This window comes from Pseudomonas sp. Marseille-Q1929, from assembly GCF_017316265.1.
In the GTDB taxonomy this organism is placed as follows: domain Bacteria; phylum Pseudomonadota; class Gammaproteobacteria; order Pseudomonadales; family Pseudomonadaceae; genus Aquipseudomonas.
Window position 1 is genome coordinate 1 of sequence record NZ_JAFLWU010000030.1, and the last position, 55,827, is coordinate 55,827.

Here is a 55,827-nt window from a genome sequence, read left to right on the forward strand (position 1 = left end):
TTTCTTTCGTTCTTCCTACACATCACTCGCGTCGCACTCTCTTCTTTTTTTTTTTTTTCAATGATACGGCACCCCCCGAACCCTCCCCTCTCCTCTTCGTCGGCGGCGTCAGTGGTGTATAAGGGACAGCCCCCGCCCCTGCTCCGTGGCCTGGGCGTGGTGCATGCGGTGGCGGCCGGTGCGCGGGATCTCAAAGAGATTGCCAAGCGCATCGGCACCACCCGCAGCACCACCCACCGCCTGGCCAGTTGCCTGGTGGAGGAGCGCTACCTGCGCGTGGTGCCGCAAGTCGGTTACCTGCTGGGGCCGAAGCTGATCGAACTGGGTTTCCAGGCGCGCGAAGAACTGCCATTGGTGACCCTGGCGGTGCCGTACCTGGACGAGTTGTCGGCGCTGACCGGTGACACCATCCACCTGGCAATCCGCGAATACGACGACGTGCTCTACCTGCACAAGAACCCTGGCCGCAACGGCCCGGAAATGCGCTCGCGGGTCGGCCATCGCATGCCGCTGGCGCGCACCGGCATCGGCAAGGCGTTGTTGTTGGATGACCCGGTAGAAGAGTGGCAGCGCCTGTACGAAGTGAGCCAGCCGGTTGCCGGCAAAAGCCTGCAGTGGCCGCAGCACCCGGAGCAATCCTGGGCGCAGTTCGAGCAGCGCATGCGCGAATACGTGGTGGGTGGTTTTGCGTTCGATCTGGAAGACAACGAACCGTCGATCCGTTGTGTCGCGGCACCGGTGCGCGATGCCAGCCGGCGAATTGTCGCCGGCATCAGCATCGCCAGTACCGTGCCCTACATGCCGCTGGAAAAAATGGCCGAGCTGATCCCTGTGATCAAACAGGTCGCAGCCCGGCTGTCAGCGGAGTTGGGCGCGAAGGCCTGATGATCGTTCCCACGCTCTGCGTGGGAACGCCGCCCCGGACGCTCCGCGTCCAGCGCCATCAGACTTTCAAGGTCGCCATGTCGATGACAAAGCGGTACTTCACGTCGCCGGCGATCATGCGGCTGTAGGCTTCGTTGATGTTGCGGATGTCGAGCATCTCGATGTCGCAGCTGATGCCGTGCTCGGCGCAGAAATCCAGGACTTCCTGGGTTTCGGCAATGCCACCGATCAGCGAACCGGCGAGCACTTTGCGGCCCATGATCAGCTTGGCTGCGTTCACCGGTGGGTCCACCGGTTCGATCAGGCCGACCAGGATGTGCACGCCGTCAAAGCGCAGTACGTCGAGGTAGGGGTTGAGGTCGTGCTGCACCGGGATGGTGTCTAGCAGGAAGTCGAAGTGCCCGGCGGCAGCTTTCATCTGTTCAGCGTCGGTGGACACGATCACATGGTCGGCGCCCTGGCGACGGCCTTCCTCGGCCTTGCTCGCGGAGCGGGTGAACAGGGTCACCTCGGCGCCAATCGCCTTGGCCAGCTTGATGCCCATGTGGCCGAGGCCGCCCATGCCCAACACGCCGACTTTGTCGCCGGCCTTGATGCCGTAGTGCTTGATCGGCGAGTACATGGTCACGCCTGCGCAGAGAATCGGCGCGGCGCTGGCCAGGTCGAGCTTGGCCGGGATCTTCACCACGAAGTGCTCGCTGACGACGATGCTGTCGGAGTAGCCGCCCATGGTGTTGCTGCCGTCGACGCGGTCCGGGGTGGCGTAGGTCATGGTCGGGCCTTCGAGGCAGTATTGCTCCAGGTCCGACTTGCACGCGTCGCAGTGACGGCACGAATCGACCATGCAGCCCACACCGACCAGGTCGCCGACTTTATGCGCAGTGACATTGGCGCCGACCGCGGTGACCTTGCCGACGATCTCGTGGCCCGGCATCAGCGGGTACACGGCGATGCCCCACTCGTTGCGCGCCTGGTGGATATCGGAGTGGCACACGCCGCAGTAGAGGATCTCGATTGCCACATCATCCACGCGCGGGCTGCGGCGCTGGAACGACATGGGGGCGAGGGGAGTGGTGGCCGACTGGGCGGCATAACCGATGGCGGTGTACATGGGGGAACCTCGCAAAAGCAATCACAGGAGAGGCGGCGCATTCTCCGCGCCGGGCCATGCAGCGGCCATGGCGATTGCTCCGAGTCTCATGCCTATTCGTCCGGAGGTGCCCTGTGTTTGGATTTATGTGCCGCCAGACCTGCGATGATGCTCTCATCCCTTTTTCGCGAAGTTTTTTGCCATGTTGTTGACCCGCCATCTCGACGCCAACGCCACGCTGGTCTCCTTGATCGAGGGGCTTACGCCCTGCGACGGTTTCTCCCCGACGAACCTGCCGGGCGTGAAGGTGTTGCGCGCCAGTTGCGATGTGGCACGCGGGCCGCAGATCTATGAGCCAAGCCTGATGTTTGTGGCCCAGGGCAGCAAACTCGCCTATTTGGGCCCGCGCACGCTGGAGTATGGCGCCGGGCATTACCTGATCCAGGCCATGCCGGTGCCGTTCGAATGCGAGACGTTTGCCATGGCGCCGGATGCACCGCTGTACGGGGTGACGGTGGGGATCGATCGCGTGGTACTGGGCGAGTTGGTGATGGCCATGGGCATTCAGGCCGGGCCGCCGCCGACGGCGCAGACGCTGGAGTCGATGAGCTCAGTGGTGCTCGATGACGCCATGCGCGGCTGCGTCGAGCGGCTGTTGCAGTGCCTGCACGATCCGCTGGAAAGCCGGATCATGGGCCCGGCGCGGGTGCGGGAATTGTTGTTCACCGCGCTGCGCGGGCCGCAGGCCGATGTGTTGCGCGCGCTGGTGGAACAGCAAGGGCAGTTTTCACGGATTGCCACGTCGTTGAACCACCTGCATGCGCATTTTGACGAGCCGCTGAATATCGAGACGTTGGCCGGGTATGCGCATATGAGTGCGTCGACCTTTCATGAGCATTTCAAGCGCTGCACGTTGTTGTCGCCGGTGCAGTACCTGAAGCGTTTGCGCTTGTTGAAGGCGCAGCAGTTGCTGCTGGTGGAGGGCATGGGCGTGGCGCAGGCGGCGCACAGTGTGGGGTATCAGAGTACGTCGCAGTTCAGTCGGGAGTACAAGCGCTACTTCGAGCGCAACCCCGGCGAAGAGCGGGCGGCGTAGGTCTTGCTGGCTCAACACGGTCAATGTGGGAGCTGGCTTGCCTGCGATAGCAGTGTTGGATTCACCACCGCTATCGCAGGCAAGCCAGCTCCCACAATTGACCGCACTGTGTCAGTTATAAAAAAGGCTCCCATCTGGGAGCCTTTTTTTGGTCTTACATATTCGGGTAAGTCGGCCCACCCGCGCCTTCCGGCGTAACCCACGTGATGTTCTGCGAAGGGTCCTTGATGTCACAGGTCTTGCAGTGCACGCAGTTCTGGGCGTTGATCTGGAAGCGCTTCTCGCCATCTTCCTTGGTGATCACTTCATACACGCCGGCCGGGCAGTAGCGCTGCGCCGGTTCATCGTAGAGCGGCAGGTTGGTGCCGATCGGGATGCTCGGGTCTTTCAACTTCAAGTGGCACGGCTGCTCTTCTTCATGGTTGGTGCTGGAGAGGAACACCGAGCTCAGCTTGTCGAAGCTCAGCTTGCCGTCGGGTTTCGGGTAGTCGATCTTCTGGCTGTCTTTCGCCAGCTTGAGGCAGGCGTAGTCCGGCTTGGTGTCGTGCAGGGTGAACGGCATCTTGCCGCCGAGGATGTTCTGGTCGAACCAGTTGAAGCCGGCGCCGATGATCGGGCCGAACTTGTGCATCGCCGGGCCGAAGTTGCGGCTGGCGAACAGTTCTTCGTACAACCAGCTGGATTTGAAGCTGTCGACGTAAGCGGTCAGCTCGTCACCGCCTTCGGAGTCGGCGAACAGGCGGTCGGCCACGGCGTCGGCAGCGAGCATGCCGGACTTCATCGCGGTGTGGCTGCCCTTGATCTTGGCGAAGTTCAGGGTGCCTAGGTCGCAACCGATCAGCGCGCCACCGTTGAACACCATCTTCGGCAGCGAGTTCAGGCCGCCTTTGCAGATGGCGCGGGCGCCGTAGCTGATGCGCTTGCCGCCTTCCAGGTACTGGGCCAGCACCGGGTGATGCTTGAGGCGCTGGAACTCATCGAACGGCGACAGGAAGGTGTTGCTGTAGGACAGGTCGACGATCAGGCCCACTACAACCTGGTTGTTTTCCAGGTGATAGAGGAACGAGCCACCGGTGTTTTCGTTCTTCATGATGTCCAGCGGCCAACCAGCGGTGTGCACCACCAGGCCTGGCTGATGCTTGGCCGGGTCGATTTCCCAGATTTCTTTCAGGCCGATGCCGTAGTGCTGGGCGTCGGCGTCGCTGTCCAGGTTGAAGCGCTGGATCAGTTGCTTGCCGATGTGGCCACGGCAGCCTTCGGCGAACAGCGTGTACTTGCCACGCAGCTCCATGCCTGGGGTGTAGACGCCTTCTTTCGGATGGCCTTCACGGTCGACGCCGAGGTCACCGGTGATGATCCCGCGTACCACGCCGTTTTCGTCGAACAGCGCTTCCTGGGCGGCGAAGCCTGGGTAGACTTCCACACCGAGGTTTTCGGCCTGCTGGGCCAGCCAGCGGCACAGGTTGCCCAGCGAGATGATGTAGTTGCCTTCGTTGTGCATGGTCTTGGGCACAAAGAAGTCAGGAACCTTGGTGGACGCTTCGGGGCTGCGCAGTACATAGATGTCATCGCGCACCACCGGGGTGTTGAGCGGGGCGCCGAGTTCTTTCCAGTCCGGGAACAATTCGTTCAGGGCGCGGGGTTCAAACACCGCACCGGAGAGGATGTGGGCGCCGACTTCGGAGCCTTTCTCGACCACGCAGACGCTGATTTCCTTACCGGCTTCGGCGGCCTTCTGCTTCAGTCGGCAGGCGGCAGACAGGCCCGCCGGGCCAGCGCCGACGATGACCACGTCGAATTCCATGTATTCGCGTTCCACAGGTTATCTCCTACTCAAGGCTCAACAGGCTTTTTTTCTAATGGGGTGGAGGTTTGGTGTCGTCTGGCGCGAAGGCCCGACCCACCTTTCTCTCTAGGTGGCGCATTATATATAGACCACTGCTAGCGTCCAATACAAACGTTTGTTTGAATTGGCCGCAGGCTAGGTAAATCAAAGCAACGCGGCTTATGGCTGGCTATTTTGCCGTATTGACCAGAATAGGCGTTCCGGTCAATATACGGTCGGTTTTGCGCTTACCGTAGGCAGACAGCAGGTTTCAAGAGCACGTCCAAAAGCAAGACAGGTGACGCGCGCCGAAACTCGGGCGCGCAGTTTACACGCTGCGATAAAGAATGACCTCTCAGTCACCACTGACGAACGGTCATCATTTCCCGTGAGCAAGGTCATCCGCCGACGTTTTTGGAGGTGCCCTTGTGTGCCGATGAGCATCAACCGCCAGGTTCGCCTAGGCGACTTTCTTTTCACCGGAGAGTAACGAGGAATCCATGAAGGTTCTTGTAGCTGTCAAACGCGTTGTCGATTACAACGTGAAAGTTCGCGTCAAGGCGGACAATTCCGGCGTCGATCTTGCTAACGTCAAGATGTCGATGAACCCTTTCTGTGAAATCGCCGTGGAAGAAGCCGTACGCCTGAAAGAAAAAGGCGTGGCAACTGAAATCGTCGTGGTTTCCATCGGTCCTACCACTGCTCAAGAGCAGCTGCGTACCGCCCTGGCACTGGGTGCCGACCGTGCCATCCTGGTCGAGTCTGCTGAAGACCTGACCTCCCTGGCCGTGGCCAAGCTGCTCAAGGCCGTTGTCGACAAGGAACAGCCTCAGCTGGTGATCCTGGGCAAACAAGCCATCGACAGCGACAACAACCAGACTGGCCAGATGCTGGCTGCACTGACCGGTTACGGCCAGGGCACCTTCGCGTCCAAGGTTGAAGTGAGCGGCGACAGCGTAGCTGTGACCCGTGAAATCGACGGCGGCGCCCAGACCGTTTCCCTGAAACTGCCGGCCATCGTCACCACCGACCTGCGTTTGAACGAGCCGCGCTACGCGTCCCTGCCAAACATCATGAAAGCCAAGAAGAAGCCGCTTGAGTCGGTCACTCCTGAAGCTTTGGGCGTTTCCACCGCCTCTACCAACAAGACTGTAAAAGTTGAAGCGCCGGCTGCACGCAGCGCGGGCATCAAGGTCAAGTCGGTGGCTGAACTGGTCGAGAAACTGAAAAACGAAGCGAAGGTAATCTAATCATGACTATCTTGGTAATCGCTGAACACGACAACAAGGTCGTGGCCCCGGCCACCCTGAACACCGTGGCTGCCGCCGCTAAAATCGGTGGCGACATTCACGTGCTGGTTGCCGGCCAAGGCGCTGGCGCCGTGGCTGAAGCCGCCGCGAAAATCGCTGGCGTGAGCAAGGTACTGCTGGCCGACAACGCCGCGTACGCTCACCAGCTGCCGGAAAACGTTGCCCCGCTGATCGCAGAGCTGGGCGCTGGCTACAGCCACATCCTGGCTGCCGCGACCTCCAATGGCAAAAACATCCTGCCACGCGTTGCCGCGCAGCTGGACGTTGACCAGATCTCCGAGATCATCTCGGTTGAAAGCGCTGATACCTTCAAGCGCCCGATCTACGCCGGTAACGCCATTGCTACCGTGCAATCGACCGCTTCGGTCAAAGTCATCACCGTGCGCGCCACCGGTTTCGATCCGGTTGCCGCCGAAGGTGGTTCGGCTGCCGTTGAGGCCGTCGCTGCTGCCCATAACGCTGGCACCTCCAGCTTTGTCGGCGAAGAGCTGGCCAAGTCGGATCGTCCTGAGCTGACCGCTGCCAAGATCGTCGTTTCCGGCGGCCGTGGCATGCAGAACGGTGACAACTTCAAGCACCTGTACGCCCTGGCCGACAAGCTGGGCGCTGCGGTCGGCGCTTCCCGCGCGGCCGTCGACGCAGGTTTCGTACCCAACGACATGCAGGTCGGCCAGACCGGCAAGATCGTTGCGCCACAGCTGTACATCGCCGTCGGTATCTCCGGCGCGATCCAGCACTTGGCCGGTATGAAAGACTCCAAAGTGATCGTTGCGATCAACAAGGACGAAGAAGCACCGATCTTCCAGGTGGCTGACTACGGCCTGGTCGCGGACTTGTTCGACGCCGTACCTGAGTTGGAGAAGCTGGTCTAATCCAGCCGCTTCACTTATAAAGAGCCCGGTCCTTGTGACCGGGCTTTTTTTTGACTGGCTGGAGAGCTTCCCCATGGAATTGCGTCGCTGGACTGTACTGCTGGGCCTCACGCTGCTGCCAGGCCTGACGCTGGCTGCCGGCAAATGCGAACGCCTGGTGATCACCGGCAGCCCGGACGCACCGCCTTTGCTCTGGCGCGACCCCCAAGACCCCACGCGTCTGATCGGTGCCACCGCCGATGTGTTGCAACAAGTGGCCAAGGACCTCGGCCTGAAGATTGACCTGCTCTACGGCGGCAAACGCTCCCTGGCCCTGGACGAAGTGCGCAGCGGGCGCATGGACATCCTCGCCGATGCGCCGCTGAACCTGGGCGAGTTGGACACCCTCGACTACATCCACCCGGCGCTGGTGCAGACCGATTATCTGGTGTGGACACGCAAGGATTCGGTGCTGGCCTACACCACCGCCGCCGACCTGCACGGCCACAAGGGCGCGGTCTCAGAGCGTGCACGCTTGAGCGCCGGTTTCGAAACCTTCGCCGGCCAGCAACTTACCCTGCAACGCTTGCCCAGCTTGACGCCGGCCTTCCAGAAACTGCTGCTTGGCGAAGTGGACTACGTTCTCGCCGGACGTTACTCCGGCATGGCCATGGCCCAGACCCTGGGGATGAGCAATGACCTGGTAGCGCGTGAAGTGCCGGTCGATCAGCCCGGCCTGTACCTGGCGGTTTCCCACAACTCGGCCTGCAATGATCCGTGGCTGCGCGGACAGTTGGCCAAAAAGATGACAGAATTGTCGGCCTCCGGTGTGGCGCAAGCTGCGTTGCAGAGCAATCTGGAACGTTGGAAAGCGCAATTGCAGCAACCTGTCGGCACCCCAGCAAAGTAAGGATTTTCAGTGACTCTTCGACCTCTTTTCGCGGCCCTCGCCGTTGTAGCTCTGGCGGGATGTGCGAGCGATCCTGCGCCGATTGAACAAATGCGCCTCACCCAGCAAGCCCTGGAACAAGCCAGTGCCGTGGGTGCCAACGCGGATGAATCGCCTGAATTGAAACTGGCCGAAACCAAATTCGCCCGGGCCCAGGGCAGCATGGCTGATGAGTCCTACAAAAACGCGCGCATGCGTGCCGAACAAGCCGAGCTGGATGCGCGCCTGGCCGAAGCCCAAGTGCTGACCCGCAAGAGCCAGGAGCAGTTGAACGTGCTTAACACCCGCATCACGCGCCTGCGCAAGCAGCTGCAGTTGGGAGAAGCCCAATGAGCCCGATGATTCGTGGTCTGAGCTGCGCGTTGCTGGTGAGCAGCGCGGTGCTGGGCGGTTGTGCCAGCCATCCCAACAGTGAGCAGGCGTTGCAGCAGGCGGGCAGCGACTTCCAGAAGGTCAAGGAAGACGCCAACGTGCTGCGGTTCGCGCCCAAGGATGTGATCCGCGCCGGCGAATCCCTGGCCCGCGCCGACCGCCTGTCCAGCTACTGGGGCAGCGGCAACGACGTCGCGCATTACGCTTACCTGAGCCAGCGCTACAGCGCCATCGCCCGCGAGCATACCGAGCAGGCGCTCAACGCCGAACGGGGCGCCAAGCTCGAACTGGAGCGCCAACGCCTGCAACTGGCCCTGCGTGAAAACAAGCTGACCAGCGTGCAGCAGCAGGGCAAATGGCTCGAAGAACAGATCGCCAGCCTGACCACCACCCAGACCGATCGCGGTTTGGTGATGACCCTGGGCGACGTGCTGTTTGATACCGGCGAAGCGGAGCTGAAAAACTCGGCGAACCGCACAGTGTTGAAAATCGTCCAGTTCCTGCAACTGAACCCCAAGCGCGTGGTGCGTATCGAGGGCTACACCGACAGTACCGGTGGCGAGCAGGAAAACGTAAAACTGTCCCGTGACCGCGCGCAATCGGTGGCCGACGTGCTGGTGGACCTGGGTATCGATGAAAAACGCATCCAGGTCGAAGGGTATGGCGACCAGTATCCGGTGGAGGCCAACGCGTCCGAGCGGGGCAGGGCGCAGAACCGTCGGGTGGAGATTGTGTTCTCCGACGAGAAAGGCCAACTGGGCGCTGCTCGCTAAAAGCCAGACACCCATCCAAATGTGAAAGCGAGCCTGTGTGGGAGCGGGCTTGCCCGCGATTGCGGTCGGTCAGTCAAAGATGTTTTTGCTGATACACCGCTATCGCGGGCAAGCCCGCTCCCACATTTTGTTTGGTGTACACCCAAAAAACGCTTCACCACCCCTACAGTTTTTACTGTCACTCCCGCCCGCGCTCGACTATTGTGGCAACTGTCCCCGTACACTTCTAAACTGTGCCGGTATGTTTCACACAAAAATAAAATACCCGTGAAATCGAGTGCTGCGTCATGACCAATCTGTTGCTCTACCAACGTATCGCCCAGCAATTGGCTGAGGATATCCGGCGCGGTGTCTATCAACCGGGCGAGCGCGTGCCTTCGGTGCGCAAGATGAGCTCCCAGCTCAACGTCAGCCACGCCACGGTGTTGCAGGCCTACGCCAACCTGGAAGACCAGGGGCTGATCCGCGCGCGGCCGCAGTCCGGCTACTACGTGCACCAGACGCCCGCACTCACCGCGCCGACGCCAGACATCGCCCGTGTAGAGCGCCCAGGGTTGGTCACCCGCAGCAGCATCATCCAGCAGGTATTGGTCGAGTCGCGCCGCGAAGGCGTGTTCCCGTTGGGCGCCGCCGTGCCGAGTGTCGATTACTTGCCGGTGCGCGCACTGCACCAGCAGTTGGCCAAGGTCACGCGCTTCCAGAGCCCACGGGCGTTCAGCTACATGTTCAGCCCCGGTTTCGAGCCGCTGCGCCGCCAGGTGGCGATCCGCATGCGCGATGCGGGCGTGGTGGTGGACCCGTCCGAAGTGGTGATCACCCACGGTTGCGTGGACGCGTTGCAGATGTCGCTGCGGGTGCTGACGCGCCCCGGCGACCTGATCGCTGCGGAATCGCCGACTTATTACGGCTTGCTGCAATTGGCTGACCTGCTCGGCCTCAAGGTCATCGAAATTCCCAGCGACCCGGCGTCCGGCATGAGCCTGGAAGCCCTGCAACTGGCGGCCAACCAATGGTCGATCAAGGCCCTGGTGCTGACCACACGCCTGAGCAATCCCCTGGGCGGCACCATGCCCGAGGAACGGCAGAAACAGTTGCTGCGCCTGGCCTCGGATTTCGATATCCAGATCGTCGAGGATGATATCTACGGCGAGCTGATGTTCGAAGTCGGCCGCACCAAGGCCCTGAAAGCCTATGACCGCCTGGATCGGGTGATCTACTGCTCGAGCTTTTCCAAGACCTTGTCCCCCGGCGTGCGCATCGGCTGGATGATTGCCGGCAAGTACCAGCAGGAAATCCAGCGCTTGCAGATGTTCAGCACCCACTCGGCGTGCAGCGTCACGCAGATGGGCGTTGCGGCCTACCTGGAGAACGGTGGTTATGATCGCCACCTGCGCTACATCCGCCAGGAATACCGCAAGAACCTCAACGCCTTCCAGCTGGCGGTGCAGCAGTATTTCCCCGAAGGCACGCAGATGACCCGCCCCAGTGGTGGTTTTATCCTGTGGGTCAGTTTGCCGGGGCGGGTCAATACCCAGGAACTGCACGTACGCGCCCTGCAACAGGGCATCAGCATTGCGCCGGGGTTGATATTCAGTAACACCGAGCAGTTCAACCACTGTATTCGCCTCAACTGCGGCACGCCGTGGAACCGCGAGGCAGAGCGCGCGCTGATGACCTTGGGGATGCTCGCCAGCCAGTTGTGCCAGGAAACCGCAGCGGGCTTTTGAACCCCGGAACGGGGGCATGATCGGTAGCGGGCTAATCACCACGCTTGTCATGCCGCGCACAACAAGCGAGCATATGGCCCTCTGCCGTTAATGCTGTTGGCGATATGACCTCTATTTTTCGTGTTGTCTGGGTGATTGGCCTGCTAAGCCTGTGCAACGTCGGCACCGTGCTGGCGGCGGCGCCTGTGACGGAACGCGCGCCTGTCGCTGCCGAGCAAAAGACGCCGGCGAAAAAAGCCCCGGTGGCGAAAAAGAAAGCCCCTGCAGTGAAAAAGCGCGCAGCGAAAGCCAGCAAGTCCGCCAGTGAAGTGGCCCAGACTAAATTGCCACCGGCACAGTTGGACCTGTCCCTGCCTTCGGACATGGTCAGGCACTTGCAGCCCATTGGCACCATGCCCAAACCCAAGAGCGTGCCCTTGCTGCCGCCGATGTTCGGTGAGAAACCCACCGACAACAGCGCCTTCCAGATCAACGGTCGCCTGCTCAGCAATGAGATGAAGTTGCAATTGCGCAACGAAGAACGCCGTGAAGTGGAAGGCGCAGCGTTGGAATTCGAGTTCAAGCAGTAAACTTTTCCCACAAACGTGACGGCGCCCTTCGACCATCTGTCGCAGACTGGTCAGTCACTTTTGTTTTCTGCGAAAAACCCCTGTTAGACCATTTTAAAACGGCTGTTTAAGGGCGTACTCTAGCCCGGCCATCCACATTGAGTCGTCGAGGACCTGCTGGTCATGAAATGCCGTGAAGGCTGTGGCGCTTGCTGCATCGCCCCCTCCATCAGTTCGCCACTCCCCGGGATGCCACAGGGCAAACCGGCGGGCGAACGCTGCCTGCACCTGTCGGTCGAACAGCTGTGCCAACTGTTCGGGCAACCGGAGCGACCGGCGGTGTGCAGTGATTTCAAGGCGGATATCGAGGTCTGCGGCACCGACCAGGCCGATGCGATCCGTTTGATCGGCTGGTGGGAGCAGATGACGGCGGCTTGATGGGCTTTACTATCGGAACTTCAACAATAAGGAATACAACAATGGGTTCGCTGAAACGAATGGCTGTGTTGTGCGGTTTTACGGTGATGTTTGCTGTCACTGCCCAGGCTGAGGATTGGCAGGTCGCCAAGGACGAAGACGGGATCAAGGTGTCGTTGAGCGAAGTCGCCGGCTCCAAGTACAAGGCGTATCGCGGTGTGACCACGATCAAGGCGCCGGTGGCCAAGATCCAGGCACTGCAAGAAGACGTGGCGGGCGCCTGCTCCTGGATTCACGAGTGCAAATCGCAAAAACTGCTCAAGCAGGAAGGCGACAAGAGCTGGACCTACACCCAGTTCAAGGCACCGTTCCCGGTGACCGACCGTGATTCCATCCTGGAGATCACCACCTCCAAGGCCGCCGATGGCACGCTCACCCGCAAGCTGCTGGAAGTGCCCACCTATCAGCCGGAAGTCAAAGGCTATGTGCGTGTCGCCCAGGTCGAAGGTTTCTGGAAGCTGGTGCCCAAAGGCGACAACCTGACCGAAGTCACCTATCAGGTACACACCGAGCCAGGCGGCAGCGTGCCATCGTGGTTGGCCAACAAGTTCGTGGTGGACGCGCCGTTCAACACCTTGAAAGCCCTCAAGGATCACGCTGAGAAGTAAGCGCAGTTGATCAGGTGTCTCCGGCCTTGAGTGGAACGTTTGGCGAACCCTCAAGGTCCAGATAGATGTGAGCCCATACACGGGCTTTATCGAGGAGGCACCGATGCAAACGTGGAAAATTACCTTCGTTGACGATCACGGCGAGACCTCGGTGGAGCAGTTCGCCTGCGCTGAAAAACCCAGCCTTGAAGACGCTGCGCACATGATCCGCAACAAGCTGGTACCGGTGGCCGCCGAACTCGACCTCAATGATCTTGAGGGGCGCAAGCCCGAGCCAACGGTCAAAATCCTCAAAGACCAGAACAGCATTCAAATCCTCGACATCTCGCCAGCCGCCTGAACATTTCCTGCTTGCCATTAAAGCGCCTCTGGTGGAGGTGATAGCTTCGCGCTACTCTGCAATCGAGATCAGCGAATGAATCGCTAAGGTCTGGTCTTGTCAGCTACATGCTTGTTTTCCAGCGGTGTTGTCATTGCCGTAGTACCCACGCCATTGCGGCGTGGGCTCCGGGAAGCACGGAAAGTCTATCCATCGGTTAGAGGAGCACTTTTCATGAGCACAGCCTATCAAGAAGACATCAGCACCAACGTTCTGCGCCGCATGAAAGAAGGCGGCTTCGACTTCTCGCGTTTTCACCCCATCGAGTTCTACGCCATTTTCCCGGATGAGGAACGGGCGCGCAGGGCTGCGGGTGAGTTTCGTGGGGAATCCCTGAATGCCCAGGTCAGTGCGCGCGACGATGGTGCCTGGTACCTGGAACTGAGCAAGATCATGTTCGCCACCTACGACGGCATAGGCGACTTCGAGCAAGACTTTGAAGCCGTGGTTGAACCGCTGGGCGGGATTATCGAAGGTTGGGGCGTCAAGCAGGAGGTGCGTGGGTTACCCATGTAGCAGTATGAGAAACACAGCGTATCGGCTGACCTTTGGGTCGGCCGATTTTGTTTGTGCCGTAGGAAAACTTTTCGGAACTTGCGAACCCTTTTTCAGCACCAAAAAAAAGCCACCCAGCGAGGGTGGCCTAAAGGGAAGAGCGATGTGCTGAAAGGAGCGGGTTCAGCAGATGAGCGCGATTATCCGGCGGCGTAGCCGGGCAGTGAAATCAACTCTGGCTATGCTGTTGATAGTCAAAGCTCGCATTGCGATGAAGCGTACGACAGGACAGCGGGCATTCTGCGCACCAGGACGGTGCGGGTGGATTTCTGTTTTTATTCAACTCACTGATTTTTAAGTGTTTATGCCGCTGGCACGGGCCTTGCGATGGTTCTTGCGTCCGGGTGACAAGGAGTACGGCATGATCCGCACTTATTACGATGAAATGTACGATGGGGCAGGGCAGGTCCGCCCTCATTACCGCGAATTCGCCCGCTGGTTGGCCGAAACCCCCGCTGAACTGCTGGCCCAGCGCCGGCGCGAAGCCGATTTGCTGTTTCACCGCGCCGGGATCACCTTCACCCTTTACGGCGACGAACAGGGCACCGAGCGCCTGATTCCCTTCGACACGATCCCGCGCAGCATTCCTGCCAGCGAATGGCGGATTGTCGAGCGCGGATGCATCCAGCGGGTCAAAGCGTTGAACATGTTTCTCGCCGACCTTTACCACGAGCAACGCATCATCAAGGCCGGGATCATCCCTGCTGAACAGGTGCTGGCCAACGAGCAGTACCAGTTGGCGATGCAGGGCCTGGACCTGCACCGCGACCTGTATTCCCACATCTCCGGGGTCGATCTCGTACGTGATGGCGACGGCACCTACTACGTGCTCGAAGACAACCTGCGTACCCCCAGCGGCGTCAGCTACATGCTCGAAGACCGCAAGATGATGATGCGCCTGTTCCCCGAACTGTTCGCTGCCCAGCGCATCGCCCCCATCGACCATTACCCCAACCTGTTGCTCGACACCCTGAAAAGCTCCAGCCCCCTGGACAACCCCAGCGTGGTGGTGCTGACGCCGGGGCGCTTCAACAGCGCGTTTTTCGAGCATGCCTTCCTGGCCCGGGAAATGGGCGTGGAACTGGTGGAAGGCGCCGACCTGTTCGTGCGCGACGACCGCGTCTTCATGCGCACCACCGACGGCCCCAAAGCGGTGGACGTGATCTATCGCCGCCTCGACGACGCCTTCCTCGATCCGCTGGCGTTCAACCCCGACTCGATGCTCGGCGTGCCCGGCCTGCTCGCGGCCTATCGCTGCGGCAACGTCGTGCTGGCGAACGCCATCGGCACCGGGGTCGCGGATGACAAGTCGGTGTACCCCTTCGTCACCGATATGATCCGTTTTTACCTGGATGAAGAACCGATCCTGAAGAACGTTCCTACATTCCAGTGTCGTAAGCCCGAAGAACTGTCCCACGTGCTGGCCAACCTGCCGGATCTGGTCGTGAAGGAAACCCAAGGCTCCGGCGGCTACGGCATGCTGGTGGGACCCGCGTCTACCGCCGCAGAGATCGAAGCCTTCCGCGCGCGCATCAAGGCTAAGCCCCACGCCTATATCGCCCAGCCCACCCTGTGTTTGTCCACGTGCCCGACCTTTGTCGAAAACGGCATCGCGCCGCGCCATATCGACCTGCGCCCGTTCGTCTTGTCCGGCAAGGAAACCCGCGTTGTGCCGGGCGGCTTGACCCGCGTGGCGCTGCGCGAAGGCTCGCTGGTGGTCAACTCGTCCCAGGGTGGCGGCACCAAAGACACTTGGGTGGTGGAGGACTGATGCCATGCTGAGTAGAACTGCTTCGGATCTGTACTGGATGTCGCGCTACCTGGAGCGCGCGGAAAACCTCGCGCGCATGCTCGATGTCAGCTATTCGCTGTCGCTGATGCCCCAGGATGGGCGCGGTGATGGCCTGCATGAACTGGCGATGCCGCTGCTGATCACCGGCACCCTGGATGATTACCGCGAGCGCCACGGCGAACTGCACGCCGAACACCTGCTGCACTTTTTCGCCCTGGATGCGGCCAACCCGGCGAGCATCTACAGCTGCCTCGGTGCGGCGCGGGCCAGCGCCCATGCCGTGCGTGGGCGAATCACCGCCGACATGTGGGAAAACATCAACGCCACTTGGCTGGATATCCGCGATATCGCCCAGCAAGGCTTGAGCCGCTACGGCATGAGCCGATTTTGTGAGTGGGTCAAGGAGCGCTCCCACCTGTTTCGCGGCGCGACCTACGGCACCATCATGCGCAACGACGCCTTTCGGTTTATTCGCCTGGGCACCTTTATCGAGCGGGCCGACAACACCCTGCGCCTGCTGGATGCGCGCTACGAAATGGCCGGTGACCAGGCTGCCGCAGTCACCGACGGCACGGCCCACGCCTACTATCAATGGAGCGCCTTGCTGCGCGCGCTGTCGTCGTTCGAGGCCTACACCGAGATCTACCGTGATGCGCCTGGCGCGCGGCAAGTCGCCGAGTTGCTGCTGTTGCGCGCCGATGTGCCGCGTTCGCTGCGCGCCTGCAGCGAGGAAATCGACCAGATCCTCGCCAGCCTGCCCGGCCTCAACGGCCGCCCGGCCCAGCGCCTGGCCGCCGAGATGGACGCGCGCCTGCGCTTTACCGCCATCGATGAAATCCTCGAGGAAGGCCTGCATGCCTGGCTGACCGACTTTATCCCCTTGGTGCGCCAATTGGGCGACGCCATCTACAGTTCCTACCTGGAGGCCGCATGAGACTCTCCATCAGCCACGAAACCACCTACCACTACGACGACCAGGTTCGCGCCAGCATCCAGTACCTGCGCCTTACGCCCCACGACAGCGAGCGCCAGCACGTCCTCAGTTGGCAACTCGACCTGCCACGCCCGGTGCGCGCCCAAGTGGACCCGTTCGGCAATATCCTGCACGTGCTGACCCTGGACGAACCCCACGACGCCATCATTATCGGCGCCCGTGGCCAAGTGGACATTGACGAGCTGCGCGAGGCCGAACACGAGAGCCAGTCGGCGTTCCCCTTCCTGCGCAGCACCCGCCTGACCGAGGCCGACGAGGCCCTGCGAGGCTTTGCCCGGCAACACTGCCAGCAACGTCGCGACCGCAGCGCGTTGATTGACCTGATGCAGGCCCTCAACCACTCGATGGTCTATACACCCGGCGCCACCGAAGTCGACACCAGCGCCGCCGAAGCCTTCGCCGGCCGTGCGGGCGTGTGCCAGGACCACACCCACGCGTTCCTGGCCTGCGCCCGCAGCCTGGGGGTGCCCGCGCGGTATGTATCGGGGTATTTGTACACAGAAGACAGCGCGCACCTGGCCAGTCACGCCTGGGCCGAAGCCTGGCTGGATGACGCCTGGTACAGCTTTGACGTGACCAACAGGCTCGCACGGCCCGAGCGGCATCTGAAGCTGGCCGTGGGCCTGGACTACCTCGACGCCTGCCCGGTGCGCGGCATGCGCCGTGGCGGCGGGCATGAGCAGATGCATGCCAAGGTGTTTGTGGCGCCGACGCCGGTGATTGCTGTGCAGCAGCAATAATCTCCAGAGCGGAGCAGAGCAACTGTGGGGCGGGCTTGTGTGGGAGCGGGCTTGCTCGCGAAGGCGGTGGTTCAGTTAGAACATCTTTGACTGACCCACCGCCTTCGCGAGCAAGCCCGCTCCCACAGGGGGACTGCTCTGGGTTCAAGGCTGTTGTTTACGCCCCGACATATGTTTCAGATAACTCACTAATAAATCCAACTCGCTGTCCGGCAACACACTGGCCGCAAACCCTGGCATCTTCGCCTGCGGCCAGTGCCTTAGGCTTTGCGGGTCACGGATGTAACGCTTGAGGAAATCGCCGCCGAAATATTCCGTTGGGTTGTAGGGAATATTCAGGTCCGGCCCTACCTGCGCATCGCCAGCGCCATTGAGCCGGTGACAGGCCAGGCAATTCTTCTGGAACAGCGCAAAGCCCTGGTTGATCGGATCGGCGGCGGCCAGTTTCGGGTCCGGCAACAGCGCCGGAAAACGCTCTGCAACGGTCTTCAACTGCTTGATCGCGGACATCTGGAACGGCCACTGCTCCGGGCTGATATGGCCGGCTTGCGGGTCCGTCCACACCAGGTAAAACGGCCCAGCGCTCGGTTTGCCCGGCGCCAGTGCGGGCCATGGGTGGGCTGGGTCCTCCACCGCCAGCCAGGCGCGGGCGCCATGGGTTTCCAGCAACGGGGCAGCAGCGAGTTCGGCGGCGAACCCATCCAGGGCAACCGCTTGCAGATGGCTCTGCGGGTCAAGGCCCGGTAGGAGTACCGCCAGGGGCACTGCGCGATAGGTCATGCTGCGCTTGTAGGAAACGTCATCGACTATCTGCACCGTTTGCGCATCCGGATGCTTGAGCAACTCGGCGGTCTGCCAGGTCTTGCTGGCGTGGTCCAGCTCGACGGTCAATTGCGCCGCAGCGACAGGCAGGGTGAAGAACAAGGCGAGGAGGGCGAGGATCGATTTCAAGAGGAAGGCCCGATACAAAGTGGCGATGGCGCCCACGATACCGGAAATGCGCAGGCAAAAAGACAGCGCCTGCAACAGGACCGCTATGCGCAATGTCCCGGCAGGCGCTGCCAAAAGCTGCAGTCCTGATGCTGTGTGTGCACGGAATGTGTGGGCTGAAGGGTCACCCAATGACCTTGGTCAGATTGGGCAAGATCAGAATCAGTGTGGTGGCGAACAGAATAAGTCCCGCCTGACGTACTTTCGAATGTTTGAACATGGCTGACTGCCTTTTGTTGTTATTCCTGAGCGTCAAATACGTGCCGGTCAATTTCAGTATCACGCTGTGGCGTGACACTTTTCTTACAGCTGCTCCAGCAAAACCCGGCAGCAACTTCCTACTGATTCAACCTTAGAGCCCTCGTTCTGCGTGGCTTAGATCCATTTCATATCAGCTAATCAATATTTTAGCTAAAAAAGGCATGAGGCTTAACGCCATCTTGGCGCCAGACCGTTGGCTAGACAGCTAAAACGATTAACCCGCTGATGGCGTATGTTGCCTACCGTTCGTCCGAGCATGGGTGTCAAAAGCAATGAGCGCATCCGTCATTGAAACCGTGTCAATCGGGCCTAAGGTAAGGGGCACACATGCACAGCGGTTCGAGGACGTCATGACCCAAGCTTTGATCTTTGATGCGATACGCACGCCCCGTGGCAAAGGCAAGGCCGACGGCGCCTTGCACAGCGTCAAGCCGGTAAACCTGGTGGCGGGCCTGCTCAGCGCGCTGGCGCGGCGCACGGACCTCGACACGCACCAGGTGGATGACATCGTCCTCGGTTGCGTCACCCCGGTGGGCGACCAAGGCGCCGACATCGCCAAGACCGCCGCGCTGGTGGCCGACTGGGACATCAGCGTCGCCGGCGTGCAGGTCAATCGCTTCTGCGCCTCGGGCCTGGAAGCGGTGAACCTCGGCGCGATGAAGGTACGTTCCGGCTTTGAAGACCTGGTGGTGGTCGGTGGCGTCGAGTCCATGTCCCGCGTGCCCATGGGCAGCGACGGTGGCGCCTGGGTGCTGGACCCACAAACCAACCTGCACAGCCACTTCACGCCACAGGGCATCGGCGCGGATCTGATCGCGACCCTGGAAGGCTTCTCGCGCCAGGATGTGGACGCCTTCGCCCTACATTCCCAGCAGAAAGCGGCCAGGGCCCGTGCAGACGGTTCCTTCAACAAGTCGCTGATCGCGGTGCAGGACCAGAACGGCATCGTCCTGCTCGACCACGATGAGTTCATTCGTGGCGACTCCACCCTCGAAGGCCTCGGTAAGCTCAAGCCAAGCTTTGAAATGATCGGGCAGATGGGCTTCGACGCCACCGCACTGCGGGTCTACAGCCATGTGGAGCGCATCAACCACGTACACACCCCTGGCAACAGTTCCGGGATTGTCGACGGCGCCGCGTTGATGCTGATCGGCTCCGAAGCCAAGGGCCGCGAGTTGGGCCTGCGACCCCGGGCGCGCATCGTCGCCACGGCGGTGACAGGCACCGACCCGACCATCATGCTCACCGGCCCTGCGCCGGCGACGCGCAAGGCCCTGGCCAAGGCCGGCCTGCGCGTGGAAGACATCGACCTGTTTGAAGTCAACGAAGCGTTTGCTTCTGTCGTCCTCAAATTCATCAAGGACATGGGCATCGACGCCGCCCGGGTCAACGTCAACGGCGGCTCCATCGCCATGGGCCACCCCTTGGGCGCCACCGGCTGCGCGACTCTCGGCACCTTGCTCGATGAACTGGAAACACGCCAGCAGCGCTACGGCCTGGCCACCCTGTGTGTCGGCGGTGGCATGGGCATCGCCACCATTATCGAACGGCTCTGAGCCCAAGGAATCCAATATGACCCAAGCCATTCGTTACGAAAAAGGCCAGGACCAGATCGTCGTGCTGACCCTCGACATGCCCGGCCAGAGCGCCAACACCATGAACGGCGTGTACCGCGAGGCCATGGCCGCGACGGTCGAGCGCCTGGAGGCAGAAAAAGACTCGCTCGCCGGCGTGGTCATCACCTCAGCGAAGAAGACCTTTTTTGCCGGCGGCGACCTCAATGAGCTGATCAAGGTCGATAAGGCCCACGCCAAGGATTTCTACGACGGCGTAAGGGTGCTCAAAGCGCAACTGCGCCGCCTGGAAACCCTCGGCAAGCCGGTGGTCGCCGCGATTAACGGCGCAGCGCTGGGCGGCGGCTGGGAGATTTGCCTGGCGTGCCATTACCGGGTCGCGCTGGACGACAAGTCCGTGCAGCTTGGCCTGCCGGAAGTCACCCTGGGTTTACTGCCCGGTGGCGGCGGCGTGGTGCGCATGGTGCGCCTGCTAGGGCTGGAAAAGGCCTTGCCGTATTTGTTGGAGGGCAAAAAAGTCCGGCCACAACAGGCGTTGCAGGCCGGGCTGATCAACGAGCTGGCGGCGGATCGCGATGAATTGCTGGCCAAGTCCCGCGCCTGGATCCTCGCCAATCCCGAAGCCAGACAGCCTTGGGACAACAAGGGTTACCAAATCCCCGGCGGCACGCCCTCGAACCCGAAAGTCGCGCAGATGCTGGCCATCGCGCCGTCGATCCTGCGCAGTAAAACCCAGGGCTGTTTCCCCGCCCCGGAGAAAATCCTGTGTGCCGCCGTTGAAGGGGCCCAGGTGGATTTCGACACCGCACATGTGATCGAAACCCGCTATTTCACCGAACTGGTGACCGGGCAAGTGGCGAAAAACATGATCGGCACCTTCTGGTTTCAACTCAATGAAATCAACGCCGGCAGCTCGCGGCCGCAAGGCTTTGCACCCTATGTCACGCGTAAGGTCGGCGTGCTCGGCGCCGGGATGATGGGCGCGGGTATCGCCTACGTCAGCGCTAGCGCCGGGGTCGAGGTGGTGCTCAAGGACATCAACCTGGCGGCGGCCGAGAAGGGCAAGGCACACTCGGCGGCGTTGCTGGACAAGAAAGTCAGCCGTGGGCAATTGAGCGCCGAACAGCGGGAAACCATCCTCGCGCGGATTCATCCTACGGCCGAGGACGCCGACCTGGCCGGGTGCGATCTGATCATCGAAGCGGTGTTCGAAGACCGCGAACTCAAGGCCAAGGTCTCCGCTGCGGCGCAACGAGTGGTCGGTGCCGACGCGGTGATCGCCTCCAACACCTCGACCCTGCCCATCAGCGGGCTGGCGATGGCCGTGCCGGATCAAGGCAAGTTTATCGGCCTGCATTTCTTCAGCCCGGTGGACAAGATGCCCTTGGTGGAAATCATCAAGGGCGCCCACACCTCGGACGAAACCCTGGCGCGCGGTTTCGACTTCGTACTGCAAATCAAGAAAACTCCGATTGTGGTCAACGACAGTCGCGGCTTCTTCACCTCGCGGGTGTTCGGCACCTTCACCAACGAAGGCATCGCCATGCTCGGCGAAGGCGTGGCCGCGCCCATGATCGAGACCGAAGCGCGCAAGGCCGGTATGCCGGTGGGGCCGTTGGCGGTGTCGGATGAAGTGTCCCTCAGCTTGATGAGCCATATCCGACAGCAGACGGCCAAGGATCTACAGGCCGAAGGCAAGGCCGTGCCGACGCATCCGGCGACGGTGGTGATTGATCTGTTGGTCAACGAGTACAAGCGCTTGGGCAAGGCGGCTGGCGGCGGTTTTTACGATTACCCCGCCGGTGGTCAGAAGCGGATGTGGCCTGAACTGAAAGCGCGCTTTGAACGACCTGATCAACGCATCTCGCCGCAAGATGTGCGTGACCGCTTGCTGTTTATCCAGGCCATCGAAACCGTGCGGTGTGTGGAGGAGGGCGTGCTGATGTCCACGGCTGACGCCAACGTCGGCTCGATCTTCGGCATCGGCTTTGCCGCGTGGAGTGGCGGCGCGTTGCAGTTCATCAATCAGTATGGCCTGAACGACTTCATCGCCCGCGCCCGCTATCTGGCCGAGCAGTATGGTGAGCGCTTCACACCGCCGGCGTTGCTGCTGGAAAAAGCCGCGCAGGGTGCTAGCTTCTAGCGAATAGGCGCACGGGCAGGGCTTGCCTTGAAGGGGTATTTCAAGGCAGGCTCTGGGGTGTGCATTATTCCCATCACCGTGTCAGGTATTTTTTATGTCGCTACGCGTCTGCATTCTGGAAACCGATGTCCTGCGCCCGGAGTTGGTGGATCAATATCAGGGTTACGGGCAGATGTTCCAGCGTCTGTTTTCCCAGCAGCCGATTGCGGCCGAGTTCACCGTGTATAACGTGATGAACGGCGATTACCCGGGGGACGACCAGGTGTTCGACGCCTACCTCGTCACCGGCAGCAAGGCCGACTCGTTTGGCACCGACCCGTGGATCCAGACCCTCAAGACCTACCTGCTCAACCGCTACGAGCGCGGCGACAAACTGTTGGGCATCTGTTTCGGCCACCAATTGCTGGCGCTGCTGCTGGGCGGCAAGAGCGAGCGCGCGAGCCAAGGCTGGGGCGTGGGCATCCACAACTATCAAATGGCCGCCAAGGCACCGTGGATCAGCCCGGTGGTCGAGGAACTGACCCTGTTGATCAGCCACCAGGACCAGGTCACCGCGCTACCGGAAAACGCCACCGTCATCGCTTCCAGCGATTTCTGCCCGTTTGCCGCGTACCACATCAATGACCAGGTGCTGTGCTTCCAGGGCCACCCGGAGTTTATCCACGATTACTCCCGCGCCTTGCTGGATATTCGCCAGCAGAACCTCGGCGAGCAGATCTACAGCAGCGGCGTGGCCAGCCTGGAGCATGACCACCACGGCGTGACCGTGGCGGAATGGATGATGCGTTTTGTCGCGCACAAGCCTGGCGCTGCGGCTTAAAGCCAGCCCGAACGCTTGAAGCTGGCCCACAGCCCTGTGCAGCCAAACGCGATAAACCCGAGCACCGCAAAATAGCCGTAGTGCCATTGCAGCTCGGGCATGTTCTGGAAGTTCATCCCATAAATCCCCGCCACCGCCGTGGGGAACGCAAGGATCGCCGCCCACGCGGCGAACTTGCGCTGCACCACGCTCTGGCGCGAGGCCTCCAGCAACACACCGATCTCGATGGTTTGGCTGGCGATATCGCGCAGGGTGGTCAGGTCTTCCATCTGCCGCGTCACGTGGATCTGCACGTCACGGAAGTACGGGCGCATGTTCTTGTCGATAAACGGGAAGCTCAGCTTCTGCAACTCCTGGCTGATCTCCACCATCGGCGCGACATAACGCTTGAGCCGCAGCACATCGCGGCGCAGGCCGTGAATCTTCTGGATGTCGCGTTCACTCAATGAGCTGCACAGCACATTGCGCTCCAGCTCATCGATCTCGGCATGGATCGCTTCGCTGACGGGCTGGTAGTTCTCGGTGACAAAATCCAGCAGCGCATAGAGTACGAAATCTTCCCCATGCTCCAGCAACAGCGGCCGCGCCTCACAGCGCTGGCGTACAAAGCCGTAGGACGCCGAGTGGCCGTTACGTGCGGTGATGATGTAGCCGTTGCCGGCAAAGATATGGGTCTCGATAAACACCAGCTTGCCGTTCTCGCGCACCGGTGAGTAGGTGACGATAAACAGCGCGTCGCCAAAGGTTTCCAGCTTCGGGCGGCTGTGTTTTTCCAGGGCGTCTTCGATGGCCAGTTCATGCAGGTTGAACTGGCGTTGCAGGTTGGCCAGCTCCTGGGCGTTGGGTTCTTCCAGGCCGATCCAAACAAAGTGGTTGGGTTTGGCGGCCCAGGCCGCGCCTTCGTCGAGGGTGATATCAGTAACTTTCTTACCGGCGCTGTAGACGGCGGCCGCAACAACTCTACCCATGGTGCTGATCACTTCTTATTAGGAGGACAGGTGTTGGGCAGCTTAGCTGGAACTGAGTTCGATTGTTTCAGCGGTTTTGCAGCTCGCCGTCCATCTGGGCAATGCATGTATCCATCTGTGCCTGACACGCCTGCATCAGCGTCGGCACATCATCCGCCGTCATCCCAGCCGTAGGAATCGGCGGCAACGAACGTATGAGCACATCACCACTGTTCCAGCGATTCAGCCGCATGTGCGTGACGTAATTGCTCACGCACACCTGCACGATGGGCACGCCGGCCGCAATCGCCATATGGAACGCGCCTTTCTTGAATGGCAGTAAACCCTTGCCCAAATTGCGCGTGCCCTCGGGGAACACCCAGATCGAGGTGTCTTTGTGTTGCAGGGTATCGGTGGTGGTGAGCATCGCCCGGCGCGCCTTGTGCGCATTGCCGCGGTCGATCAGCACATTGCCCGCCAACCAGAACAACTGGCCGAACAGCGGCACCCATTTCAGGCTTTTCTTGGCGATGCACACGGTGCGGTAGGGCACCACGTTACCGAATACAAACAGGTCATAGTTGGACTGGTGGTTGGCGATGATCACGCAACCGCTGGGCTTGTTTCGCAGCGAGTCCGCATCGGTCTTGACGTTCAGCCCCAGGATCCGCATGGCCGGCAGCGCATAGAGGCGTGCGCACAGGCGACTGTTGTCCGGGTTGAATGGCCGGCAGATCCCGACGAGCACGCCCAACACACCCGCGATCATAAAATGCAGGCCCATCAACAACATACGCAACAGAAAAAGCATCGACACGGCCTATCGAGACAAAAGGTGGCGCAGTGTACGGATGTGCACTGTATTCGGCAATTACCCCTGTAGAGGTAGGAGATAGGCGATGTTTAAGTACATGTTTCAACGTATGCCAGTAGCGGCTGGCTAGAGCGGCTAAAGGTGTTTCGGATTTCTTTGTAAGAAAAAGCCCGACTCAAGGTCGGGCTCTGGTGCTGCGGATGTAGGCGTCAGCTCAGATTATGGCCCTGATCCTGGATGATGGCGTCGTCCAAGGCCTCCAGCAGCGCTTTGCGTACCTTCAATTTGGTGTGCTTGTGCGCATTCATATTGATCTTCTTCAACTGCCGCGCGGCTTCCAGCGCTGCCGCGTGCAGTTCTTCAGGCGCCACCACCTTATCCAGGAAACCAGCCTGCAACGCGCCCTGCGGGTCAAACATCTCGGCATTGATCACCGAACGATGAAACGCCGATTTGCGCAGACGATCCCGCGCCAACTCGATCCCGGCGTGGTGCATGGTCATGCCGATGGCCACTTCATTCAGGCCAATGCTGAACGGGCCCTCGACCCCAATCCGATAATCCGCCGACAACAACAGGAACGCGCCCTTGGCCACCGCATGCCCTGGGCACGCCACAATCACCGGGAACGGGTGCGACAACAGGCGGCGCGCCAGGGTCGAACCCGACGTCACCAAGCCGATTGCCTCTTTAGGACCGGCAGTCATCACCTTCAAATCATAACCACCGGACAAAATCCCCGGCGTGCCGGTGATGATCACCACCGCCCGATCCTTCTCCGCCTGATCCAGCGCTGTATTAAACGCACTGACCACATCGGGAGAAATGGCATTCACCTTGCCGTTGCTCAACGTCAGGGTCGCGATACCGTCTTCGAGGTGGTAAGCAATCAACTCACTCATGACGCGGTTCCTTGTAGGACTTGTTATAGATAGGCTGTTTATAGACGAGCATGCACAGACGTTACCCACCACGCCCGCCTCGGTAAAGCGCCATGACTGACTACCCAGTCAGACTTTTCCCGCCTGCCCCGCGCTGGGCAGCCTAGGGCAGGGCACAACAGCCGAACCAGACGCATGCTGCCGGTGCCTGAGAATGGCAGAAACACCGCCCCTTGCCGGGCGTGAAATGGCATATCCCGCTAAGCGCATGAAAATTCTGAAAAAAACCTTTGCCATCTGAAAGCCTTTCGACTACATTAGCGCGCCTCGACAGACTGAACTAGTTTGACGAGATACGGTGAAGTGTCCGAGTGGCTTAAGGAGCACGCCTGGAAAGTGTGTATACAAGAAATTGTATCGAGAGTTCGAATCTCTCCTTCACCGCCACATTAAGTAAACACAAACCCCCGGTTTTCCTAGAGGAAACCGGGGGTTTGTGGTTTTTGTCGTCTGAAAAATGGCCATATGGGACAGATCCGGGACTGGGGCTCTATTTGGGGGCGCAAAAAGAGCCTGCCGGATGAGTGGCTGACCTTGGCCAGCGATGCGCTTTGGGCGGCAGTGGAGGGGGGACTAAATGGCTTTCGGAGGTTGCGAGTTCACGATGTTTGAATGGCCGTTTCTGGGGTAAATGAGACGACCTTCCTCGTTATAGGTAGTTCACGATAAAGGTAACTTCCGAATTGGCGCTGCCGGCTTGGAGGGTGCTGTCCGCCAGGCGAATATAAGCGGCGTTTAAAGGGATTTTGAAGTCGGTGCCCGTAGTGTTGAACCCGCTGAACACGTAAGGGGTATTTAGCACAATGGGTTGGCCTGCATCGTTCTTCAGTTGCAAGCCGATGCCTTTGGCAGTTGATGCGCCGCTCAGTGCGACAATGCCTTTTTGCGCGTCGATCACCGGAGTATTGGCCTGGAGTTGGTAAGTGACTTTTTGTATTCCGCGTTGGCAGTTGTTCAACGACAGGTCGAATTTTATCGGTCGAGGTGCGTCGCCGGTGTTATCGAATTCAAACAATTGATAGTCGTCACCCATCGCCACAAATACCGAGGGTGTTTGGCAGGATGCAGCATTAACAGTCACTGGGTTGATTAGGTTGAAGGTGATTACTTTCAAGTTATCGCCTCGGAACTCTCCCAGTGAGATTGCAGGGACCGGGCTCTGTGATAAAAGCTCGCCAGACTTGATGATTTCAAGGCGGTAGCTTGTAGAGGGGTAGAAAAAGGTGATGTTACCGGATTGAAGTGTTGGCGCGGATACATAATAGTTACCGAAAGATATTCGGAACGCGAGCCCGGGCACTCCTAAAGGAAAGACCGTTCCAGTGGTCGCACTACCCAAGGCAGGATTGACGTTAAAACCGACTATTCCGTTTTGGCAAAAAAGGTCAAATTTTTGCATTACTTCGGAAGTTTCCGAGTAAATTACCGTTCCGTTCGGTACATCTTGGGGTGTCGAAATGCTCTGAGTTAGATTTTTTCCGAAATTAACGGTAAGTGCGTTGCTATTACTCAAGTAACAGCTTGCTGCAGCACTCGATGATGAGTAAGCCAGCAATACTGCGGCAGCGCTGGCCAATAAACTTTTCCAAAACGTCATGTTGATACCGATAGAGTGATCTGAACAATGAAGCACTCTATTCAGCATCGAAGCCTGCGAATATCAGACGTTCCCTAATTTATTGCTGTGCATTTTCAGCCTGCTCATCGGGCTTTGGTGATCGCCCCGCTCATGTATTCATTCAAGTCGCGCAGGTCCTGGATGGTCCACGTATGCGGCGCAAGCTTTACCCCATTCTCCCGCAAGGTTCGTGGAATCAAGTCGCCATTGGGGCGAAGTATGATCGAAGAGACGATGACGCCCGGATAATCACCCAGCCGTTTCTTGAAGGTGGGTGTGGTCAGGTTGGGCGTAGGCGGGGTGCTTTTGTTGGCCAGTGGTCCTGTGGCTTTGAGGTCGGCTCCATGACACATGGCGCATCGCTGCGAAAAGAGATTCTTGCCGTTGATGTTCTCCGCGAGGGAGAGTGGAGCCTGTATCAGTGATAAAAATCCCAACGCAGCGATGAGTGACATCCTCATTGATAGATGGCCTTTTTCATAAAGTAGGTTTGGGTCGAAAGCGTGCTTGGCTGGGGGCCGGCAAGTGTTCATGCCCCCGTGACTCATTATGCCTGCACGTACACCCAAGCCGTCAGCCCTGACGCCAGGGCCACCGACACCCGCTTGTAGTCCGACACTTCATACGCATCCGCCGCTGCCAGTTCTTTCTCGGTGATCTGAAAGACCATGCCTTCCACGCTGTGGCCGTTTTCGGTAGTGGGCGCCACGATCGGGTGATGGGTTTTGCCGCTGGTGGCCAGCACTTCGGGATCGGTGATCTCTACCCAGCTTTTTGTGTAGCCGAGCATTGCATCGTGCTGGCCCGCCAGCTCGCGGCCGAAGTTGGCCAGTTGTACGGCTTTGTCCTGCAATGTGCCGTAGGAAAAAAGCAGCACGGGAAAATCGGTGGAGCGTTCCATTTGGGGTCCTTAAAGGGTCAGGCAAGCAGGTCTTCGTAGAAGGCGCCGTAGGGTTTGCTCGGGTGGGCGATCTGGATTTCGAGGATCCACAATCCCGCGTTCGGGTAGTGCTCGAAGTCGCCGAGGTCGCCGCCACGGTGGATGGCGTGGGGGAAGTCGCTGACGCGGTGGCCCTTGATGTCGAGGTTCAGTTGCCAGCCCATGGCCTGGGCTTGTTCTTCGGCGTAGCGGTAGAGTTCGAGGCCGACGACCTGGTCGTTTTTCCAGCGCGCCTGGACGCGGTCGAACAGGGCTTTGGCGGCGCTGGCGCAGGCGATCATTTCTGCATCGTTGCCGGTGGTGAACGTGGCGCCGGCGTCACCTTCGTGGCCTTGCCATACGGCGCCCATGTCGATGAAGAAGATGTCGTCTTCGCCCAGCACCGGGTCGCCTTCGGAGCGCTGGTTGAAGGCCTTCAGGGTGTTGGCGCCGAAGCGCACCAGCAGCGGGTGCCAGATACGTTGCATGTCGAGGTCGGCAAGGACGTGCTTGCCCAATTCACGGGCTTCGGACTCAAGCATGCCGGGGCGGATGCGTTGGGCGAGTTGGTCGATGGCTTGCCAGGTCATGGCCTGGGCGTAGCGCATGGATTCGATACTGTAGGCGTCGCCCACGGCTTCCTTGGGTTGTGCGGTCACCAGCGGTTCCTCGGCTTGTGTCGGTTTTTCGTTATGCTTTTTACTATATAGCGATGGAGCGGTGTAGTGACAGTGCAAATTGTGGGGGCTGAGCCACCGCTATCGCAGGCAAGCCAGCTTCCACATTTTTGGCCTGTGGTGTGTCAGATATGCAGCCATGCCAGGCTGCCGAGCACGACCGCCACACCCGCCGCCGCATACGACATGCGCTTCAACCACTCCTTCCTCGTCAGCAGCGTAATCGCCGCCAGCGAAATCGCGATCTGAATCGCGGTCATCGCCTGGGCCCAGCGGTGGTGCTGGTGCAGCGCCTGTTCCGACTTTTCATCCCATGCCTTCGACGTCGCCTCAAGCTTCTCGGCCTGTTTGCGCACGTCTTCCTTCTGGCTTTTGTAGCGCTCGATCTCGTCCTTGTAATGCGCCGCGTCCACGCCGGGAATGTGGGTGGCCAGTTCCGCGAGGTTCTGCCGGCTGGATTTGGCCTGGTAGTAGTTCCACTGGTTGGCGGCTTCGGTCTTGATGATGGCGGCGTTGTTCTTGTCCATCGCCGCTTCGCTTTCGGTGGAGCCGGCCTGGTAGCTGAGCATCGCGCCGAGGGTGGCCATCAGTGCCGTCATCACGGCAATGCGGCTGGCGAAATTGTCCCCGCGGCCGTGGGCATGTTCGGTGGTGTGTTCGATGTGTTTTTCGTGAGGGCTGGGGACTTCGAAGGCTTCGGACATGGGCTCGGCTACGAACGGACTGAGGGAGCCTGATTCTTCACCAGCCGAGCTGTCTCAAGCCTGTACGTAACGCCGGATCAGCCAGCCGTACACCGCAACGTTGATCGCCACCACCACCGCGCCCAGCACCAGTTGGATATCCGGCGTCAGCCCGGCGGGATAGATCAGCGCGAGGATGTAGTGCTCGATAAACCCAGCGCCATAGCCGTCCTGCCCGGCGAGGTGGCGCAGCAGGTTTTCCCAGCGGGTCAGCGGGCAGGGCAGGTGCAGCACCTCGACGGCGATTCCCCACGCTACAGCGGGCAGGTGCAACCACATCACGCGGTGCCATTTGAGGGCGAGCAGCCCGCCGAACAACACGAACAGGATAAAGCTGAGGTGAAACAGCACCAGGCTGTCGGCGGCAAGGCGGTAGAGCATCATGGTCACTTCAAAAGGAGAGGCGCACAGTCTAAAGGGTTGCCTGCCGGCAAGCGTGGCCGTTATTGTGCTGAATCCTTTTAGTCCTTCCCCCCAAGGATCTGTTTTGATGAACGCACCGCGTACCGCCGGCCCGATCAAGGCCGTGATTTTCGATATGGACGGTTTGTTGCTGGATACAGAAGGCATCTACACCGAAGTCACACAGATCATCGCTGAACGTTACGGTCGTACCTATGACTGGGGGATCAAGCAGCACATCATCGGCCGTGGTGCGCAGGATTTGGCCGAGTATGTGGTCAAGGCGCTGGACTTGCCGATCACACCGGCCGAGTTCCTGGTGATTCGCGAGCCGTTGATGAGCGAGCGTTTCCCCAAGGCGCTGGGCATGCCCGGCGCCGAAGCGCTGGTGCGGCACTTGAAGGCACACAATATTCCGATTGCCGTGGGCACCAGCTCGTCGCGCAATTCGTTTGGCCACAAGACCACCTTGCACCGCGAATGGTTTGGCTTGTTCGACACCATCGTCACCGCCGATGACCCGGAAGTCGGCGCCGCCAAGCCTGCGCCCGACATCTTCCTCACCGCCGCCCGCCGCCTGGGCGTTGCGCCCGAGGATTGCCTGGTGTTCGAGGATTCGCCGTTCGGTGTGACCGCTGCGAAGGCTGCCAACATGACCGCCATCGCCGTGCCGGATGAGGCCATGGCCGACAGCAAGTACCAGCATGCCGACCAGATCATCCGCAAGCTCGCGGAGTTTGACCTGGCGGCCTATGGCCTGCCGCCATTGCGCTGAGTAAACGCGGTCAAAAAAATGTGGGAGCTGGCTTGCCTGCGATAGCGATCTTGAAGACGCCATCGCAGGCAAGCCAGCTCCCACATTTGGTTTTGCAGTGTGCTTGAGGACTTAGGCGCTGAAGCCGCCATCAATGGTCAGGCTGGCACCGGTGATGTAGCCGGCCTCCGGGCCTGCCAGGTAGGCAACGAAGCTGGCAATCTCTTCCACATGTCCATACCGCCCAACCGCCATCAACCCCATCAAGCTCTCGGCAAAATCACTGTTCGCCGGGTTCATGTCTGTGTCCACCGGCCCTGGCTGCACATTGTTGATGGTAATCCCGCGCGGCCCCAGGTCCCGTGCCAAGCCCTTGGTCAGGCCCACCAGCGCGGCCTTGCTCATTGCATAAGGCCCGCCGCCACCAAAGGGCATGCGCTCGGCGTTGGTGCTGCCGATATTGATCACCCGGCCACCGTCACCCATGTGCTTGGCGGCTTCCTGAGTTGCGATAAACACGCTGCGCACGTTGATCGCCAGAGTCTGGTCAAAATCTTCCAGCTTGAAGTCTTCCAGTGGGGCGATGGCCAGTACGCCGGCGTTGTTCACCAGGATGTCCAGGCGCCCAAAGGCTTCGACGGTGGCGTTGACCGCGTTGCGGATCGCCTCGGCACTGGCGCTGTCGGCGTGGATCGCCAGGGCTTTGCCGCCGGTGCTGATCACACTGTTCTGCAGTTCTTCAGCCTTGGCGGCCGAGCTGACGTAGGTAAAGGCAACCGCTGCGCCCTGGGCGGCCAGGCGCTTGACGATGGCGGCGCCGATGCCGCGGGAACCGCCTTGAATCAAGGCGACTTTGCCGCTGAGGTTTTGTGTGGTCATGTCGATCTCCTAGCTGTTCAAGGCGGAATGCCTTGTTGTTGGAGCCGAGTATCCGCCTCGCCCTGGGGCGCCGGTAGACCGTGATTGCTATAGTCTGTGTAAACCAAAAGTTTAGAATGAGGCGATATGGAAAGCTTTGGCAGTATCGAATGCTTTGTACGCAGCGCCGAAGGTGGCAGTTTTGCCGAGGCCGCGCGGCACCTGAGCCTCACCCCCGCGGCGGTGGGCAAAAGTGTCGCCAAGCTGGAGGCGCGCCTCGGCGTGCGCCTGTTCCAGCGCAGCACGCGGCGCCTGACCCTGACCGAAGCCGGCAAGTTGTTCCTCGACGAAGTCGGCGCCAGTCTCACCACCATCCAGAACGCGGTGGCCAATCTGGCCAGCGCCGAAGGGCGTCCGGTGGGCACGCTCAAGGTCAGCATGGGTACGGTGTTTGGCAATCGCTACGTAGTGCCGTTGCTGGGCGCGTTCATGCAGCGCTTCCCGGATATCAGCCCGGATTGGCACTTCGATAACCGCCAGGTGGACCTGATCGGCCAAGGTTTTGATGCCGCCATCGGCGGCGGTTTTGAGCTGCCCCAGGGCGTGGTGGCGCGCAAGTTGACGCCGGCCCATCGGGTGTTGGTGGCCGCGCCGGATTACCTGGCGCAACGCCCGCCGGTCAACGCGCCAGAAGACCTGGCGCGCTGCAGCGGCATCCTGATCCGTTCCCCACAAACCGGGCGCGTGCGCTCGTGGCAATTGACCAGCATCGAGCGAGAGCACCGCCCGCTGGTGCTCAAGCCGGGCATGACCATGAGCGACTCCGAAGCCGCCTGCTGCGCCAGCGCCCAAGGCTTGGGCATTGCGCTGGTGAGCATGCCGATGGCCGTGCCGTTCCTGGACAGTGGTGCGGTGGTGCGGGTGTTGCCGGACTGGTATGTGGACGATGGCAACATTTCCATCTATTACGCCGAGCATAAGTTGTTGCCGGGCAAGACTCGGGCGTTCGTGGATTTCATTATTGAGCAGTTTGCCGAGCAGGGGTGGGGGCGGCGGTTCAGTGCGGTCTGATCACACTGTCAGACCGAGTCGTGGCCATCGCAGGCAAGCCAGCTCCCACAGGGGAATGCATTCCAAAGTTGCAATGCGATCAACTGTGGGAGCTGGCTTGCCTGCGATGCAGGCGCATCGGTCTACCGCCCGAACCGGCTAGGCCAGCCAATGACTTTCTTCGGCCTTGGCGTCGCATAGGTCCTCACCTTGGATGTCGACAACCCCAACCGCACCAACGCTTCCGCAATCGTCACCGCCGCCGTCACCCCATCCACCACCGGCACGCCGGTGCGCTGGCGAATCTGCTCGTCCAGCCCGGCCATGCCGCCGCAACCCAGGCAGATCACCTCGGCCTTGTCCTCGCTGATTGCCAGTTCTGCCTGGCGCACGATGGCTTCCATCGCGGCCAGCGGGTTTTCTTCCAGCTCCAGCACCGCCATGCCGCTGGCTCGCACCGACGCGCAGCGTTGGTACAGCCCGGCGAGTTTCAGGCGGTCTTCGATCAGGGGCACCGTGCGGTCGAGGGTGGTCACCACCGAATAGGCGTGGCCCAGAAACATCGCGGTGCTGGCGGCCGCTTCGGTGATGTCCACCACCGGCACGTTCAACAGCTCCTGCAAGCCTTCGCGGCCATGTTCGCCGTAACCGGCCTGGATCACTGCGTCGAAGGGTTGATCGTAGGCCATCACCCGGTCCATCACCGCGATGGCGGCCAGGTAGCTTTCAAAATTGCCCTCCACGGATTCGGCGCCGAAGTAGGGCGTGAGCCCGACGATCTCGGTGCCTGGCGCGGCCACGGCGCGGGCTTGCTGGGCGATGGTTTCGGTGATGGATTCGGTGGTGTTGACGTTGACCACGAGGATGCGCATGGAATGTCCTTGATTAATGGCTGACGTTATCGACGGCAATGCTTTCGCCGCTGACATCGGCGTAGAACGGCTGGCGCTTGGCGATCAGCAGGTACAGCAGTCCTGCAATACCGGCGCCAAACATCCAGGAAAACGGTGACACGCTGGCGAAACCGGGCAGCAGGGCCAGGAGAATGGCGATCACGGCTGCAGGAATAAACGCCGCCACCGCGCGCAAATTCACGCCACGGCTGTAGTAATAAACCCCGTTCGGGTCTTCGCTATACAGCTGCAGCACATCGACCTGGCTTTTACGGATCAGCCAGTAATCGACCATGATGATCCCGTACAACGGCCCCAGCAGCGCGCCCAGGCCGGAAAGGAAATACACGATCACCAACGGGCTGTTGTAGAGGTTCCACGGCAGGATCAACACCGCGACCGTGGCGCTGATCAGCCCGGCACGGCGGAAGTTCAGGTACTTGGGCGCCAGGTTGCTCAGCACAAACGCCGGCGCGACGAAGTTGGCCATGATGTTCACCGCCACGGTGACGATCAGGAACGCCAAGCAGCCGAGCACCAGGAAGAAGGTATTGGGGATCGCGGCGATGATCTCGGTCGGGCTTTCGATCACCCGGCCATTGAGCTGGAACTGCCCGCCGCACAGCAGCACGGTGATCGCGGCAAACACCAGGATATTCACCGGCAGGCCCCAGAAGTTGCCGACCTGGATGGTCTTGCGGCACGGCGAGGAGCGGGCGAAATCACAGAAGTTGAGGATCAGCGTGCCGTAGATCGCCAGCCACAGCGCGCCACCGGCGAAGATATTGCGCCACATCTCGCCGCCGCTCAGCGGCTCGCGGATCGACCAGGCGATGTTGCCGCCCGTCTGGAAGTACATCCAGCCGGCCAACGCCGCAACCGTCAGCAAAATCACCGGCCCGGCGAAGCCTTCGTAGCGACGCACCATCTCCATGCCGTAAGCCAGGATCACCAGTTGCACCAGCCAGATCGCGACAAAACACGCCCAGCCGAGGGACGACAGGCCGAGGATAGAGTCGTGGTCATAGTCGGCAAAACCTGGATGAATAGCCGTCAGCAAGACGCGGAAAACCACCGAGGCCAGGTAGGTCTGAATACCAAACCAGGCAATCGCAATCACCGCGCGGATCAACGCCGGAATCTGCGCGCCATGAATACCGAAACTGATACGGCTGATTACCGGGAACGGCACACCGGTCTTCTGTCCCATATACCCCGACAAGTTCATGAAGAAATACACCAGTGCGGCACCTATGCCTAAGGACAGCAAAATCTGCCAGCCGCCCAAGCCCAATGCATATAAACCAATGGCGAACGAATAGTTGGCGATGTTGTGCACGTCATTGGTCCACAGCGCGAAGATGCTATAGCGCCCCCAGCGTCGGCCTTCGACCTTGGTGGGCGCCAGGTCCTTGTTGTGCAGGCGCGGGCTCAGCACCAACGGGCCGGGCCCCTCGGCCGCAGGGTTCAGGGAGGAGGGCAGATCCAGTGCGATGTTGTTCGAGAGACTTGTACGCATTCCGGCAGGCTCCAGCACATCTGCGAGAGATCCGCGGATGGCAAAGTGTATGTAGGTTTTGTATTTATTGTATACAAAGCACTTTTCACCTTAAGCCACATGCGTGCCAGTTTTTGATCTATGAAAACTTGGGTTAATTTCGTTTTTACAGGTGAGTTGAATAACTAGCTGAATTAGAAGAAATATAAATTGACCAATTGAACAGGTATTTATTTTTCGGTGGGAAGGGAGTGATTCATGAGAGGAGAAGATAGGCGCAAAGAGGTGTTACGTAATGGTGCGGGTAAAGAAAAATTGCACACATAAATGGCACCGATGGTTACATTTGTGTGTACACCTTAAGTAACCAATACGAAAACAAATGTGGGAGCGGGCTTGCCCGCGATTGCGGTGTTTCAGTTGATACATTCATCACTGATACACCGCTATCGCAGGCAAGCCAGCTCCCACACAATCTCGCTCCCACATGGGTTACTGCATCAGCTTCAAGCCTTGCTGATGATGTTCCCCGCGTGCAACCCACATTCCTTCTGCGTCGCTTCTTCCCACCACCAGCGGCCTTCGCGCTCGTGCTGGTTCGGCAACACCGGGCGGGTGCAGGGCTCGCAGCCGATGCTGATAAAACCGCGCTCATGCAGGCTGTTGTAGGGCAGTTCCAGCATGCGGATATAGCCCCAGATCTCTTCGCTGGTCATTTGTGCCAGCGGGTTGAACTTGTACAGGGTGCGCTCCGGTGTGGAGAAGGCCGTGTCGATCTCCAGTGCCGCCACCTGGCTGCGGGTGCCGGGGCTCTGGTCGCGACGCTGGCCGGTGGCCCAGGCGCTGACGCCCGAGAGTTTGCGGCGCAGCGGCTCGATCTTGCGCACGCCGCAGCATTCGCGGTGGCCGTCCTTGTAGAAGCTGAACAGGCCCTTTTCCTTGACGAAGGGTTCCAGCTTGGTCTGGTCTGGCGAGATCAGTTCGATGTCGATCTTGTAGAACTCACGCACCTGCTCGATAAACCGGTAGGTCTCCGGGTGCAGGCGGCCGGTGTCGAGGCTGAACACCTTGACGTTCTTGTTCAGCTTCCAGGCCATGTCCACCAGCACCACGTCCTCGGCACCGCTGAAGGAAATCCACAGGTCATCGCCGAACTGGCTGAACGCCAGCTTGAGGATGTCCTGGGCGGACTTGTTGGCATAAGTCGCGGCGAGTTCAACGACGTCGAAGGCTTGGTTCATCAGCACGGTTCCTACAAGGTCAGTGGCGCTAAGCGCTCTATAGGTGGGCGATGGTATCAAAATCCGCTCTGCGTTGCGGCGGCGAGCATGAATCGCTAGAGTTCGGCAGTCCTTTTGCTCGCTCAACCAACAACATCTAATGGGAGTGTCTTGTGGAAATTGCCTGTCTCGACCTGGAAGGGGTACTGGTCCCGGAAATCTGGATCGCCTTCGCTGAAAAAACCGGTATTGAATCCCTGCGGGCCACTACCCGGGACATTCCCGACTACGACGTGCTGATGCAGCAACGCCTGCGCATCCTTGATGAACACGGGCTCAAGCTCGCGGATATCCAGGACGTGATCGCCACCCTCAAGCCGCTGGACGGTGCCATCGAGTTCGTCAACTGGCTGCGCGAGCGCTTCCAGGTGGTGATCCTGTCGGACACCTTCTACGAATTCTCCCAGCCGCTGATGCGCCAATTGGGTTTCCCGACTCTGCTGTGCCACCGCCTCATCACCGACGAAACCGACCGCGTGGTGAGCTACCAACTGCGCCAGAAAGATCCCAAGCGCCAGTCGGTATTGGCCTTCAAGAGCCTGTACTACCGCGTGATCGCGGCCGGTGACTCCTACAATGACACCACCATGCTGGGCGAGGCTGATCGTGGGATTCTGTTCCATGCGCCGGAGAATGTGATTCGCGAGTTCCCGCAATTCCCGGCGGTGCATACGTTTGAGGATTTGAAGCAGGAATTTATCAAGGCGTCGAATCGGTCGTTGAGTCTGTAGGGCTTTCAGCGCGGCTGAGGGCCTCTTCGCAGGCAAGCCAGCTCCCACAGTTGACCGCGTTCCAACATGAGAATGCAGTCAAATGTGGGAGCGGGCTTGCCCGCGAAGAGGCCAGCCCAGTCACTGCAAACCTGCCTGTTAAACCCCAGCCAACAAGCGCTCATAAGGAATCTGCAAACCCTCATGCAGGCGCTTGATCATCGACAAGCTCAACTTGCGCTTGTGGTTCAGCACTTCTGACACGCGCCCACTGGTGCCAATAAACGGTTCCAGATCGCGGGCGGTCATGCCCAGCTGCTCCATCCGAAACTTGATGGCTTCCACCGGATCGGAAGGGGGCATTGGATAATGCTCCGCCTCGTACTTCTCGATGAGGATGGCGAGGATCTCCAGCTCGTCACCCTCGGGCGAGCCGATGTCCGCTCCCCAGATCTGCTCAACGCGCGCGAGCGCAGCTGTCAGATCTTCCTGGGTATGTATGGGTTTGATGTTCATCACACGGTCTCCGCATTGATCTGATCGTACTGCGCGTGAGTCCCCACGAAACGTATGAACCCAAGCTGTCGCAGGTAATCGATCGCCATGATCACTCGATATTTGTTGCCGCCTACGTTGAATACAACCCTGCCGCCTTTGAGAATGCTCGCCGTCCTAAGCTCTGCCTTGAGTGCTTGTGGCGTCTGGTATTCGGTCTTTTCCATATGGCGATACAGCTCGACGAGTGGCGTTTTAGCGTCGGCATAAGCTGGGTGGCTTTCCCAGAATATCCGTAAGGTAGACAGCGCGATTATCCGCATCGCTGCGACCTCCCAATTTGGGAGATAATAGGTGTGGTCAGGTGGAGATGCAATCTCGGAAATAATTTCTGACGAGTAAGCAGACGCTTCATGTGATCCCTCACAAACGGCTGGTGGACGGTCGGAGCTGGACGCTATCTTCCAGTTCATGCTCCGTCCACGGTCGTTCTGATTCAGATCTTTTCCTGCTGCGCGGCGTTGCGTTTGAGAGCCTTGACAGGCTGGGCGCTACAGGCTTTCCAAAGTTTGTAACAGCACCCGCACCTTCGTCAGCGACTCCTGATACTCCGCCTCCCACTCCGAGTCCGCGACAATCCCGCCGCCGCCCCAGCAGCACACTTGCCCGTCCTTGACCAGCAAGCTGCGGATGGCGATGGAGCTGTCCATCTCGCCACGCACGTCGAGGTACACCAACGAGCCGCAGTACAAACCGCGCCTTGTAGGTTCAAGCTCGTCGATGATCTGCATCGCACGGATCTTCGGCGCGCCGGTGATGGAGCCGCCGGGGAAGCTGCCGGCGATCAGGTCGAGGGCATCCTTGTCGTCGGCCAGTGTGCCGATGACGCTACTGACCAGGTGGTGCACGTTGGGGTAGCTTTCCAGGCTGAACAGCTCCGGCACGCTGACCGAGCCGGTGCGGCAGGTGCGGCCGAGGTCGTTGCGCAGCAGGTCGACAATCATCAGGTTTTCCGCGCGGTCCTTGGGGCTGGCCAGCAGTTCGGCGGCGTTGGCGGCGTCTTCTTCTGGCGTCAGGCCACGGGGGCGGGTGCCTTTGATCGGGCGGGTTTCGACGCGGCGTTCGCTGATGTGCACGAAGCGCTCCGGCGACAGGCTCAGCACGGCGCCCGCATCGGGCAGGCTCTGGAACCCGGAGAAGGGCGTAGGGCAGGCTGCGCGCAGGGCGCAGTAAGCGACCCACGGGTCACCGCTGCACGGCGCGCGAAAGCGTTGGGCAAAGTTGACCTGGTAGCAGTCGCCGGCCTGGATATAATCCTGGATGCGCACGATGGCCTGGCGATAGGCCTCGGCGCTGAGGTCCGGGGCCATGGGGCCTTGGAGTTTGAAGGTGGCGGGCGTGTCGGTCATGCCGGTGCTGAACAGCGCAATCAAGCGTTGTCGCTCGCTGTCGGCCAGCGTGGGGTGGAATACAAGCTGGCTGGTCTGCGCCTGGTGATCGCTGATCAGCGCCCAGGCATACAGCCCGAAACGTGCGTCCGGCAGGTGCAGGTCGTCCACCGCGAGGTGCGGCATCTGCTCCAGGTGCCGGCCGAAGTCGTAGCTCAGGTAGCCGATCACACCGCCCGCAAACGGCAATATATAACCGGCTGGCAACGCTGCTTCACCTAGTTGCGTGAGGTTTTCCCGCAAGCGTTGCAGGAAATCACTACCGCTTTCGTCTGGTGAAACCGTCAGCGTGGCCTGTGGCCAAGCGCTAAGCAGGTCATAGCGCCCACGTTCGGCCGCCGGGCGGCCGCTGTCCAGCAGTACCGCGCCAGGCGCATGGCGAATCGCCGCGAAATACTCGGCGGGGTTGGCCCGGTAGGGCAGCGGGTGTACGGAGCAGGTTGGCATGCGTGGGATGGATCAGCCGTTGGCGTGGGGGAGGGGATTGTAGTCCGCCGAAGGGTTTGGTCCTAGAGTGAGGTTCAAATGTGGGAGCGGGCTTGCTCGCGAATGCGGTGGATCAGTTGAAACACCTGTGACTGACACACCGCATTCGCGAGCAAGCCCGCTCCCACACTAGATTAGTGTTTAGCCTTCAACCGGCGGAATATGCCCAAACATTTCCTGCACAAACTTCACCCGTTCTTCCGGGGTTTCCGTCACGCCAGCGGCCTTCAGTTCTTCCAGGCGCGCTTCCACCGCATGGGTGCGCAAGGTCAGGCCGCAGTCGTTGGCGATCTGGATATTCAGCCCCGGCCGCGCATTCAGTTCCAGGATCAACGGGCCTTTTTCCTGGTCGAGCACCATGTCCACGCCGATATAACCCAGCCCGCACAGCTCGTAGCAGCCGGCCGCGAGCTTCATGAAGCCGTCCCAGTTGGGCAGTTGCACGCCATCCACCGCGTTGGTGGTGTCGGGGTGTTTGGTGATGATGTTGTTCAGCCAGGTGCCCCGCAGGGTCAGGCCGGTGGCCAGGTCCACACCCACGCCGATGGCGCCCTGGTGCAGGTTGGCCTTGCCGCCGGACTGGCGGGTCGGCAAGCGCAACATGGCCATCACCGGGTAGCCCATCAGCACGATGATGCGGATATCCGGCACGCCTTCGTAGCTGATGCTCTTGAAGATCTGGTCGGGCACCACGCGGTATTCGATCAGCGCGCGGTCACGGTGGCCGCCCAGGGAATACAGGCCAGTGAGGATGCTGGAGATCTGATGCTCGATCTCCTCATGGCTGATGATCTTGCCCGACACCGTGCGATAGCGCCCCTCGAAGCGGTCCGCCACCACCAGGATGCCGTCGCCGCCGGCGCCCTGGGCTGGCTTGATCACAAAGTCGCTGCGCCCGCCGATGATCTCGTCGAGCTTGTCGATTTCCTTCTCGGTGGAGATCACCCCGTACATTTCCGGCACATGGATGCCAGCGGCGATCGCCCGTTCCTTGGTGATGATCTTGTCATCCACGATCGGGTACAGGCTGCGCTTGTTGTACTTGAGCACGTAGTCGGCGTTACGCCGGTTGATGCCCATGATTCCCCGCGCTTCCAGGGCCTTCCAGGTCTTCCAGAAACCGAACATTACTTATCAGCCTTCAAGAACGCCTTGAAACGCACCAGCTCGGTCAGGCGATAACCGCGATAACGACCCATGGCCAGCATGAAACCCACCAGGATCAGCAGGATCGCCGGGAAGGTAAACACGAAGTACACCAGCTCTGGCACGCTCATGATCAGGTGCGCCAGGGACGCAGCGAACAGCGTGCCAATCGCCACTTTCAGCGCATGGTTGGCGCCGCGTTCTTCCCAGGTGATCGACAGGCGTTCGATGGTCATGGTCAAAATCACCATCGGGAACAGCGCCACCGACAAGCCTCGCTCCAGGCCGAGCTTGTGGCTGAACAGGCTGATGGCCGCAATCAACACAACCACAAAGGTCAGCACCACCGACAGCCTCGGCAGCATCTGCAACTTCAGGTGTTCCAGGTATGAGCGCAAGGACAACCCCAGCGCCGTAATAATCGTAAACAGCACAATCCCGAAGCCCAGCTGCGTCTCGCGGAACGCCAGGGCGATCAGCACCGGGGTAAACGTGCCCAGGGTTTGCAGGCCGATCAGGTTGCGCAGGATCAGGATCACCAACACGCCAATCGGGATCATCACCATGATCATGAAGGTCTGCTGGGTTTGCAGCGGCAGGCCGTACAGCGAGTATTCGAGGAAGTTGGCGTCGGTGTTCTCGTCGGTCAGCTTGGCCAGGCGAATCGCGTTCATCTCGCTGTTGTTCAGGCTGAAGGTCACCATGGCTTTCTTGCCGCCATCCACCGTGATCAGGTTTTCATCGCCGGTCCACCACAGCAGGCGGTCGGCGGGCAGGCCTTGTTCGCCGGTTTCCGGGTTGAAGTACAGCCAGTCATTGCCATTGAAGCTGCGCAGCCACAGCTCCGGGGTTTGCGGCTGGTCGGCGACGAGGCGGATGGTGTGGACTTTTTCCACCGGCACGTGGGCGATGGACAGCAGCAACTCGACGATCTTGGCCTTGTGCGGCGTCGACGGGTCGCCCGCCAGCAGCAACTTGACGTTGTCGTCGTTGAGGTTGTTGGTGCGCTTGATCGCTTCGGTAATAAAGGTCTCGACGTCGGCGGAGTGCTGGCGGATCGGCGCCAGCAGGGCTTCGGCGGCGATTTTCTCCGGGCCTTCCACGGCGATGCTGTCGCGGAAAGTCGGGCCTTTGACCTTGACCTTTTCGCCGCTGTAACGCTTGGTCAGCACCAGGCGGTAATACAGGGTCTGGTTGCCCTTGGCGCGGCGCGCCGACCAGGTGACCTTGCGGTTGCCATCGATGCGGTTGACGCTGACCCCGTAGTTGTTCGAGATAAAACTCTCGTTGAGGCTCACAAAGTCGCGGCTCAGCGGCGGCACGAACATCTGGATCTTCACCGGGTCTTTCGGGTTGGCGACGAACTCGACCTTGGCGTCGATGTTCCACAAGTCGTCAGTGGCGTCCTCGGTGACGGGGATCCCCAGCACAAAGATCTGGTAGGCGGTGACCGAAATACCCAGTACCACCAGGATGGTGATCAGGATTTTCAGGTGCAGGGTCAGAGAGCGCATTCGGTTTACTCGGCGGTATGAGCGTCGGTGGCGCAGGCGGGTTTGCCTGCTGCGTATTTAAGACTGGGGTCGACCAGCGCATCAAAGCGTTTCAGCGCTTCGGAGCCGATCAGTAGCGGGTATTGGAAGGTGCTGCGGTCAGTCAAGTTCACTTCGATGCTGCGTAAAGCAGTGCCCATGCACACATCGAGGGCAATCACCGGACGAGCGGTGTAGTTCTTGCCTTCATCGGGATCGTAGTCACCGGCGCGGCGCTTGATCTTGCTGACGCGGGCCAGGGGCAATTCGATGGGGTGGGAATGGGCGGTGTCGATGGCCAGGTAGAAGCGCACCCAGGATTCGCCGTTGCGCTTGAAACGCTTGATATCGCGGGCGCTGAGGGAGGCGGTCTTGGCGCCGGTGTCGAGTTTGGCAGCGACTTCAAGGTCGATGCCCGCCAGCTTGGCGTATTCGTTGAGGCCATACACGGTTTTTTCGGCGGCAACGCCAAGGCCCGGTACAAGCAGCAGGCTGATCAATAGAAGGAAGGGCTTGAGTGTCATAAATCCCGAGGCGGTGCAGTGCGATGTTGAGTTCAAGGCGACTGGCATTACTGCGCAAACTCCCTCGTGCGCCGTTTCATCAGGTGATGTCAGGCAAAAGCGGCGGGCATTCTAACATGATGCTTTTTTGGCGCCAGCGCTGGCAGGCGGCCATGCCCCGTTGGAATGCAGAAGGGGTTATTAGACGATTGTCGACAATGTGCATTTATTCTTTGACTATCCAGGGCTGATTGGCTAGTTTTTGCCACATTGCTTTTAAAGGTGTCGACAATATGCTGGATCAAGCGGAAGCCGCGGTGGCGACAACGGACGAGTCCCAGACCATGTCCGAGAACGTCTTCCGTCGTATCCAGGCCGCCATCGTCAAGGGCGAGATCGCCCCTGGCAGCAAGATCTCCGAGCCGGAACTGGCGCGCACCTACGGCATCAGCCGTGGCCCGCTGCGCGAGGCGATCCACCGCCTGGAAGGCCAGCGCCTGCTGGTGCGCGTGCCGCACGTTGGCGCACGGGTGGTGTCGCTGAGCCACGCCGAGCTGATCGAACTCTATGAAATCCGCGAGTCCCTCGAAGGCATGGCTTGCCGCCTGGCCGCCGAGCGCATGACCGACGCCGAGATCGAAGAGCTGCGCCAGGTGCTGCACACCCACGAACGCGACGAAGCGTTCCAGGCCGGCGTCGGCTATTACCAGCAGGAAGGCGATTTCGACTTTCACTACCGGATCATCCAGGGCGCCGGCAACCGCACCCTCACGCAAATGCTCTGCGGCGAGCTGTATCAGCTGGTGCGCATGTACCGCATCCAGTTCTCCGCCACCCCCAATCGTCCACGCCAGGCCTTTGCCGAGCACCACCGCATTCTGGACGCGATTGCCGATCGCGACGGTGAACTGGCCGAACTGTTGATGCGTCGCCACATCGGCGCATCCAAACGCAACATCGCCCGTCACTTCCCCGACGGCGCAGCCCAATCACGAGGTGAATGATGAGTTCCAATAATAAGAGCACCCCAGGCCAGCGTTTCCGTGACGCCGTCGCCAGTGAGCACCCGTTGCAGGTGGTGGGCGCGATCAACGCCAACCATGCGCTGCTGGCCAAGCGCGCGGGCTTCAAGGCGATCTACCTGTCGGGTGGCGGTGTTGCTGCTGGCTCCCTCGGCGTGCCGGACCTGGGCATCACCGGCCTGGATGACGTGCTCACCGACGTGCGCCGCATCACCGACGTCTGCGACCTGCCGCTGCTGGTGGACGTGGACACCGGCTTCGGTTCCTCGGCGTTCAACGTCGCGCGCACCGTCAAGTCGATGATCAAGTTTGGCGCGGCCGCGATCCATATCGAAGACCAGGTCGGCGCCAAGCGCTGTGGCCATCGCCCGAACAAGGAAATCGTGTCCCAGCAGGAAATGGTCGACCGCATCAAGGCCGCCGTGGATGCGCGCACCGATGACAGCTTCGTGATCATGGCACGCACCGACGCCCTCGCTGTCGAAGGCCTGGAGTCTGCCCTTGAGCGCGCCGCCGCCTGCATCGAAGCCGGCGCCGACATGGTCTTCCCCGAAGCCATCACCGAGCTGGAGATGTACAAGCTGTTCGCTGCCCGGGTGAAAGCGCCGATCCTGGCCAACATCACCGAGTTCGGCGCCACGCCGCTGTACACCACCGAACAATTGAAAGCGGCCGATGTTTCCATCGTGCTGTACCCGCTCTCGGCGTTCCGCGCGATGAACAAGGCCGCCGAGAACGTCTACACCGCGATCCGCCGCGACGGCACCCAACAGAACGTGATCGACACCATGCAAACCCGCATGGAGCTTTACGATCGCATCGACTACCACACCTTCGAGCAGAAGCTCGACGCGTTGTTTGCTGCCAAGAAGTAACAAACGCGCCTCCTTATAAATACAAGATTGGAGAACAGACATGGCTGAAGCAAAAGTACTGAGTGGGGCCGGCCTGCGTGGCCAGGTGGCCGGGCAGACCGCACTGTCCACCGTGGGCCAGGCCGGTGCCGGCTTGACCTATCGCGGCTACGACGTGCGCGAACTGGCCGCCGATGCGCAGTTCGAAGAAGTCGCCTACCTGCTGCTGTACGGCGAATTGCCGAGCAAGGCCGAACTGGCTGCCTACAGCGCCAAGCTGAGCACGCTGCGCGACCTGCCCCAGGCCCTGAAGGAAGTGCTGGAACGCATCCCCGCCGACGCCCACCCGATGGACGTGATGCGCACCGGCTGCTCGTTCCTCGGCAACATCGAACCGGAAAAAGACTTCAGCGCCCAGCACGACGTGACCGACCGCCTGCTCGCCGCGTTCCCGGCGATCATGTGCTACTGGTACCGCTTCAGCCACGACGGTCAGCGCATCGACTGCGTGACCGACGAGCCCAGCATCGGCGGGCACTTCCTGCACCTGCTGCACGGTAAAAAGCCGAGCGAGTTGCACGTCAAGGTGATGAACGTGTCGCTGATCCTCTACGCCGAGCATGAATTCAACGCCTCGACCTTCACCGCCCGCGTGTGCGCCTCGACCCTGTCGGATTTGTACTCCTGCGTCACCGCCGCCATCGGCTCCCTGCGCGGCCCGCTGCATGGCGGCGCCAACGAAGCGGCGATGGAAATGATCGAGCGTTTCAGCTCGGCCGAAGACGCCGTCGAAGGCACCCTCGGCATGCTGGCGCGCAAGGACAAGATCATGGGCTTCGGCCACGCGATCTACAAAGACAACGACCCGCGCAACGAAGTGATCAAGGGCTGGGCGAAAAAACTTGCCGACGAAGTGGGTGACAAGGTGCTGTTCCCGGTCTCCGAAGCCATTGACAAGACCATGTGGGAACAGAAGAAACTGTTCCCCAACGCCGACTTCTACCATGCCTCGGCGTACCACTTCATGGGCATCCCGACCAAGCTGTTCACGCCGATCTTTGTGTGTTCGCGCCTGACCGGCTGGGCGGCACACGTGTTCGAGCAACGCGCCAACAACCGCATCATCCGTCCAAGCGCCGAGTACATCGGCGTTGAGCAGCGCAAGTTCGTGGCAATCGAACGTCGCTGAGTGGGATGAACCGAGCACACCGGCCACTGTGCTTTTCTGTGGGAGCTGGGCCGGTGTGGGCAGTTCGCCCTGTGAACCTACCGTGACCGAGTCCTGACGATGAACACTGAATTTCGCAAACCGCTCCCCGGCAGCCGCCTGGATTTCTTCGACGCCCGTGCGGCGGTCGAGGCCATCACCCCCGGCGCCTACGCCACGTTGCCGTACACCTCCCGTGTACTCGCCGAGAACCTGGTGCGCCGTTGCGACCCGGCGACCCTCAATGCGTCCCTGAGCCAGTTGATCGAGCGCAAGCGCGACCTCGACTTCCCGTGGTTCCCGGCCCGTGTGGTGTGCCATGACATCCTCGGCCAGACCGCCCTGGTCGACCTCGCCGGCCTGCGTGATGCCATCGCCCTGCAAGGTGGCGACCCGGCGCAGGTCAACCCGGTGGTGCCGACCCAGCTGATTGTCGACCACTCCCTGGCCGTCGAAGCCGGTGGTTTCGACCCGGACGCCTTCGAGAAAAACCGCGCCATCGAAGACCGCCGCAACGAAGACCGTTTCCACTTTATCGAGTGGACCAAAAAGGCCTTCAAGAACGTCGACGTGATCCCGCCGGGCAACGGCATCATGCACCAGATCAACCTGGAGAAAATGTCCCCGGTGATCCAGGTGCGCGACGGCGTGGCCTTCCCGGATACCTGCGTCGGCACCGACAGTCACACGCCGCATGTGGATGCGCTGGGCGTGATCGCCATCGGCGTCGGCGGCCTTGAAGCCGAGAGCGTGATGCTCGGCCGCGCCTCGTGGATGCGCCTGCCGGAAAGCGTCGGCGTGGAACTGACGGGCAAGCTGCAACCGGGCATCACCGCCACCGACATGGTGCTGGCGCTGACCGAGTTCCTGCGTAAACAGAAAGTGGTTGGCGCGTGGCTGGAGTTCTTCGGCGAAGGCGCCTCGGCGCTGACCCTGGGCGACCGTGCAACCATCTCCAACATGGCACCGGAATATGGCGCGACGGCGGCGATGTTCTATATCGACCAGCAAACCATCGCCTACCTGAAACTCACCGGCCGTGAAGACGAACAGGTCACCCTGGTCGAGCAATACGCCCGCCACACCGGCCTGTGGGCCGATGACCTCAAGGGCGCGCAATACGAGCGCGGCCTCACGTTTGACCTGTCTAGCGTCGTGCGCAACATGGCTGGCCCGAGCAACCCCCACGCCCGCGTGGCCACCAGCGATTTGGCAGCCAAAGGCATCAGTGGCCAGTGGGACGACGTGCCGGGGCAAATGCCCGACGGCGCGGTGATCATCGCAGCCATCACCAGTTGCACCAACACCAGCAACCCGCGCAACGTGATTGCCGCCGGCCTGTTGGCACGCAATGCGAACAAGCTGGGGCTGGCGCGCAAGCCGTGGGTCAAATCGTCGTTGGCGCCGGGTTCGAAAACTGTGGCGATGTACCTCGAAGACGCAGGCCTGGACCATGAGTTGGAGAAACTCGGTTTCGGCGTGGTGGCGTTTGCCTGCACCACGTGCAACGGCATGTCCGGCGCACTCGATCCGGTGATCCAGCAAGAGATCATCGACCGCGACCTGTACGCCACCGCTGTGCTGTCGGGCAACCGCAACTTCGACGGGCGCATTCACCCGTACGCCAAGCAGGCCTTCCTCGCGTCGCCGCCGTTGGTGGTGGCGTACGCGATTGCCGGCACCATCCGCTTCGACATCGAAAAAGACGTGCTCGGTCTCGACGCCAACGGTAAGGAAATTCGCCTGCAAGACATCTGGCCGAGCGACGAAGAAATCGACGCGGTGGTCAAGGCGTCGGTCAAGCCGGAGCAGTTCCGCGCAGTTTACATTCCGATGTTCGCGATCCACGAAGACACGGGCCCGAAAGTCGCGCCGCTGTACGACTGGCGTCCGCAAAGCACCTATATCCGCCGCCCACCCTACTGGGAAGGCGCGCTGGCCGGGGCTCGTCCGCTCAAGGGCATGCGCCCGCTGGCGGTGCTGCCGGACAACATCACCACGGACCATCTGTCGCCGTCCAACGCGATCATGCTCGACAGCGCCGCCGGCGAATACCTGGCGAAAATGGGCTTGCCGGAAGTCGACTTCAACTCCTACGCGACTCACAGGGGCGACCACCTGACCGCGCAGCGCGCCACCTTTGCCAACCCGAAGCTGTTCAACGAAATGGTGATGGAAAACGGCAAGGTCAAGCAGGGTTCCCTGGCGCGGATCGAGCCTGAAGGCCAGGTCACGCGGATGTGGGAAGCCATCGAAACCTATATGGAACGCAAGCAACCGCTGATCATCATCGCCGGCGCTGACTACGGCCAGGGCTCGTCCCGCGACTGGGCGGCCAAGGGCGTACGCCTGGCCGGTGTGGAAGCGATTGCCGCCGAAGGTTTCGAGCGCATCCACCGCACCAACCTGGTGGGCATGGGCGTGTTGCCCCTGGAATTCCTGCCGGGCACCGACCGCAACACCTTGCAGATCGACGGCAGTGAAACCTATGACGTGATCGGCGCGCGCACCCCGCGTGCGACGCTGACCCTGGTGATCAACCGCAAGAATGGCGAACGTGTCGAAGTGCCGGTGACCTGCCGCCTGGACACCGCCGAAGAAGTGTCGATCTACGAGGCGGGCGGCGTGTTGCAACGTTTTGCCCAGGACTTCCTGGAATCGGCGGCGACGGCCTGAGGGGTAACCATGGCACACGTAGCGCAAATCAAGATCCCCGCCACCTATATGCGTGGCGGCACCAGCAAGGGCGTGTTTTTCAGCCTCACCGACCTGCCCGTGGCGGCGCAGGTGCCGGGGGCGGCGCGGGATGCCCTGCTGCTGCGGGTGATCGGCAGCCCCGACCCCTACGACAAGCAGATCGACGGCATGGGCGGCGCCACGTCCAGCACCAGCAAGACGGTAATCCTCGCCAAAAGTACCCGCGCCGATCATGACGTGGACTACCTGTTCGGCCAGGTGTCCATCGACAAACCGTTTGTGGATTGGAGTGGCAATTGCGGCAACCTGTCGGCAGCGGTGGGTTCGTTTGCCGTCAGCGCGGGGCTGGTCGCCCCGTCCCGCGTGCCCCACAACGGTGTGGCCGTGGTGCGGGTGTGGCAGGCCAATATCGGCAAGACCATCATCGCCCACGTGCCGATCACCGAGGGCGCGGTGCAGGAAACCGGCGACTTTGAGCTGGACGGCGTGACCTTTCCGGCCGCTGAAGTGCAGTTGGAGTTCATGGACCCGGCCGCAGAAGAAGAGGGCGGCGGTGGTTCGATGTTCCCCACCGGCAATCTGGTGGATGACCTCGAAGTACCCGGCGTCGGCACCTTCAAGGCGACGCTGATCAACGCCGGCATTCCGACCATCTTCATCAACGCCGAAGACCTCGGCTACACCGGCACCGAGTTGCAAGGCGCGATTAACAGCGACCCCAAGGCCCTGGCGATGTTCGAAACCGTGCGCGCCTACGGCGCGCTGCGCATGGGCCTGATCAAACACCTGGACGAAGCCGCCCAGCGCCAGCACACGCCGAAAGTCGCGTTTGTCGCCAAGCCTGCGGACTACGTGGCCTCCAGCGGCAAGGCGATCAAGGCCGCTGATGTGGATCTGCTGGTGCGCGCGCTGTCCATGGGCAAGCTGCACCACGCAATGATGGGCACGGCGGCGGTGGCGATCGGCACGGCGGCGGCGATTTCCGGGACCTTGGTCAACCTGGCTGCGGGGGGTGTGGAGCGTAATGCGGTGCGCTTCGGGCATCCGTCCGGCACGTTGCGGGTGGGTGCCGAGGCCAGTGAAGTCAACGGGGAGTGGGTGGTGAAGAAGGCCATCATGAGCCGCAGTGCGCGGGTGTTGATGGAGGGCTTTGTGCGCATTCCCGGTGATGCCTTTTAGCGACTTGCACCGACCCAATGTGGGAGCGGGCTTGTGTGGGAGCGGGCTTGCTCGCGAAGGCGTTGGGTCAGTGAAATATGTGTCGACTGAAACACCGCTTTCGCGAGCAAGCCCGCTCCCACACAAGCCCGCTCCCACAGGGGATCTCTATTCCAAGGCTGGCAACCAGACCGGCCAAAACCCGATTAACCGTGAGCCCGAGGACTAACCCCAACCCATTCTTGGAGTACTGCCATGAGCGCCAACGTCGACCAGAACAACCGCCCCGACTACGACCAGGTCTTGCAGGACATCGCCGACTACGTCCTCAACTACCGGATCGATTCCCCGGCCGCACTGGACACCGCCCGCAACTGCCTGATGGACACCCTGGGTTGCGGCCTGCTGGCCCTGCGTTTTCCCGAATGCACCAAGCACCTGGGGCCGATTGTCGAAGGCACGGTGGTACCGTTTGGCGCACGCGTGCCGGGCACTTCATTCCGGCTCGATCCGGTCAAGGCCGCGTGGGACATCGGCTGCATCGTGCGCTGGCTCGACTACAACGACACCTGGCTCGCCGCCGAGTGGGGCCACCCTTCGGATAACCTCGGCGGCATCCTCGCCGTGGCCGATCACCTCTCGCAAAAACGCGTGGCCAATGGCGACGCGCCGCTGACCGTGCGCGCAGTGCTGGAGGCGATGATCATGGCCCACGAGATCCAGGGTGTGATTGCCCTGGAAAACGCCTTCAACCGTGTCGGCCTCGACCATGTGTTGCTGGTGAAAGTCGCCTCCACCGCCGTGACCGCCAAGCTGATGGGCGCCAACCGCGAGCAACTGCTGGCGGCCTTGTCCCATGCCTTTGTCGATGGCCAGGCGCTGCGCACTTACCGCCATGCGCCGAATGCCGGCTCGCGCAAATCGTGGGCGGCGGGGGATGCATCGAGTCGTGGCGTGCGCCTGGCCGACATCGCCTTGCGTGGCGAGATGGGCATCCCCGGCGTCTTGAGCGCGCCGCAATGGGGTTTCTACGACGTGCTGTTCAGCCACACCAACAAGGACCTGGCCCTCAAGCCCGAGGGCGCGCGCGCCTTCAGCCTGCCCCAGCCCTACGGCACCTATGTGATGGAAAACGTGCTGTTCAAGATCAGCTTTCCCGCCGAATTCCACGCGCAAACCGCCTGCGAAGCCGCCGTGACCTTGCACCCGTTGGTCAAGGATCGCCTGCACGAAATCGAGCGCATCGTGATCACCACCCATGAATCGGCGATTCGCATCATTTCCAAGGTCGGCCAACTGGCCAACGCCGCTGACCGCGACCACTGCCTGCAATACATGACCGCCGTGCCGCTGGCGTTCGGCAATTTGGTGGCCGAGCAGTACGAGGATGAATTCCACGCCGCCCATCCGATCATCGATGAGCTGCGGGACAAGATGGTCATCGTTGAAGACCCGCGCTACAGCCGCGAATACCTGGAGGCGGACAAGCGCTCGATCGCCAATGCGGTGCAGGTATTTTTCAAGGATGGCTCCAGCACCGAGCAGGTGGCGGTGGAGTACCCGATTGGCCATCGGCGCCGTCGGGTGGAGGGTATTCCGTTGCTGGAAGACAAGTTCAAGGCCAACTTGGCCACGCGATTTACCGCGCAGCGCAGCGGGGAGATTTTTGCGTTGTGCAAGGACCAGGCGAAGCTTGAGGCCACGCCGGTGAACCGCTTTGTGGATCTATGGGTGATTTGAGCGCGCTGTGCAGCGGCCAGGTGTGAAATCGAAAAACCTGGCTGCTCGCGCTTCCTACAGATGTGGAACCGTTTTCGGATAAATGCCAATCAGGTAGTCAGGCGGCCCGTTGTTACAGGTCGCCTTGCAAGTACTCCCCGAATAAACCCACGAATCCGAAAGGTACTTCAATGACTCATATAACGACCCTGGCGTACACACCTCAATGCGCCAGCTTTGAAATGTCACCTCTCCCCACGCCCATCCGGTACGAAGACAGCGCCCAAGCCTTCTCCAGGCCCGGAGCAGGGGCAGGTTCAGCGCTGTCGATCACAATGCAACAGCGCGGGCCGTTTGCAGCCCATGCACACTTGGTAAACCCTGCGCAACCTCCCCATCTCACTCGATTGAATGAGAGCGCAAGGCCCCTTGAAGGCAGCGTGATGCGGGACACAGCTGACCCATTCGTCATCGATCTCGGTTCTGAGCCAATCACCCCGCCGCCACGCACACGCTTGAGTGTGTTGAACGACGGTTTCACGCGCGTTGAAGACAGCATGATGCGGGACAAAGTTGACCAATTTGTCGCGGGTCTCGGTTCTGAGCCAATCAGCCCGCCGTCACGCACACGCTTGAGTGTGATGAATGACGGTTTCACGCGCGTTGAAGACAGCATGATGCGGGACAGAGTTGACCAATTTGTCGCGGGTCTCAGTTCTTAACCAAACAGCCCAACACCTTTCGTTTGGCCGGGTTCATTCAAGGTGTTGGGCTTACATGCTGCCTTCAACGTCTTCCAGGCTGAACGTTTCGGTATGGTCGTCATACGAAAAAATCTCTGCATACCGCCCCCAGGCCACCACGCTTTCCAGGGTTTTTTCGACGAAGGCTTCGGTCATCGAGTCTTCCAGCTCCTGCTCGAAACGCACCCGTGGCGCGCGGTGCCCGCTGCGTTCGAGCAGCACCTGGTGAATGCGCGCGGCCAACGGTACGTGCTGGATCAGGTGCTCGGCGAACAAGGTCTTGCGCTCCTGGGTGCCATAGTCGGCAAACAACCTGCCGGCGTCGGTGAGGGTGATATCGGCGCCCTTGAGTTCGGCGAAGCCCAGATGCTCCAGCATTTCGGCCACGGGGAACAGGTCGTCGACTTCCAGCAGGCGCCGCTCGGCCACGGTAGGCAAACCGGCGTGGCCGTTGTAGGGCTCGGCGGCGAGGGTTTCGATCAGGCCGGCCATCAGGTTGGTGGAGACTTCCGGCAGCAGGCTGCTCATTTTCAACTCGGGCTTGCCGGCGCTGGCATCGGCGCTGCGCCGGTCGGTCATCAACGCGTAGATGTCATCGACCATTTGCCGGAAGGTCGGGTCCAGGCGGTTGCGTGGGTGGGCAAACGGCACCTTGATCTCCGCGACCACACGGCCGGGGTTGGAAGACAGCACCAGGATGCGGTCGCACATCAGCACCGCTTCTTCGATGTTGTGGGTCACGATCAGGATCGATTTGATCGGTAACTGCTTGCCGCTCCACAGGTCCAGCAAGTCGGTGCGCAGGGTTTCGGCGGTGAGCACGTCGAGGGCGGAGAAGGGTTCGTCCATCAGCAGCAGGGTCGGGTTGACCACCAGGCCACGGGCAAACCCGACACGCTGGCGCATGCCGCCGGACAGCTCGCGGGGGTAGGCGTTTTCAAAACCGTCCAGGCCGATCAGGTCGATGGCGGCCAGGGCGCGCCGGCGGGTTTCCTTGCGTTCGACCTGCAAGGCTTGCAGGCCCGCTTCGACGTTTTCCAGCACGGTCAGCCAGGGGAACAGGGCGAAGGTCTGGAACACCATGGCCACGCCCTCGGCCGGGCCGGTCAGCGGCACGCCGTGGTAGTGCACCTCGCCCGACGACGGCTGGATCAGCCCGGCAATGATGCGCAGCAGGGTCGATTTGCCGGAGCCGGAGCCGGAGCGGCCGAGCATGCCGACGATCTCGCCTTCGTGCAGGCTCAGGTCGACGCCGCTGAGCACTTGCAGCTCCTCTTTGCCTTTGCCGAACACCCGGTTCACGTTTTTCAGCGAATAGATTTGCGGGGTGTCGGCGCTGTGTTCGGTAGTGGTGGTCATCTGGGTGAATCCCCTCAATTCAGACGCAGTTTGTTTTCCGCCAGGGCGTACATCGGGCGCCAGACCGCGCGGTTGAAGGCCACCACAAAGATCGACATCACCACCACGCCCAGGGCGATCTTCGGGAAATCGCCGGCAGCGGTGGTTTGTGCGATGTAGGCGCCGAGGCCGTGGGCGACCACGTTGTCCTGGCCCCAGGACACGTACTCGGAGACGATGCTGGCGTTCCATGCGCCGCCCGAGGCGGTAATTGCGCCGGTTACGTAGTAGGGGAAAATCCCCGGCAACATCACCTTGCGCCACCACAACCAGCCGCGAATGCGAAAGTTGGCGGCGGCTTCCTTGTAGTCATTGGGAAACGCGCTGGCACCGGCCACCACGTTGAACAGGATGTACCACTGGGTGCCGAGCACGATCAGTGGGCTGAGCCAGATGTCCGGGTTGAGGTGGTAGTGCAGGATCACGATGACAAACACCGGGAACAGCAGGTTCGCCGGGAAGGCCGCGAGGAACTGCGCCACGGGCTGGATCTTTTGCGCCAAGCGCGGACGCAGGCCGATCATCACCCCCAGCGGCACCCAGATCAGCGAGGCAATCAGGATCAAGCCCGTCACGCGCAGCAGGGTGATCAAGCCGAGCACGAACACATGGCCGACCTCGGCAAAGGTCACTTCGGTGCCGACGTACATCACGATGTGGTACAGCGCGTAGGCAGTCAGCACGGCAATCAACGAACCCCACACCCAATCGATCACCTTGGATGCCGCCGGCGATTCGCTTGGCAACGCCTTGAACACACCGCCGCCGAGGCTGAAGCGTTTGTTGCCGATGCGGCTGATGGCGCGGGTGATCGGGCGCAGGATGCGCTGGACCATGCGCGTGCGCTGGATCAGGTTGAGCACCCAGGATTGCGGCGCGGCGCCCTGGGCGGCGGTGGTTTCCATGCGGAATTTGTCGGCCCAGGCCACCAGCGGGCGGAACAGGAACTGGTCGTAGATCAGGATCACCGCGAGCATCGCCAGGATCACGTAGCCCACGGCATGCAGGTCTTTCTGCGCGATGGCCAGGGCCAGGTACGAACCCACGCCGGGCAAGGTGATGGTCTTGTCGCCGACGGTGATGGCTTCGGAAGCGACCACGAAAAACCAGCCGCCGGACATGCTCATCATCATGTTCCACACCAGGCCGGGCATGGCGAAGGGCACGTCGAGCTTCCAGAAACGTTGCCAGCCCGACAGCCGCAGGTTGGTGGACACTTCCACCAGGTCATGGGGCAGCATGCGCAGCGACTGGTAAAAGCTGAACGTCATGTTCCAGGCCTGGCTGGTGAAGATCGCAAAGATCGCCGCGAACTCGGCGCCGAGCACGCGGCCGGGAAACAGCAGCAGGAAGAAGGTTACCGTAAACGAGATGTAACCGAGCACCGGCACCGATTGCAGGATGTCGAGCACCGGCACCAGGAGTTTTTCGGCGCGCCGGCTTTTTGCCGCCAGGGTGCCGTAGAGGAAGGTGAAGACCAGCGCCGCCACCATCGCCGCGAGCATGCGCAGGGTGGTGCGTATGGCATATTCCGGCAGGTTGGCCGGGTCGAGGGAGATGACCTCGCTCTGCAACGTGTCGATGGGTGCCCAGGTTTCCCGTGCGGTGATGGAAAAAAACAGCAGAAAGCCGATCACCAGCGGCAGGGCGACCAGGTCCCAGCGATTGGGCAGCAAGCGCAAGGTGGAGGCTGGTATGTAGTGACGGAGCACTTTATTCATAGGCAGTCATTCCTGCTGCGTTCAGGTTCAGGGGCGGCGATGGGGTGAGCTTAGCTTTTGTACGAAAGACCCTCCGAGAATGGGCGGGCGCGCTTTCTCGGAGATTCAAGTAGCCGCGCATCAGGACGATGGCTGCTGGTGGGATGATACGTTTCTGAATGTTACAAGCGGATAAATTTCCTGTCAGTTCGCTGTACGAAAAGCGGCTGGGGCATTGGCGTCCCAGCCGCTTGAGGGTTATTCAAAACGCAGGATGACGCGGCGGTTGTGCTTGCTCTTCTTCTCGATCTTTTCGCAGAACACCCGGCCGATTTCCTCGGTGTTGATCACATGGGTGCCGCCGCACGGCTGGATATCCACCCCGGCAATCTCGATGATGCGCACCGAGCCTTGCACCACCGGCGGCGCCACCGCCTGGGTGCGGGTGATTTGCAGCAGGGTCGAATACTCCGAGGCGGGCATCGACAGGGCCTTCACCGTGTGGGCCTGGGCGATCAGCGCATTGAGGTCGCGGGTGATGCTGTCCTTGTCGAGGGTCATTTCCGGCAGGTCGAAATCCAGGCGACCTTTGTCGGCGCTGATGCTGCAACCGGTCACGGGGGCGTCGATGATCGAGCACAACAGGTGCAGGCAGGTGTGCATCTTCATGTGCTGGTAACGCCGTTCCCAATCGAGGCCGGCGTCAACCTGCACGCCGGAGGTCAGTTGTTCAGGGCAGTGTTCCACCTGGTGCCAGATGATCGAGCGCAGCACCGGGTCGCGCACGGTGCCGACGACCTCGACCCGCGTGCCATCGGCCAGGGTGAAGTGGCCGGTGTCGCCCGGCTGTCCGCCG

53 protein-coding genes and 1 tRNA gene (1 of these 54 only partly in view) are annotated in these 55,827 nt (G+C 60.9%); 29 read left to right on the top strand and 25 right to left on the bottom strand.

Features of this window, described 5'->3' with window-relative positions:
* Nucleotides 1–114 precede the first annotated feature (114 nt).
* Nucleotides 115–885 (top strand): IclR family transcriptional regulator, encoded by a 771-nt coding sequence (locus tag J1G37_RS24385; RefSeq protein WP_347402354.1) that lies wholly within the window; start codon nucleotides 115–117, stop codon nucleotides 883–885.
* Nucleotides 886–943: 58 nt separating this feature from the next.
* On the opposite strand, the gene J1G37_RS24390 is transcribed toward J1G37_RS24385, so the two are convergent.
* On the bottom strand, nucleotides 944–1,996 hold the full coding sequence (locus J1G37_RS24390) for an NAD(P)-dependent alcohol dehydrogenase (protein ID WP_122428206.1): 1,053 nt from the start codon (nucleotides 1,994–1,996) through the stop codon (nucleotides 944–946).
* A 181-nt stretch (nucleotides 1,997–2,177) separates the two neighbouring features.
* On the opposite strand from J1G37_RS24390, the gene J1G37_RS24395 reads away from it, so the two are divergent.
* Nucleotides 2,178–3,071 carry an AraC family transcriptional regulator gene (locus J1G37_RS24395; RefSeq protein ID WP_124526694.1) on the top strand — a complete coding sequence of 298 codons (894 nt, stop codon included), beginning with the start codon at nucleotides 2,178–2,180 and terminating at the stop codon, nucleotides 3,069–3,071.
* A gap of 154 nt (nucleotides 3,072–3,225) precedes the next feature.
* Here J1G37_RS24395 and J1G37_RS24400 read toward each other — a convergent pair whose 3' ends face one another.
* Nucleotides 3,226–4,890, bottom strand: a complete 1,665-nt coding sequence (locus J1G37_RS24400; RefSeq protein ID WP_017739254.1) for an electron transfer flavoprotein-ubiquinone oxidoreductase — start codon at nucleotides 4,888–4,890, stop codon at nucleotides 3,226–3,228.
* Between the two features lie 506 nt (nucleotides 4,891–5,396).
* Here J1G37_RS24400 and J1G37_RS24405 point away from each other — a divergent pair.
* The 14 genes from J1G37_RS24405 to J1G37_RS24470 all read left to right on the top strand — a co-directional run bounded on the left by J1G37_RS24405 (nucleotide 5,397) and on the right by J1G37_RS24470 (nucleotide 16,971).
* The gene (locus J1G37_RS24405) at nucleotides 5,397–6,146 is read left to right on the top strand and encodes an electron transfer flavoprotein subunit beta/FixA family protein (protein WP_017138339.1); all 750 of its coding nucleotides are present in this window, start codon (nucleotides 5,397–5,399) and stop codon (nucleotides 6,144–6,146) included.
* Nucleotides 6,147–6,148: 2 nt separating this feature from the next.
* Entirely contained in the window at nucleotides 6,149–7,078 is a 930-nt protein-coding gene (locus tag J1G37_RS24410) for an FAD-binding protein (RefSeq protein WP_207045894.1), read from the top strand.
* Between the two features lie 73 nt (nucleotides 7,079–7,151).
* The gene (locus J1G37_RS24415; RefSeq protein ID WP_207045896.1) at nucleotides 7,152–7,967 is read left to right on the top strand and encodes a transporter substrate-binding domain-containing protein; all 816 of its coding nucleotides are present in this window, start codon (nucleotides 7,152–7,154) and stop codon (nucleotides 7,965–7,967) included.
* A 9-nt stretch (nucleotides 7,968–7,976) separates the two neighbouring features.
* Nucleotides 7,977–8,339, top strand: coding sequence for a DUF4398 domain-containing protein (locus tag J1G37_RS24420; RefSeq protein ID WP_207045897.1), 363 nt, complete (start codon nucleotides 7,977–7,979; stop codon nucleotides 8,337–8,339).
* Nucleotides 8,336–9,151: an OmpA family protein gene (locus J1G37_RS24425; protein WP_207045898.1), complete on the top strand. Its 816-nt coding sequence runs from the start codon at nucleotides 8,336–8,338 to the stop codon at nucleotides 9,149–9,151. Before J1G37_RS24420 ends, J1G37_RS24425 begins: the two co-directional genes overlap by 4 nt.
* 287 nt (nucleotides 9,152–9,438) lie before the next feature.
* Nucleotides 9,439–10,878 (top strand): PLP-dependent aminotransferase family protein, encoded by a 1,440-nt coding sequence (locus tag J1G37_RS24430; RefSeq protein ID WP_017739249.1) that lies wholly within the window; start codon nucleotides 9,439–9,441, stop codon nucleotides 10,876–10,878.
* Between the two features lie 104 nt (nucleotides 10,879–10,982).
* On the top strand, nucleotides 10,983–11,447 hold the full coding sequence (locus J1G37_RS24435) for a translation initiation factor 2 (protein ID WP_207045899.1): 465 nt from the start codon (nucleotides 10,983–10,985) through the stop codon (nucleotides 11,445–11,447).
* 162 nt (nucleotides 11,448–11,609) lie between these two features.
* Nucleotides 11,610–11,864, top strand: a complete 255-nt coding sequence (locus J1G37_RS24440; protein WP_026137112.1) for a YkgJ family cysteine cluster protein — start codon at nucleotides 11,610–11,612, stop codon at nucleotides 11,862–11,864.
* A 41-nt stretch (nucleotides 11,865–11,905) separates the two neighbouring features.
* Nucleotides 11,906–12,511, top strand: coding sequence for an START domain-containing protein (locus J1G37_RS24445; protein WP_207045902.1), 606 nt, complete (start codon nucleotides 11,906–11,908; stop codon nucleotides 12,509–12,511).
* Between the two features lie 103 nt (nucleotides 12,512–12,614).
* Complete coding sequence (locus J1G37_RS24450) at nucleotides 12,615–12,851, top strand: hypothetical protein (RefSeq protein WP_207045904.1); 237 nt, start codon at nucleotides 12,615–12,617, stop codon at nucleotides 12,849–12,851.
* 213 nt (nucleotides 12,852–13,064) lie between these two features.
* Complete coding sequence (locus J1G37_RS24455) at nucleotides 13,065–13,406, top strand: ribonuclease E inhibitor RraB (RefSeq protein ID WP_015885395.1); 342 nt, start codon at nucleotides 13,065–13,067, stop codon at nucleotides 13,404–13,406.
* Nucleotides 13,407–13,806: 400 nt separating this feature from the next.
* Entirely contained in the window at nucleotides 13,807–15,216 is a 1,410-nt protein-coding gene (locus J1G37_RS24460; RefSeq protein WP_207045906.1) for a circularly permuted type 2 ATP-grasp protein, read from the top strand.
* A 4-nt stretch (nucleotides 15,217–15,220) separates the two neighbouring features.
* Complete coding sequence (locus J1G37_RS24465; protein ID WP_026137110.1) at nucleotides 15,221–16,171, top strand: alpha-E domain-containing protein; 951 nt, start codon at nucleotides 15,221–15,223, stop codon at nucleotides 16,169–16,171.
* Nucleotides 16,168–16,971 carry a transglutaminase family protein gene (locus J1G37_RS24470; protein WP_207045908.1) on the top strand — a complete coding sequence of 268 codons (804 nt, stop codon included), beginning with the start codon at nucleotides 16,168–16,170 and terminating at the stop codon, nucleotides 16,969–16,971. The genes J1G37_RS24465 and J1G37_RS24470 overlap by 4 nt, the downstream gene beginning before the upstream one ends.
* A gap of 144 nt (nucleotides 16,972–17,115) precedes the next feature.
* On the opposite strand, the gene J1G37_RS24475 is transcribed toward J1G37_RS24470, so the two are convergent.
* Entirely contained in the window at nucleotides 17,116–17,922 is an 807-nt protein-coding gene (locus tag J1G37_RS24475) for a cytochrome c (protein WP_207045943.1), read from the bottom strand.
* 650 nt (nucleotides 17,923–18,572) lie between these two features.
* On the opposite strand from J1G37_RS24475, the gene J1G37_RS24480 reads away from it, so the two are divergent.
* From J1G37_RS24480 to J1G37_RS24490, 3 genes are all read left to right on the top strand, one after another.
* Nucleotides 18,573–19,778: an acetyl-CoA C-acetyltransferase gene (locus J1G37_RS24480; RefSeq protein ID WP_207045909.1), complete on the top strand. Its 1,206-nt coding sequence runs from the start codon at nucleotides 18,573–18,575 to the stop codon at nucleotides 19,776–19,778.
* 16 nt (nucleotides 19,779–19,794) lie between these two features.
* Entirely contained in the window at nucleotides 19,795–21,939 is a 2,145-nt protein-coding gene (locus tag J1G37_RS24485) for a 3-hydroxyacyl-CoA dehydrogenase NAD-binding domain-containing protein (RefSeq protein WP_207045910.1), read from the top strand.
* Nucleotides 21,940–22,033: 94 nt separating this feature from the next.
* Nucleotides 22,034–22,759, top strand: a complete 726-nt coding sequence (locus J1G37_RS24490; RefSeq protein ID WP_207045911.1) for an amidotransferase — start codon at nucleotides 22,034–22,036, stop codon at nucleotides 22,757–22,759.
* On the opposite strand, the gene J1G37_RS24495 is transcribed toward J1G37_RS24490, so the two are convergent.
* The 3 genes from J1G37_RS24495 to J1G37_RS24505 form a co-directional block, all read right to left on the bottom strand.
* Nucleotides 22,756–23,727, bottom strand: coding sequence for a magnesium and cobalt transport protein CorA (locus J1G37_RS24495; protein ID WP_017739237.1), 972 nt, complete (start codon nucleotides 23,725–23,727; stop codon nucleotides 22,756–22,758). The genes J1G37_RS24490 and J1G37_RS24495 overlap by 4 nt on opposite strands.
* 67 nt (nucleotides 23,728–23,794) lie before the next feature.
* Nucleotides 23,795–24,517, bottom strand: coding sequence for a 1-acylglycerol-3-phosphate O-acyltransferase (locus J1G37_RS24500; protein ID WP_207045912.1), 723 nt, complete (start codon nucleotides 24,515–24,517; stop codon nucleotides 23,795–23,797).
* A gap of 212 nt (nucleotides 24,518–24,729) precedes the next feature.
* A complete protein-coding gene (locus J1G37_RS24505; RefSeq protein WP_017739235.1) occupies nucleotides 24,730–25,422 on the bottom strand; it encodes a crotonase/enoyl-CoA hydratase family protein in 693 nt (230 codons plus the stop codon).
* Nucleotides 25,423–25,758: 336 nt separating this feature from the next.
* On the opposite strand from J1G37_RS24505, the gene J1G37_RS24510 reads away from it, so the two are divergent.
* Nucleotides 25,759–25,848: transfer RNA gene (locus tag J1G37_RS24510), tRNA-Ser, on the top strand.
* Nucleotides 25,849–26,110: 262 nt separating this feature from the next.
* Here J1G37_RS24510 and J1G37_RS29085 read toward each other — a convergent pair.
* From J1G37_RS29085 to J1G37_RS24540, 6 genes are all read right to left on the bottom strand, one after another.
* Nucleotides 26,111–27,058: a fimbrial protein gene (locus tag J1G37_RS29085; RefSeq protein WP_242551715.1), complete on the bottom strand. Its 948-nt coding sequence runs from the start codon at nucleotides 27,056–27,058 to the stop codon at nucleotides 26,111–26,113.
* A 104-nt stretch (nucleotides 27,059–27,162) separates the two neighbouring features.
* Nucleotides 27,163–27,540 (bottom strand): c-type cytochrome, encoded by a 378-nt coding sequence (locus tag J1G37_RS24520; RefSeq protein ID WP_207045946.1) that lies wholly within the window; start codon nucleotides 27,538–27,540, stop codon nucleotides 27,163–27,165.
* Between the two features lie 86 nt (nucleotides 27,541–27,626).
* Complete coding sequence (locus J1G37_RS24525) at nucleotides 27,627–27,980, bottom strand: gamma-glutamylcyclotransferase family protein (RefSeq protein ID WP_207045913.1); 354 nt, start codon at nucleotides 27,978–27,980, stop codon at nucleotides 27,627–27,629.
* Between the two features lie 17 nt (nucleotides 27,981–27,997).
* Complete coding sequence (locus tag J1G37_RS24530; RefSeq protein WP_207045914.1) at nucleotides 27,998–28,657, bottom strand: M24 family metallopeptidase; 660 nt, start codon at nucleotides 28,655–28,657, stop codon at nucleotides 27,998–28,000.
* Between the two features lie 143 nt (nucleotides 28,658–28,800).
* Nucleotides 28,801–29,379 carry a DUF4337 domain-containing protein gene (locus J1G37_RS24535; protein WP_017739229.1) on the bottom strand — a complete coding sequence of 193 codons (579 nt, stop codon included), beginning with the start codon at nucleotides 29,377–29,379 and terminating at the stop codon, nucleotides 28,801–28,803.
* 54 nt (nucleotides 29,380–29,433) lie between these two features.
* Nucleotides 29,434–29,799, bottom strand: coding sequence for a DUF2784 domain-containing protein (locus J1G37_RS24540; protein ID WP_017739228.1), 366 nt, complete (start codon nucleotides 29,797–29,799; stop codon nucleotides 29,434–29,436).
* A 109-nt stretch (nucleotides 29,800–29,908) separates the two neighbouring features.
* Between J1G37_RS24540 and J1G37_RS24545 the strand changes: the two genes are divergently transcribed.
* Complete coding sequence (locus J1G37_RS24545; RefSeq protein WP_017739227.1) at nucleotides 29,909–30,595, top strand: HAD-IA family hydrolase; 687 nt, start codon at nucleotides 29,909–29,911, stop codon at nucleotides 30,593–30,595.
* 111 nt (nucleotides 30,596–30,706) lie between these two features.
* On the opposite strand, the gene J1G37_RS24550 is transcribed toward J1G37_RS24545, so the two are convergent.
* Complete coding sequence (locus J1G37_RS24550) at nucleotides 30,707–31,453, bottom strand: 3-oxoacyl-ACP reductase family protein (protein WP_207045915.1); 747 nt, start codon at nucleotides 31,451–31,453, stop codon at nucleotides 30,707–30,709.
* Nucleotides 31,454–31,579: 126 nt separating this feature from the next.
* Here J1G37_RS24550 and J1G37_RS24555 point away from each other — a divergent pair, with 126 nt between their 5' ends.
* Nucleotides 31,580–32,503: a LysR family transcriptional regulator gene (locus tag J1G37_RS24555; protein WP_207045917.1), complete on the top strand. Its 924-nt coding sequence runs from the start codon at nucleotides 31,580–31,582 to the stop codon at nucleotides 32,501–32,503.
* A 122-nt stretch (nucleotides 32,504–32,625) separates the two neighbouring features.
* Here the strand turns inward: J1G37_RS24555 and J1G37_RS24560 are convergent, their stop codons facing one another.
* The 3 genes from J1G37_RS24560 to J1G37_RS24570 all read right to left on the bottom strand — a co-directional run bounded on the left by J1G37_RS24560 (nucleotide 32,626) and on the right by J1G37_RS24570 (nucleotide 36,114).
* Entirely contained in the window at nucleotides 32,626–33,354 is a 729-nt protein-coding gene (locus J1G37_RS24560) for an aspartate/glutamate racemase family protein (protein WP_207045919.1), read from the bottom strand.
* 13 nt (nucleotides 33,355–33,367) lie between these two features.
* Nucleotides 33,368–34,894: an NCS1 family nucleobase:cation symporter-1 gene (locus J1G37_RS24565; RefSeq protein ID WP_207045921.1), complete on the bottom strand. Its 1,527-nt coding sequence runs from the start codon at nucleotides 34,892–34,894 to the stop codon at nucleotides 33,368–33,370.
* Nucleotides 34,895–35,379: 485 nt separating this feature from the next.
* Nucleotides 35,380–36,114, bottom strand: a complete 735-nt coding sequence (locus tag J1G37_RS24570; RefSeq protein ID WP_207045922.1) for a phosphoadenylyl-sulfate reductase — start codon at nucleotides 36,112–36,114, stop codon at nucleotides 35,380–35,382.
* A 152-nt stretch (nucleotides 36,115–36,266) separates the two neighbouring features.
* Here J1G37_RS24570 and thrH point away from each other — a divergent pair, with 152 nt between their 5' ends.
* Nucleotides 36,267–36,884, top strand: a complete 618-nt coding sequence (gene thrH, locus J1G37_RS24575) for a bifunctional phosphoserine phosphatase/homoserine phosphotransferase ThrH (RefSeq protein WP_207045924.1) — start codon at nucleotides 36,267–36,269, stop codon at nucleotides 36,882–36,884.
* A gap of 138 nt (nucleotides 36,885–37,022) precedes the next feature.
* On the opposite strand, the gene J1G37_RS24580 is transcribed toward thrH, so the two are convergent.
* The 6 genes from J1G37_RS24580 to J1G37_RS24605 all read right to left on the bottom strand — a co-directional run bounded on the left by J1G37_RS24580 (nucleotide 37,023) and on the right by J1G37_RS24605 (nucleotide 42,494).
* A complete protein-coding gene (locus J1G37_RS24580; RefSeq protein ID WP_207045926.1) occupies nucleotides 37,023–37,379 on the bottom strand; it encodes a transcriptional regulator in 357 nt (118 codons plus the stop codon).
* Entirely contained in the window at nucleotides 37,379–37,681 is a 303-nt protein-coding gene (locus J1G37_RS24585) for a type II toxin-antitoxin system HigB family toxin (RefSeq protein WP_207045948.1), read from the bottom strand. The genes J1G37_RS24580 and J1G37_RS24585 overlap by 1 nt, the downstream gene beginning before the upstream one ends.
* Nucleotides 37,682–37,909: 228 nt before the next feature.
* Complete coding sequence (pabB, locus tag J1G37_RS24590; protein ID WP_207045928.1) at nucleotides 37,910–39,253, bottom strand: aminodeoxychorismate synthase component I; 1,344 nt, start codon at nucleotides 39,251–39,253, stop codon at nucleotides 37,910–37,912.
* Between the two features lie 180 nt (nucleotides 39,254–39,433).
* Complete coding sequence (locus J1G37_RS24595) at nucleotides 39,434–40,420, bottom strand: alpha-L-glutamate ligase-like protein (RefSeq protein ID WP_027603666.1); 987 nt, start codon at nucleotides 40,418–40,420, stop codon at nucleotides 39,434–39,436.
* Entirely contained in the window at nucleotides 40,420–41,952 is a 1,533-nt protein-coding gene (locus tag J1G37_RS24600; RefSeq protein ID WP_124526668.1) for an inactive transglutaminase family protein, read from the bottom strand. Before J1G37_RS24600 ends, J1G37_RS24595 begins: the two co-directional genes overlap by 1 nt.
* Before the next feature lie 5 nt (nucleotides 41,953–41,957).
* Complete coding sequence (locus J1G37_RS24605; protein WP_017739217.1) at nucleotides 41,958–42,494, bottom strand: ATP-dependent zinc protease; 537 nt, start codon at nucleotides 42,492–42,494, stop codon at nucleotides 41,958–41,960.
* A 272-nt stretch (nucleotides 42,495–42,766) separates the two neighbouring features.
* On the opposite strand from J1G37_RS24605, the gene J1G37_RS24610 reads away from it, so the two are divergent.
* The 6 genes from J1G37_RS24610 (at nucleotide 42,767) to prpD (ending at nucleotide 51,151) form a co-directional block, all read left to right on the top strand.
* A complete protein-coding gene (locus J1G37_RS24610) occupies nucleotides 42,767–43,477 on the top strand; it encodes a GntR family transcriptional regulator (RefSeq protein ID WP_207045930.1) in 711 nt (236 codons plus the stop codon).
* The gene (gene prpB / locus J1G37_RS24615) at nucleotides 43,477–44,370 is read left to right on the top strand and encodes a methylisocitrate lyase (protein WP_017739215.1); all 894 of its coding nucleotides are present in this window, start codon (nucleotides 43,477–43,479) and stop codon (nucleotides 44,368–44,370) included. Before J1G37_RS24610 ends, prpB begins: the two co-directional genes overlap by 1 nt.
* 40 nt (nucleotides 44,371–44,410) lie before the next feature.
* Nucleotides 44,411–45,538, top strand: a complete 1,128-nt coding sequence (gene prpC / locus J1G37_RS24620) for a 2-methylcitrate synthase (protein ID WP_207045931.1) — start codon at nucleotides 44,411–44,413, stop codon at nucleotides 45,536–45,538.
* A gap of 99 nt (nucleotides 45,539–45,637) precedes the next feature.
* Entirely contained in the window at nucleotides 45,638–48,232 is a 2,595-nt protein-coding gene (gene acnD, locus J1G37_RS24625) for a Fe/S-dependent 2-methylisocitrate dehydratase AcnD (RefSeq protein WP_207045932.1), read from the top strand.
* Nucleotides 48,233–48,241: 9 nt separating this feature from the next.
* The gene (gene prpF, locus J1G37_RS24630) at nucleotides 48,242–49,432 is read left to right on the top strand and encodes a 2-methylaconitate cis-trans isomerase PrpF (RefSeq protein ID WP_207045933.1); all 1,191 of its coding nucleotides are present in this window, start codon (nucleotides 48,242–48,244) and stop codon (nucleotides 49,430–49,432) included.
* Between the two features lie 234 nt (nucleotides 49,433–49,666).
* Complete coding sequence (gene prpD / locus J1G37_RS24635; protein WP_207045934.1) at nucleotides 49,667–51,151, top strand: 2-methylcitrate dehydratase; 1,485 nt, start codon at nucleotides 49,667–49,669, stop codon at nucleotides 51,149–51,151.
* Between the two features lie 752 nt (nucleotides 51,152–51,903).
* Here prpD and J1G37_RS24640 read toward each other — a convergent pair.
* From J1G37_RS24640 to J1G37_RS24650, 3 genes are all read right to left on the bottom strand, one after another.
* Entirely contained in the window at nucleotides 51,904–53,232 is a 1,329-nt protein-coding gene (locus J1G37_RS24640) for a nitrate/sulfonate/bicarbonate ABC transporter ATP-binding protein (RefSeq protein WP_207045935.1), read from the bottom strand.
* Between the two features lie 14 nt (nucleotides 53,233–53,246).
* A complete protein-coding gene (locus J1G37_RS24645; protein WP_207045936.1) occupies nucleotides 53,247–54,992 on the bottom strand; it encodes an ABC transporter permease subunit in 1,746 nt (581 codons plus the stop codon).
* Nucleotides 54,993–55,229: 237 nt separating this feature from the next.
* Nucleotides 55,230–55,827: the 3' portion of an alanyl-tRNA editing protein gene (locus J1G37_RS24650; RefSeq protein WP_124526660.1), read on the bottom strand. It continues 131 nt past the right edge of the window; only the last 598 of its 729 coding nucleotides appear in the window; its start codon lies beyond the right edge, outside the window; it ends in the stop codon at nucleotides 55,230–55,232.

What these genes read in the sequence shown, in the direction of transcription:
- J1G37_RS24390 (WP_122428206.1), bottom strand. Translation starts at nt 1,996, where the DNA reads ATGTACACCGCCATCGGTTATGCCGCCCAGTCGGCCACCACTCCCCTC.
- J1G37_RS24395 (WP_124526694.1), top strand. Translation starts at nt 2,178, where the DNA reads ATGTTGTTGACCCGCCATCTCGACGCCAACGCCACGCTGGTCTCCTTG.
- J1G37_RS24405 (WP_017138339.1), top strand. Translation starts at nt 5,397, where the DNA reads ATGAAGGTTCTTGTAGCTGTCAAACGCGTTGTCGATTACAACGTGAAA.
- J1G37_RS24410 (WP_207045894.1), top strand. Translation starts at nt 6,149, where the DNA reads ATGACTATCTTGGTAATCGCTGAACACGACAACAAGGTCGTGGCCCCG.
- J1G37_RS24415 (WP_207045896.1), top strand. Translation starts at nt 7,152, where the DNA reads ATGGAATTGCGTCGCTGGACTGTACTGCTGGGCCTCACGCTGCTGCCA.
- J1G37_RS24425 (WP_207045898.1), top strand. Translation starts at nt 8,336, where the DNA reads ATGAGCCCGATGATTCGTGGTCTGAGCTGCGCGTTGCTGGTGAGCAGC.
- J1G37_RS24430 (WP_017739249.1), top strand. Translation starts at nt 9,439, where the DNA reads ATGACCAATCTGTTGCTCTACCAACGTATCGCCCAGCAATTGGCTGAG.
- J1G37_RS24435 (WP_207045899.1), top strand. Translation starts at nt 10,983, where the DNA reads ATGACCTCTATTTTTCGTGTTGTCTGGGTGATTGGCCTGCTAAGCCTG.
- J1G37_RS24440 (WP_026137112.1), top strand. Translation starts at nt 11,610, where the DNA reads ATGAAATGCCGTGAAGGCTGTGGCGCTTGCTGCATCGCCCCCTCCATC.
- J1G37_RS24445 (WP_207045902.1), top strand. Translation starts at nt 11,906, where the DNA reads ATGGGTTCGCTGAAACGAATGGCTGTGTTGTGCGGTTTTACGGTGATG.
- J1G37_RS24450 (WP_207045904.1), top strand. Translation starts at nt 12,615, where the DNA reads ATGCAAACGTGGAAAATTACCTTCGTTGACGATCACGGCGAGACCTCG.
- J1G37_RS24455 (WP_015885395.1), top strand. Translation starts at nt 13,065, where the DNA reads ATGAGCACAGCCTATCAAGAAGACATCAGCACCAACGTTCTGCGCCGC.
- J1G37_RS24460 (WP_207045906.1), top strand. Translation starts at nt 13,807, where the DNA reads ATGATCCGCACTTATTACGATGAAATGTACGATGGGGCAGGGCAGGTC.
- J1G37_RS24465 (WP_026137110.1), top strand. Translation starts at nt 15,221, where the DNA reads ATGCTGAGTAGAACTGCTTCGGATCTGTACTGGATGTCGCGCTACCTG.
- J1G37_RS24470 (WP_207045908.1), top strand. Translation starts at nt 16,168, where the DNA reads ATGAGACTCTCCATCAGCCACGAAACCACCTACCACTACGACGACCAG.
- J1G37_RS24480 (WP_207045909.1), top strand. Translation starts at nt 18,573, where the DNA reads ATGACCCAAGCTTTGATCTTTGATGCGATACGCACGCCCCGTGGCAAA.
- J1G37_RS24485 (WP_207045910.1), top strand. Translation starts at nt 19,795, where the DNA reads ATGACCCAAGCCATTCGTTACGAAAAAGGCCAGGACCAGATCGTCGTG.
- J1G37_RS24490 (WP_207045911.1), top strand. Translation starts at nt 22,034, where the DNA reads ATGTCGCTACGCGTCTGCATTCTGGAAACCGATGTCCTGCGCCCGGAG.
- J1G37_RS24495 (WP_017739237.1), bottom strand. Translation starts at nt 23,727, where the DNA reads ATGGGTAGAGTTGTTGCGGCCGCCGTCTACAGCGCCGGTAAGAAAGTT.
- J1G37_RS24500 (WP_207045912.1), bottom strand. Translation starts at nt 24,517, where the DNA reads ATGCTTTTTCTGTTGCGTATGTTGTTGATGGGCCTGCATTTTATGATC.
- J1G37_RS24505 (WP_017739235.1), bottom strand. Translation starts at nt 25,422, where the DNA reads ATGAGTGAGTTGATTGCTTACCACCTCGAAGACGGTATCGCGACCCTG.
- J1G37_RS29085 (WP_242551715.1), bottom strand. Translation starts at nt 27,058, where the DNA reads ATGACGTTTTGGAAAAGTTTATTGGCCAGCGCTGCCGCAGTATTGCTG.
- J1G37_RS24520 (WP_207045946.1), bottom strand. Translation starts at nt 27,540, where the DNA reads ATGAGGATGTCACTCATCGCTGCGTTGGGATTTTTATCACTGATACAG.
- J1G37_RS24525 (WP_207045913.1), bottom strand. Translation starts at nt 27,980, where the DNA reads ATGGAACGCTCCACCGATTTTCCCGTGCTGCTTTTTTCCTACGGCACA.
- J1G37_RS24535 (WP_017739229.1), bottom strand. Translation starts at nt 29,379, where the DNA reads ATGTCCGAAGCCTTCGAAGTCCCCAGCCCTCACGAAAAACACATCGAA.
- J1G37_RS24540 (WP_017739228.1), bottom strand. Translation starts at nt 29,799, where the DNA reads ATGCTCTACCGCCTTGCCGCCGACAGCCTGGTGCTGTTTCACCTCAGC.
- J1G37_RS24545 (WP_017739227.1), top strand. Translation starts at nt 29,909, where the DNA reads ATGAACGCACCGCGTACCGCCGGCCCGATCAAGGCCGTGATTTTCGAT.
- J1G37_RS24550 (WP_207045915.1), bottom strand. Translation starts at nt 31,453, where the DNA reads ATGACCACACAAAACCTCAGCGGCAAAGTCGCCTTGATTCAAGGCGGT.
- J1G37_RS24555 (WP_207045917.1), top strand. Translation starts at nt 31,580, where the DNA reads ATGGAAAGCTTTGGCAGTATCGAATGCTTTGTACGCAGCGCCGAAGGT.
- J1G37_RS24560 (WP_207045919.1), bottom strand. Translation starts at nt 33,354, where the DNA reads ATGCGCATCCTCGTGGTCAACGTCAACACCACCGAATCCATCACCGAA.
- J1G37_RS24565 (WP_207045921.1), bottom strand. Translation starts at nt 34,894, where the DNA reads ATGCGTACAAGTCTCTCGAACAACATCGCACTGGATCTGCCCTCCTCC.
- J1G37_RS24570 (WP_207045922.1), bottom strand. Translation starts at nt 36,114, where the DNA reads ATGAACCAAGCCTTCGACGTCGTTGAACTCGCCGCGACTTATGCCAAC.
- J1G37_RS24580 (WP_207045926.1), bottom strand. Translation starts at nt 37,379, where the DNA reads ATGAACATCAAACCCATACATACCCAGGAAGATCTGACAGCTGCGCTC.
- J1G37_RS24585 (WP_207045948.1), bottom strand. Translation starts at nt 37,681, where the DNA reads ATGCGGATAATCGCGCTGTCTACCTTACGGATATTCTGGGAAAGCCAC.
- pabB (WP_207045928.1), bottom strand. Translation starts at nt 39,253, where the DNA reads ATGCCAACCTGCTCCGTACACCCGCTGCCCTACCGGGCCAACCCCGCC.
- J1G37_RS24595 (WP_027603666.1), bottom strand. Translation starts at nt 40,420, where the DNA reads ATGTTCGGTTTCTGGAAGACCTGGAAGGCCCTGGAAGCGCGGGGAATC.
- J1G37_RS24600 (WP_124526668.1), bottom strand. Translation starts at nt 41,952, where the DNA reads ATGCGCTCTCTGACCCTGCACCTGAAAATCCTGATCACCATCCTGGTG.
- J1G37_RS24605 (WP_017739217.1), bottom strand. Translation starts at nt 42,494, where the DNA reads ATGACACTCAAGCCCTTCCTTCTATTGATCAGCCTGCTGCTTGTACCG.
- J1G37_RS24610 (WP_207045930.1), top strand. Translation starts at nt 42,767, where the DNA reads ATGCTGGATCAAGCGGAAGCCGCGGTGGCGACAACGGACGAGTCCCAG.
- prpB (WP_017739215.1), top strand. Translation starts at nt 43,477, where the DNA reads ATGAGTTCCAATAATAAGAGCACCCCAGGCCAGCGTTTCCGTGACGCC.
- prpC (WP_207045931.1), top strand. Translation starts at nt 44,411, where the DNA reads ATGGCTGAAGCAAAAGTACTGAGTGGGGCCGGCCTGCGTGGCCAGGTG.
- acnD (WP_207045932.1), top strand. Translation starts at nt 45,638, where the DNA reads ATGAACACTGAATTTCGCAAACCGCTCCCCGGCAGCCGCCTGGATTTC.
- prpF (WP_207045933.1), top strand. Translation starts at nt 48,242, where the DNA reads ATGGCACACGTAGCGCAAATCAAGATCCCCGCCACCTATATGCGTGGC.
- prpD (WP_207045934.1), top strand. Translation starts at nt 49,667, where the DNA reads ATGAGCGCCAACGTCGACCAGAACAACCGCCCCGACTACGACCAGGTC.
- J1G37_RS24640 (WP_207045935.1), bottom strand. Translation starts at nt 53,232, where the DNA reads ATGACCACCACTACCGAACACAGCGCCGACACCCCGCAAATCTATTCG.
- J1G37_RS24645 (WP_207045936.1), bottom strand. Translation starts at nt 54,992, where the DNA reads ATGAATAAAGTGCTCCGTCACTACATACCAGCCTCCACCTTGCGCTTG.